The organism is Nocardia sp. NPDC059764 (genome assembly GCF_042732555.1).
Taxonomy (GTDB): domain Bacteria; phylum Actinomycetota; class Actinomycetes; order Mycobacteriales; family Mycobacteriaceae; genus Nocardia.
In genome coordinates this window covers 1-43,484 of the sequence record NZ_JBHWHH010000049.1, presented here as the reverse complement: position 1 = coordinate 43,484, position 43,484 = coordinate 1, and the positions used below count along the sequence as shown (strand labels likewise).

Genomic DNA, 43,484 nt, shown 5'->3' with positions numbered 1-43,484 from the left:
CACCCGCCCCGATCCGGTTCAGGCGCGATTCGAGATCTGCTGAATGGCCCAGCTGTTGCCGTCGGGGTCGTCGAAGAAGGCAAACCCGTTGTTGTTCAACGGATCTCCCTCGGTGGTCGGCCCCGGCAGCACCTGGATGTCACTGACCTCGACACCCCGCTCGACCAGTTCGGCGTGGGCCCGCTTCAGGTCCGACACCACCAGCTGCAACCCCTTGAGGTAGCCGGGCTCCATCTTCGGGATGGCGCCCTCGCCGATCACGATCGAGCACCCCGACCCCGGCGGCGTCAGCTGGCAGATCCGGATCCCCGGCGCGGGCTGGGTGTCGTGGTCGACGTGGAATCCCAGCTTGTCGGCGTAGAAGTCCTTGGCGCGGTCCACGTCCGACACCGGGACGATGACCACTTCGAGTGTCCAATTCACGGCGGATCCTTCCGAATCGAGTGTTTCTCCCAGTAGTCGGAGCGACAGCACGGAAATCATCGTGAACGCTACCCCCGCGATCCGGCTCAGGCGCCGGACGTGCAACCGTGCACGACCACGGAGGCTCCGGCTCCCGCCCAGTCCCGGGCGACCCGGTCGGCGTAGCCGAGCGAGGATTCCCTGGCCCAGCCCCAGTGGCCGGACGACGAGACGGCCGCGGCCGCGCACTGGTTCATGAAGGTGATGACCCAGCCGCAGTCGGTGTAGCCGCAGCGGTTGTTGGCGGCGGTCGCGGCCTCCTGCCAGGTCGGGTAGTCCACGGCGATGGCGGCGTAGGTTCCGTTGTTGCCGATGGAGATCGCGCCGTGGTTGTAGGTGTAGGCGTTGGCGGGAGCGACCCAGGCGAGCAGGGCGACGCCGGTCATGGCCAGGGTGGTGACGAGCTTGTACATGGCTCGACAATGGAACCGGGCGGGCGCGCGGCCCAGTGCGCGACACCGTCAGGAGGGATGTCCTCGCAGGTCAGTGCGGTGGGACCGGAATTCCTGACCGGAACTCCCCGGCGCTCGCGATGCGAGCCGGGGCGCACCGTGATAGACCCGGTGCCGATCGCAGAACGAGTTCGACGAAACGGGGGGCCGATGCGACCGTTCGCGCGGCGAAACATGTTGGGACTCATGGCCGCCGGGGTGGCCGCCGGACTCGGCGGCGCCGGCGTGGCGCGCGCCCGGCCCGCACCGCCGCCGACGGTCGCTCCGCTCGGCGAGGACTTCCTGTGGGGCGTCTCGATGACGGGATTCCAGAGCGAAGGGCATGCGCCGGACAGCAATCAGTTCCGCTTCATGATGAAGTACGACGCCGAGCTGCGGGAGCGGCCGGATTCGGTGGACTTCCATACCCGGTACCCCGAAGATGTCGGGCTGGCCGGGGGCCTGGGCGTGCGGGTGTTCTCGACGACCATCGAATGGGCGCGGGTGCAGCCGCGCCCCGGGGAGTGGGACGAGGCCGGATTCGCCTTCTACGACCGGGTGCTGGATGCGCTCGCCGCCCAGGGCATCCGGCCGATGCTGGTGCTGAGCCAGTGGGTGCATCCCGGATGGGCGGCCGATCGCGGGGGCTGGCGGAATCCGGGGATGGTCGAGGACTGGCTGGCCAACGCGCGGAAGGTGGTGGAGCGCTATGCCTCCTGGGATCCGCTGTGGATCACGTTCGGGGAGGTCGGCAACTACGTCAAGTACGAGTGGGAGGACGGCGCGCTGGACATCGCCGAGATGCCGGTGATGCACGAGCGGCTCGCGCGAGCGCACAACGCGATCTACGACCACATCCATCAGGTGCAGCCGGGCGCTCGGGTCGGGATGTCGGTGCCGTTCTCGGCGGGGCTCACCGAATCGGTCTACAACCTGCCCGTGGTGGACCGCATCGCCGATCGACTCGACTACCTCGGCATCGTCCAGGCGTACACCTTCACCCCGCAGTCGCTGCTGGCGCAGTCGCCGCTGCGGTGGAGCAGTCCGGTCGAGCATCTCGTCCAGCCGGAGTCCATCTACTACGCACTGGACTTCTACGCGCGCCGCTACCCCGGGAAACCGTTGTACGTCACCGGCAATGGCATGTTCCTGATCGACGGGCAGCCCCGCGCGGACGGCTACTCCCCCGCGGATCAGCTGCGCGATACCGCCTACTGGCTGCAGCGCGCCCGGGCCGACGGCATCGACGTCATCGGCTACAACCGGTGGGGCCTCACCGACACTTTCGAATGGGGCACCTACGCACTGCGTTTCGGCCTCTACTCGGTCGACGTGCGCACCGACCCGGCCCTCACCCGCCGGGCCACCCCGGCCGCCGACGCCTATCGCGGCCTGATTCGCGACGGCGGCGTTCCCGCCGATTACCGCCCGGTCCGCGCCCTGGTCGACTGCAATCTCGCCGAGACGCCCGTCAGCTGCACCGATCCGTTGACTGTCCCGCGGTGACCGGCACTCACGGGCACAGCGCGGGCAGGTGGCGGCCGGGCAGGTATGAGCCGAGCTGCGCCGCAATGGAATCGCGGGTCAGTCCGCAGATGCGGTCGACGGCGTGGTCCGGGTTCAGGTCCCACATGCGCAGCACCCCGTTGTCGCCGCCGCCGATCAGATAGTTCGCCTTCGGATGGAAGGCGACCCGCCACAGTGACGAGGCGGGCGGGGTGATGGACTGCCCCACCGCCTTCGGGTGCGCGGGATCCGAGACCTGCCACAGTCGCACGGTCGAATCGGTGCCGCCGGTCGCGAAGTACCGGCCGTCGGCGCTGTAGTCCACCGCCGCCGTCCCGATACTGCTGACCGGCAACGGATCTCCCAGGGGCGCGATATCGCCGGGATCGCCGATCGAGTAGAACCGCACGGTCCCGCCGTCCCAGCCGACCGCGGCGATCTGATGGTCCGGGCTGACCGCCAGACCGGTCACCCCGTGCGGATGGTCCGCGTCGACCCCTCCCAGCGGCGCCCGGACACCCTCGGCGGTCAGCCCGTTCCACACCTGGAGTTTGTCGGTGAGCGAGACCACGACCCGCCCGTCCCGGCTGGCCGCCAACTGGATTCCGGTGTCGAGCAGCTTGCGCGACGGCGGCACCAGGATGGGCGCGCCGACCTTGACCGGCTGCGACGGATTCGAGTAGTCCCAGATCAGCATTTCGGGGACGGGCAGCGCGTGCGTCGTCGCCAGCAGCGGCCGGTCGTAGGCGAAGGAGACCGAGACCGCGCCGGCGAAGGTGGTGACCTCGACGGGCTGTGCGGGCGTGCTGATGTCGATCAGCGTCATCACCCCGTGCCGCAGCAGCGCGGTGTACCTGCCGTCGTGGCTGACGGCGGGCACGGGGTCCATGACCATGCCGGGCAGCTGGTAGTCGGGGCTCGCGATGGTGCCGAGTATCCGTGCCGCGGCCGGATTCTCGATATCCCAGATGTGCGCGTCCGCGCCCGGCGCGGCGGTCACCATGCGGCGGCCATCGGCACTGATCGCCTCGACCAACGGCGCGACCTGCCCGGCCTGCCCGGCAAGCACGGCGGTGGGCAGCGACCACCGCTGCACCACGCCGCCGCCGAGCCCGAGCGTGAGGTGCCGGCCGTCGCGGGCGAACGCCACGGTGGTCACGTTCGCGGTGCACCGGTGCCCGTCGTTCGTGGTGGGGCAGGTGGTGGAGTTGCCCGCGAGCGGCGATCCGAGCATGGTCGGCTGTGCCGGATCGGCCAGATTCCACAGTGTGGTGCCCGACGCGGTCACCGCCGCGAGGACCTTCCCGTCCGGGCTGAGGGCCGTCCCGGCCAGCATGTTCACCGCCGCGACGGTGAACGGCGCGGCCATCTGAACGGGGTTGTCCGCGTTGTCGATACGCATCAGGCGCACCGTGGTGGCGGCCGGGCCCGCCGTGCCGGTGGTCGCGAAGTCGGAGATCGCTACCACCGGAACGTCGTCCGCGATCGAGACCGTGATGGTGCCCGGAGATTCCGCGATCGGCGTCGGATGCGGGGCCTCCCGCCTGCCGTCCGCGCCCCACGCCAGCAGGGTCAGGACGCTCGACATCGGGCTGCTGTCCCGGCGGGCGAGGGTGATCAGGCTGCGGTCGCCCGCCACGAACGCCGCCCCGATCAGCTCGCCCTCGACCGGGAATCGGGCCGGAAGCTGTTTCGGCGCGGCCACATCCGAGACGTCCCAGAGCCGGGCCTCGCGGCTGTGGCCGACGGCCAGGGTCCGTCCGTCGTGCGACAGGTACGCCGACAGCACCGGGGCACCGGTGTCGATGGTCCGGATCAGTCGCGGATGCGCCGGGTCGGAGATGTCGCGGACGCGTACCTGCTGGTCCGGGCCGCCGGTGACCACCACGGTCCCCCGGACACTCACCGCGATGGACCGTTCCACCGGATCGGGGATCGGAGCCCCGACCGCGGCGATCGCACCGGACGCGGTGCGCTGCCACAACCGCAGCGCGTGATTGTCGCCCGCGGACAGGATCGCGCCGTTGTCGAGCTCGGTCACCTGCACCACGGTGCCGGGATGATCGACGAATGTGGTTGCCACCGGCAGGTTCTGGCTGGCGATCAGCCGCGACGTGAGGTCCGGGTCGTCGGGGCGCAGCCGGTGGGCCAGCACGTCCAACTGGGCCGAGAGCGTCGGATCGGTGTTCTGCAGCCGGTCGGCGTCGCTGAGGACGCTGCGGAAGAAGGCGTCGTCGCGTTCCCGGGCGGCATTGGTGGTCGCGAAGTAGCCCGCGACCGCCGCCACCAGCAGCACCACCACGCCCAGCACCATCCCGGCCCGGATGCCCCGCACCCGCCGCTCGGCGCGGATCGATGCGCCGAGGAATTCACCGCCCGTCCCGCTCAGCCCCCGCCGGTGTTCGCGTGCGCTCGCCAGGCGGCCCTCGCGATACAGCAGCGCCCTACTGCGTTCGGCCGCCAGCCATTCCGCGGCGTCGGCGACGAGCCGCTGCCGCACCAGGTGTCCTTCGCGGTCGTCGTCGATCCAGCCGCGCAGTCGCGGCCAGGCGTCGAGCACGATCTCGTGGGCCAGGGTCGCGGTGTCCTGGTCGAGGGTGACCAGCCGCGCCCGGACCAGGATTTCCAGGGCGGTGGCGGCCGCCTCGGGATCGGTGGCGCGGGCGATCAGCTCGTCGCGGGCCGGGCGGCGGCGGGTGTCGCGGGTTCCCGAACCGACATGCACCATGTGCGGCAACAGTTCCCGGGCCGCGGCCTGCTCGGTCTCGTCGAGCTTGGCCCAGGCCTCGTCGGCGGTGGCGGCCACCGAGCCCGCGACGCCGCCGGCCGCCCGGTAGCCCGCGAGGGTGAGCCGGGTCCCGTCGCGGCGCTGCCAGATCGCCTGCATCACATGGGAGAGCAGCGGGAGCACCCCGGAAGGGTCGGCGTCGGAGTTACCGCCGAGACCCTCGAGTTCGGTGCGGATGATCTCCGGCAGTCCGGCATCCAGTCTGAGCCCGGCCCGCTGGACCGGTTCGGTGATCACCGCGGTCAGCTCGTCGGCCCGCATCGGCCCCAGGATGAAGCTGCGGCGGGCACACGCCTCCCCCAGCGCGGGGTGCTCGAGACAGCGGGCGAAGAAGTCGGCGCGCACGCCGAGCACGACGGTGATGCCCGATTCGGCCCAGTCCCGCAGGCGATTCGGCAGTTCGCGTTCGGCCGGATCGGTGTCCGCGCCGACGAACAGCTCCTCGAACTGGTCGACGATCATCAGGCGCCGGGGCCCGGTCGCCGCCGGTTCGGCGGGCGGGCTGCCGGGCGTGCCGGTGCCGACCGACCAGTCCTCACCGAGCGACGGCACCAGGCCCGCCGCCAGCAGCGAGGACTTGCCCGCGCCGGAAGCCCCCACCAGCACGATGATCCCGCCCCCGACCCCGGCCGTGTCGCGCACGAGGGCGGCGAGCTCCCCGGTCACCCGTTCACGCCCGAAGAAGCGGTCGGCGTCCGCGCCGCGGTAGGGCTCCAGGCCCGGATACGGGCAGTCGGAGTCGAGATCCGGTGTCCACGAGGCGCATTCGCGCACCAGCCGCTGCCACTCCCGCAAGCTCGACAGTTCCGGGGGGACGGGCGCGCCGGTCTCGCGCGCCAGGTCGAGCAATGTCAGCAGCACCGGCCGCAGCGAATCGAACTGGGCGGGCACGTTCTGGCCGCGCCGCCAGGCGCTGATCCGCTGCACCCGCACCGCGCCTCCGCGCGTGTCCGCAGCGCGAGTCGCCTTCATCCGCTGATTGGCGGACCGGGCGACGCGTTCCAGGGTCGGGTTTCCGGCGTGCTCCCATAACAGCGCCAGTCGCCGGGTGAACAGCTCACGGGGTGGCGGTATCCGATCACCGGACGCTGTCATCACTCTCCCCAACGCGCGTTCCGCCAGTGCCGCAATCGATTTCGATCGCGGCCCCGGCCTACGCACCCAGGGTATCGCCCGAGGGCGTCACTCCGGCGAGTAGAAGGTGCCCTTGCCCGCGATGTGGGGGAGATCGGTGTCGATGGTGACCTCCACCCGCCCGGGGCCGGTCGGCAGCGTCTCCGGCACCCACAGCGCGTTGCTCGGCCCGAACGGCGTGCCGTCGCCCAGCGGAACCGGCGGGAAGCTGCCGCTCGCACCGGTATCCAGATTGCGCCAGCTCAGGGTCGCCGTCGCGCCGCAGCCCGGGTTGGGGATGGGCAGGAACGTGAATTCGGCGCGCACCCAGACGGTTTGCTTGCCGTAGTAGGTGTTCTGCGGATCGTGGAACGCCTGGATCTGGCCGAAACAGGGGAAGGCTCCCGACCCGGCGGTGTAGGCGGGGGTGAAGGTGGTGACCGGGTCGGCGGCGGCGGTGCCGGTGGCCGCGAACAGCGCGGCCGCGGCGAGCGGCAGGGCGAACAGGGGACGGATCCAGCGCATCGCGACTCCTCGAATTGATTACGGGGACAAACGAATGTCGGCGAGAACCCGGCCAACGCTACCGTTCACTGGTCACGGCGCTATCGGTCACTGCTCACGACGCTGCCAGCGGTGCGCGAATTCGCCCGGGGCGGGCGGCGGTCCGGGCAGATCGCCGGTGGCGGTGAGACCGTCGACGAGCAGGGCCAGCACGCGGCGGCGCAGCTGGGCGGTGCGTTCCGGATCCGGCAGCGTGACGGCGGCGCAGGCCTCGAGGATCAGGCCCAGATCGGCGACGGTGACCTCCGGGCGCAAGGTGCCGGATTCCTGTGCGCGGCGCAGCAGTTCGTCATTGAGCTCGGCGCTGCGCAGCACGTCGGGCAGGATCGAGTCGTCGGCGGTGAAGGTGCCGGCCAGGTGCACCGCCAGCGAGTGGACGTCGGCGTCGACGACATTGCGCAGAAACTCCACCAACCCCGCCCAGCCGTCGGGATTCTCCAGGGCCGCTTCGGCTTCCGCGTTGTAGCGCCGCAACCCGCTGTAGCAGAGGGTGCGCAGCAGGTCCTCCTTGCTCGGGTAGCGGCGGTAGAGCGCGCTGATGCCGACGCCCGCGCGCTCCGCGACGGCCGAGATCGGGGCCTTGGGTTCGGCGAGGAACACGTCGCGGGCGGCGGCCAGGATCAGTTCGTCATTGCGCGCGGCCTGGGCCTTGCGCCCGGGCAGGGCCCGCTGAGCTGAGGTTTCGGCTGTTTTCGACATGAATCGAGAATAGCACTTGAACGGAACGATCCGTTCCGTTATGGTTTGAACAGAACGAAGCATTCCGTTCCACAAAGGAGAGAATGATGAACGCCCAGCCCACCACCGCGATCCGCCCGTTCCGCATCGACGTCCCCCAGGCCCAGCTGGACGATCTGGCCGACCGCCTGCGCAAGACCCTGTGGCCGAACGAGCTCCCCGGTGTCGCGGACGCCTACGGCGTCACCAACGACCGGGTGCGCGGGCTGGCGAAGTACTGGCTGGAGGAGTTCGACTGGCGGGCACTGGAGGCGAAGCTCAACGCCTACCCGCAGTTCACCACCGAGATCGAGGGCGAGGACATCCACTTCCTGCACGTGCGGTCCGCGCGGGCGGACGCCACCCCGGTCGTCCTCACCCACGGCTGGCCCGGCTCGGTCCTGGAATACCTGGACGTGATCGCCCCGCTCACCGAGCCCGAGGACGTCAAGGCGCCCGCCTTCCACGTGGTCATCCCCTCGCTGCCGGGCTTCGGGTTCTCCGGCCCGACCCGGTCCACCGGCTGGAGCCGCTACCGCACCGCCGGCGCCTGGGTGGAGCTGATGAACCGGCTCGGGTACGAGCGTTTCGGCGCGATCGGCAATGACGGCGGCTCGATGGTCTCCCCCGAGATCGGCCGCATCGCCCCCGACCAGGTGGTCGGAGTCCATGTGACGCAGCTGTTCTCGTTCCCGTCCGGCGATCCGGCCGAGATGGCCGGCCTGTCCGAGGAGGACATGGCGGCGCTGGCGCACCTGCAGTGGTTCTACGAGAACAAGATGGCCTTCAACACCCTGCACAGCCAGCAGCCGCAGACCATCGCGTTCGCGCTCGCGGATTCGCCGGTGGGCCTGCTGGGTTGGAACGCGCAGCTGTTCAGCGAGGGCCTGGACGATGACTTCGTCGTCGGCAACACGGCCGTCTACTGGCTGACCGGCACCGCCGGGTCGTCGCTGCGCTTCTACTACGAGGACGCGCACGCCGAGCAGCCGCAGGGCCCGACCACCGTGCCGACCGGGCTGGCCATGTTCAAGGGTGACTTCCAGTCGATCCGCCGCTTCGCCGAGCGGGATCACAAGAACATCGTGAGCTGGCATGCGTACGACGTGAATTCGTCCACGTCGACGAGCGCCAATGACGCCGCCGGGCACTACGCCGCGCACGAGGCGACCGACGTGCTGGTCGCCGACATCCGCGAATTCTTCGCCGGTTTGCGCTGATTCGCCTCCGACGGGCCCGCACCCCCAGGGTTGCGGGCCCGTCGCATGTCTGGACCCACGCGCATGTTCGCGAGACGCGCGGCGATGTTCCCCGGCGGCTCCCGTTGATGTACTTATTTCACCTTCGCAACAACGAATAACCCGAGGTGAGAGACATGAACATCGCCCTTTTCGGAGCCACCGGAACCGTCGGCCGCCACGCGGTCACCCAGGCCCTCGCGGCCGGGCACCAGGTCACCGTCCTGGTTCGCGATCCGGCCACACTGACCGTCACCCACGAGCGGCTGCGAGTCGTCACCGGCGACGTCCTGGACCCCGCCGCGGTCGAGCGCACCGTCCTCGGACAGGACGCGGTGATCGTGGCGCTGGGCGCGGGCCGCAAGGGCGTGGTGCGCGCCGAGGGCACCCGCCACATCATCGAGGCCATGAACCGAACCGGCGTGAAGCGGCTGATCTGCCAGTCCTCACTCGGCGTCGGCGACAGCGCCGGCAACCTCAACTTCGTCTGGAAGTACATCATGTTCGGCATGCTGCTGCGCTCGGCCTTCGCCGACCACGTCCAGCAGGAGCAGTACGTACTGGCCAGCGATCTGGACTGGACCATCGTGCGGCCCAGCGCCTTCACCGACGGCCCGGCCACCGACGACTACCGCCGCGACTTCCCGGGCACGGAATCCGGCCTGAAGCTGAAGATCTCGCGCGCCGACGTGGCCGGATTCCTGGTCGAGCAGCTCGCCGACACCACGTATGTGCGTCGCACGCCGGGCATTTCGCACTGAGCCTTTTTCATCCTCGTTCGGATTGAATCTCGCGGTCTTGCAGGACGTGGATGGCCTTGGCCAGCGGACCGGCCTTGTACGGGCAGCAGCGTAGTTTCTGCAGCACCTTCCAAGTTTTCAGCTGCGCGTTCGCGCGTTCTCCACGGCCGCGAAGCCGCGTGTGAGCACGGTTTGAGTTCTTCTGCGATGCCGGTTTGCCGCGGCCCTTGTACGGAGTGGTCAGCCCCTGGACTCCCTGATATCCCTTGTCCGCCAACATGATCAGACCACACCGTTCGAGTTCGTGCAGGATCTGCCAGATCCAGGCGGCCTTGCTGTCGTGCACGCTGCCGGGTAACGCGCCCGATACCCACACGATGTCTCCGTCGGGGGTGGCGATGACCTGCACGTTCATCCCGTGGCGGCGGTGTTTGCCCGAATAGTAGGGGCGGTCGGCTGCCACCCGGTCGATCGGGATCAAAGTGCCGTCCAGGATCAGGTAGGCGTGCCCGTCGATTCCGGCCTGCCGCAACGCCGATCGCAGCGTCGGCGCTCGGGCCGCGAGCAGCTCCACGGTCTCCTCGACATAGCGCCACGCGGTGGTCGTCGACACCTCGAATCCGGCTGCGAGGTCACGGAAGGTTTCGCCTTTCCGCAGGTGAGCCAGCACGAGCAGGGCCTGACGGGCCGGGTCGAGTTTGCGCCAGGACGAACCGATCACGCGGCGGTGCCGGCGAATCAACCCGGCGACGAAGTGGAGGGTCCGGCGTGACAACGACAGCGCGGAACGGTAGAACAACACAGAAGCCCCTGGTCGTACGGTGATCTCAGCAATCCCGCTCTACCAGGGGCTTCGTCTATCCACCGGGCTACACGCCGCACCAAACACCAACAGCCACAACAGCATCCATCACGGATGAAAAAGGCTCAATGAAAGTCTAATGCAGCATTTACAAATGCAACAGCGCCATCAAGATCAGCACACATGATCTCATCCCACCGGGCATTCTATCGCGCGGAGAACGGTCCGACGGATGCTGTTGGTCCGCATGAACTCCGTCGGCCGTTGTGCCGGTAGGCGGTTCGTGCTTGTCCTTGCCTTTCAACTCAGCGACTGGACATGCGGCCTGAATGTGAATACTCACGCTTCTTTTGTGTCGTCAGGACGCGCATTGCCTTGAGGTTTCGAATTCTTCTTCCACTTTTCGATCTCTTTCAGAAAATGATCATACTCTTCGACAACCGGCCCATCGATTGGAATTCTTCGCCACCACCAGGCCATATTGTAGTCTTTAAGTTTCGCTTTCCACGCGATCCACAATTTTGAATCTTCGACAGTAATCAATTGATAGATCTTGTCATATCGATCAATCCAGTCAGTAACTCGATCACGAAGCGGATCATCGATGTTTTCGACAACTTCCGCTATTTGGTCCCGAGCCCGAAGCATTCTCACCATACTCTCGGCCGAGAAGGAGTTCCAACGAGTTTCAGGCTCCGATATCGAATCGCCGAGCCAAAGAACACCTAGCGCCCACGACAATAGAATCCAATCCGCAGACTCTTGTGAACCACGGTACCCTGAGTACACCATGGATGTCAGTCGAACGAAATCCTCTTCGCCCAGACAATCCAACGCATCCCAGCCTGGCATCGAGCTCGCGATATTCTGGAATGCCGTCCCAGCGATAATGTCTTTGCGCACGGGAATGGACGCTATAACTTCATCTCGATGGTTGATGAACTCATTTTCCCCATTTGGAACGACAAATGAATTCAGAACCTTGCTCAGAATCTCTCGCTCCTCGAGAGTGACGGGAATTCTCCACCCCCGCAGAGTTCCGGCCAGAGTGTCTGCGCACAGCTGCCATTCTCCTCCGTAGTTCTCTATCCTCAGAATCTCAACCAAATTGGGAGGCAATCGCTTCTCAAGACCGTCCAGCAACCTCGCGAGCAAACTATACGTCTGCGAAGCCTTCATCATACCCTCGTTTCAACTGAAAGACTCACCGTTACCCAAGTTCACGCAACGGCTGAGGATTGCCGTCATCGTCATTTCTCATAACTGCCTTGCCCTTGGAATCTTTGCCGCCTTGCGGTATCGCGCTGACGACTTTACCATCCAGTTCTAGCACAACTACGACATCGACACCGTCGCGCCTACCTTCGACTAGCCAGCGATCCTTCGGCTGTTTCTCGGTTCCAAGTTGATACACTGGAATGGCATCGGGGTTGCGGGCAATGTCCAAAACTACGTCCTCAATCTTAGACTCGTCCCAACCCTCGGGAAATACGTTCTTTCCCGGCTCGGCACTCTCGAAATGATGGCCGCCACCCGTGTGATCACCCCATAGAATATGTGTCATTTTGGACCCAATTTGGATCTTCTCAGGATCGACGTCCGACTTTACATCGTCCCATTTATTGGGCTGCCGCACCGCGGGTTGCGATGGCTTGGATTTCTGCTTTTCTTTCTCGGCCTTTTGCTTTTCCTGGGCATCGAACTCGTCCCAGCCTGAGCTACTTGAAGAGGTTGCCCCTCCCTGTTGCTGCTCCCAAGCGTCCCAATCGTCTTGCCACGCCGGCCGGTCGCCGCTGGAGCCAGAACCAGCATTTCCATTGACCTGCGCTTTGAAGACTGCCTGGGTCTCGGCAGTGACTTTGGAACTATTGTGAGCTGTCGTAGCGTCATCGGAGCCACGGCCGAGCCCTACTGGATCGCTGTCAGCACGCCGATCAGGTATGGCCGCATCATGATCGAGCTTGTCTGGTGTACGTCGGGGGACCGACGCGCCGACCAGCGGATCGCGGCGGAACGGGTTTAGCATCAATCCGTTGGGAAGGTCCGGATTTCCTGTTCTTCCGGTTATTCCGTTAGGAGCGGCCAGCTTCTGCGGTATCTCGCCGATCCCGTTGGAAGGTTCTTTGGGTCCGGGAAATTCGATTCCGCCTGCCGGGAAATCAGGAGGGCCAACTGGCGGACCGGGAGGCTGATCCTGCACCGGGTCGGGTCGGGTGGGTTCTGGGGTTTGGTCGGCATCTCCGGTTGTGTGGGTGGGTTCGTTCTTGGGGGCCTCGGCCTGGGGTTTGGGCTGTGGGGCTGGTTCGTCGGCCTTCGGCTGTTCAGTTCGTCCGCCAGGCTGAGTGGTGTTCGGCTTTTCCACCGACGGGCCGGTGCCGTCTGTTTTCGATACGGGAACATCGACGTCCGGGAGGCGGGAGGTGATCTTGTTGATCTTCAGGGCGAGGCCGGCGCCGTCGGTTCCGACGGTCGTGATGAGGTTCGACACGACAATTCCGGTGGCGTAGGACCAGTCGCCGCGGGCCCACTCGTCCCAGGCGATCAAGTCCTTGCCGAGGGCCTTCCAAGTGTCCAGAACACCGGGACCACCCTCACGACCCAGACCGACCAGCGATCCCATCCCGTAGAGAGAATCCATCCACGCGTTCTCGACACCCGGACCACCGATACCGGCCTTTGCTCCGGCATCCTTGACCGAATCCCACACCGGACTCACCAGGCCGGCACCGAACGAGACCGTGTTCTCCCAGAAACTCTTCTCCATGAACGGATCCGGAGCAGGCGCCTCTTTCTGCCGGTGATACTTGTCGACCGGGTAGAGGTATTCGCCCCTCCAATTCAGTGCAGCAAGCCCACTGGTTCCATCCGAATAGTTGACACGAACATACTTCGCCGGTTCCGCATTACTCAGCGGGGAAACGAGTTCGGGCCGAGACGAGATGTAGATGTCGACCGGATTTCCGTCCGGATCGATTCCATGAAGCATTCTCGGAGGTGCGGGACTCGCGGGAACAAGCCCCGGCACAGAAGGGTCAGACACGGTCAGCGAGTCACCCGAGACAGTTTCATAATAGTTCGGCGATGCGATCAGGTAAGGTGCTTGCCCCGGGATCGTTACGATGATCGATTTCGCATCGGCTGTGACCTCGAGGATCGTCCCACTCGGAAGCTCCATCTTCTCGCCGGCCGCTTCGGGCATCCGGTGCTCCATAGCCGTCGTGTCCTCAATACTGACCAACGGGAACGGCTTTTGTTCCGGAGGCGGCGGATCGACATACAGAGTTTTGAACACGCCCGAACCCACCGGACTGCCAGCGGGACTCGCCGGAAAACCAACGGGCACGTCCTGAACACTCGGCACCGGCCGCTGAGGCTCCGCCGACGAAGGCACCGGAGGCAATACGGGATTCGAGTTCGGTGAACCGCCCGACGGTTCGGTCTGTGGTGGTTTCTCCCCAACCGGCTGTGAAGGTTGTAGCTGCTGGTCCTGTGGGCGCGTCGCCTGTCCGGGGTTCGGCACGGTTCCCGGTGTCGGGATCCGATATCCCTGGTCATCAAGCTGCGAGAAGGCGTCGGGGTCGGCGACGAACGCTGACCCGGGCAGGACCACGTCGGGTATCTGATCGGTGCTCAGTGCCGCAGTGCTGGAAAGCATTTCACGAACCGACGCGATTCGCTGGAAAGCGCTCAGCGCACCAGCCTCATTCCGTACATTGAGGGTGATAGCCCGGGGAGCTCGACCGCTGGTGCTCTGCTGTCGACCAGTGCCTGCCGCAACGGCGGGGGAGATACTCGACAACCACTCCGGCCCAAAACCAGCGCGGGTCGCCGCAGTTGTCACGACAGATCCTTTTCGTCGCCTGAACCGCGGGCCTGGGAGATACGATGACGGAGTTGGTATACGAGACCGGCGTACGCGTCTGTCTTGCTAGGCGCCTCCGATACCAATCCCCGGGGGTGAGTAGCAGACCAGAGCCCTTCATCGGTTTTCACGTAGTCCGAAGGGGGCTGGTGGTTGCCGAAGCGGATAGATTCGACGATTTCCTTGTCGGGCATCGGGTATCAGGGCCTTCCAGAGGTGAGCACGGGGAAGATCCCGACACCCTCGACAGGGCTCGGGACCTGAGCAGGTGGGTAGGTGGGTCCCGCCGCCGATCGAGGGGGACATCTGGGGGCGGGACCCGTTGCACCCCTATGTGGCTGGTGTTCTTCATGCGGTGACGGCCGCGGCTCGAGCAGAATGTTCGGGTGATGGGGCGTGTGCCGGGCCAGGGTGATCTGCTGCGGTCGACGGTTGAGTTCCGCGCGGGCAGGTGAGAACTCGATTTACGCTGTGCTGCACCGCGAATGCGGGTGGTTGTTCCCAGACGAGATGTTCGGCGACCTGTTCACCGATATCGGCCGTCGCAGTGTGCCGCCGATGATCGTGGCGGTGGTGTTGGCGTTGCACCGGATCGAGGGGTATTCGGATCGGGAAGCCGTGGAACGGTTCGCGTTCGACACGCGCTGGAAGTACGCCGCTGGCGGCCTTGCTTTCGAATGTCCCGGGGTCGTGCACACGGTGCTGGTGGAATGCGCGCGAGGCTGGCCCGCTCGGATCGGCCGAACCACATTTTCGATGCTGTGCTCGATGTCGCGCGCGAGGCCGGGCTGGTGGGTCGGCGCCGGGTGCGACAAGGCTTGTTCGACACCAGCCACCTAGGGCCTATTACGCCGTCTTGACACGTGCTCTGGCGCTTTCCTTCATGCGGTTGCCCTGGTTGATGCGGGCGATACGTTGCGCCGTGTGGACGTCACCGACGTTGTTGAAGTTGAAGACATCTCCGCCGCCGGTCCTTCCCGGGACGCGGCCGGGCAGGACCAGGTCTCCGGGCCGCCAGGAGGGCACCGGCTGTGATCTCGAAGGAGCCATCGTGTGCCTCTACTGCTCGAGGCGCTCGAGGCGGGCGCGGATGTCGGCGAGAGCGTTGACGATCGTATGGTTGTCCAGTTGCGGCCAACCGGCGTACTGGCCCGTGTCGCGCTGGGCTTGGCCGCACAGCTGTTCGCGGATGTCTTTGACATCGCTGCCGATCGGGCCGCAGAAACCGGCGATGAAATCCTCGATTTGTTTAACTTCTGCTGCGCTCATGGGCGCGTCCTCTCCCTCGATGAGAGCCTGGACATCGCGGCGGAACTCGTCCATGTCGATGCCGGCGGGGTCGATCTTGCCTTCGCTGCTGTATTCGCGGTGGGCGACGCAGTCGGAGGCAGCGCGGTCGAGGCGGCGCAGGATGGCCGCGCAGCCGCGTTTGTAGGCGTCGAGTTGCGCTGGGGTCCAGTCAGTTCCGTCACCGCAGGATACCGCCTCGATGCCGATTACGTGATAATTGGCATTGTTGGTAGGCCAGCCGGGCCAGGAGCCGCGGCCGGCGTGCCAGCACACGCCAGCCGCGATGACCCGATAGGTGCCGTCACGCTCCAGAACCAGCTGAGCCAGTGGCCCTTCCAGGCCGGGACGGCCATATTCGACTACTTGCCAGTCGTTTTCGCTGCCGCCCGCGGTGTGGTGGCAGAGCACGCCGCGGATGTCGGCGAAGTCGCCGTGGCCGCGGTCGCGCCAACCCTCATGTTCGATGACGCACAGGCCCGCTTCGCGCAGGACGTCCGCGAGCCAGATGGGATCACCGGTCCAGGACATAATGGGACCTCTCGCTGTTCAGCTTATGCGGACAAAGGTGCCAGTTCCGGCCTGGATGGTCGATTCCCAGCCGGCGAAGCCCGCGGTGCACTTCGCCTGGACGGATATCTGGTCGCCGCCCGCGAGATCCGCTGTGCCGGAGATGATCAGGACTCCCGAGTTGCCGCTCATCGTCCCCGATGTCGCGACGAGCACTCCGTTGACCATCAACTGGGCTTCCTGGGACGGGTTATTGGTACCTCCGGCGAAGGTCACGTTCGCGACCAGGGCGGCGCCCGCTTTCGCACCCTGAATCTCGAGCGCGTTGCCAGTGACCACCGAGCCGGGATATCCGATGGTTTCGGCGGTCCAGTCGGGGACCTCAGTCATGGCGGCGGTCATCTTCCGGGTGCCGTTCTTGGTCATTCCCGAGGCCTGGAAGGTCTGGCCGCCGATGAATAGGAGCGACATCAGGAAGTCACACCCCTGAGGCTCGCCTGGAGCCCCTTGCCCGCGGGATTGTCCGCGGTGGTGATGTGGACCGTGATCCGTTCACCTGCCGCGAAAGTCCAAGGACCACCGGCGGTTACCGTTGTGTCGAGGGCATGGCTGGTTGCCGCGATGGTGGCGGCGGTGCCCGCGATGGCGGTTCCGTTGCGGCGCAACTCGACGACGAGATTGCCAGTGCCGGCGGTCTCACCACGATAGGTGATCGAGCTGATGGCGACGTTTCGCTCGATGCGCAGGCCCTCGGGCATCACATTGCCCGGACCGGTGGCCCGATTTCCGTTGTGCGACTTGAACGCGATGTCATAGACCTGCCCGGCAGCGGTCGGCGTGCGGGAGTCGGTCAGGCGCGAGTCGGAGGTCGCTACGGCGGCGAGGGTGGTGCGTGCCGTGACGGCGTCGGCGGCGGTCAGCAGCGAACGGCCGAGCGTGGTCGCGTCGGAAATCTGCGCGACCGCGTGCGTATGGGCTGTCGGGGTGCGCGCGTTCGCAAGGCGCGGGTCATCGCCGGCGACCGCGGTGGTGGCGGTGCTGCCGATGGTCGGCGCGAACGTTGCGGGCTTGCCGGTGATGCCGGCCCAGTCGGTGGCGCCGGCGGGCCCGCGAATGACGATGCCCTGACCATTCGGCGTCCAGCCGCCCGCCGTGGCGCGGTAAACGTACAGCAAGCCATCGGCTTTGACGACATACTGCGCGCCGTCCTGAGGCGCGGCGGGCAGCTCCGCGTAAGTGGCTGCCTGGCCGTCGATCTGCAGCCCAGCACCGCGCTCGCCGCGCACAACCGCGTTCCCGGGAGTGGCGGGCACGGGCGAGACGAGAGTGAGATCGACCAGTCCGGTCGAACCGGCATCCGGGTTGGCCGAGTCGGGACCGGCGGTGTATTTCGGAACCGCGAAGCTGAACGGCTCCAGGGGAATCGGCTGACCGTCGTAGTTCAGGTCGAAGGACACCCGCCACGTCCAATCCTTCGGATTGGTGTCATTGCCGGGCGCGACGAGTCGGATGCCCCGCTGACCACGCCACGTCAGATAGCCGAACTCGTCCAGTTCACACACATAGTGTTCGGGAAGCTGCACGTAGGTGGCGGGTGCCGGTTGTGCGCCCGCGACCAGGACTTTCGGTGCGTCCGCGGTGAAAGTGACGGTACCTGCGAGCGGCGGGAACTCGGGCAGGTCACCGATATCGGGGCCGTCGGCGGTGTTCGCGAGGTAGCGTCCGACGACCTTGCCGTATTCGAGCGGGGGCAGATCGGCCATGGATCAGTGCCTTTCGTGGGGAGGTCAGGAGGCAGCGGGCGCGGTGGCGAGCTGCACGGTGAACGTCTGGCCGGCGGTGACGGCGAAGCTGGTGCTCGCGGTCAGGCTCACGGCCTGCGCATCGGTCGAGGGGCCGGTGGCGACCACCGTTCCTTCAACGATGATCCGAATGGTCGGCTCCGGATCCACCGGCGACGGATCGGGGGCGGGAGCAGCGCCCGGGTATCCGGCCCGCTCGGTGGCCCAGTACGGGGTTGTTCCGGGAGTGTCGGATTCGGCGGGAGGAAACGAAACGGGGTATCCATTCGCGGATGTCATCGCGAGATCACGTCCTTTACGGGGTGATGGGTATGCGATCCGGTGCGGTCGATCAGACCGGCAGAGCCCGGACCTGCAGATGGGAGTAGTTGTCGAACACCGAATACGTGCCGTCGCCTTCGGTTCGGCGGATCAGCACATAGAGGGTGATCGTCTGGTTCGCGGGCACGATGCCCTGTGTCGAACCCGGCTGCAGGGGATCCTTGAACGTAGGGGTGATGGTCACGAAGGCCATGCGGGCGACCCGGTGCCCCCATCCGAATCCGACCATTTCGCCGTCCGTACCGCCGATCCGCACCTCGACATCACATCTGGTCGGTTCCGACGACACGATCGCGACGCCTTCTACCCACGGCCGCCACGCCGTGGGCTGCGCCGGAATCGTCAGTACAGCGATGACCTTCACCGGCTCTTTGAGGTTCTGAGCGGCGAGGAACTGACCGGAGCCGATCACCCATGGCCCGTGCGGGCGCGGGTTGGGCACCGGCCGGAACTTCTGTGCAGCGGCGTCCCAGGCGAGAATGTGATCGTCACCAAGGGGTTGCGTGCTGTCGATCAGTACATCGGCGGAGTCCTGGATACGGCCTGCCGCCCCCGGGTCACCGATGTCTCCGGTCTCCCCGCGCGGGATGGTCAACACCAGGTGCTGTCCGGGTGCGGTGCCTGTGATCTGGGCGCTGGCGGCCGAGCCGGTCGCGCCGGCGACCGCCGACGCGGTCAGGACATTCGGTGCGCCTCGGCGACCCTTCGCTTTGAAGGCGTCCGCGAAGGCGATGAACTCCATTCCGGTCCAGTAGTAGATCGCATTGGCCGCGACCACACGCCACGCCTTGCGGGCATCCGCGGTGGTGAGCCCGAGTGCGGTCAAGGCCGGCACGTCGGCGATGTCACCCTGCCACAGCCAGGGCCAGGCCGGATCGCCTTCTGCCCCAACGGGCCCGGCCGGTCCTTCGCGCAGCTCGATCAGCGCCTCGCGATCGACGATGTCGAAAGGGTTCACGGTGTACGGGAGGCCGATGGAATCGGCCACGCCGCGCATGGTGATCATGACATCATCTGCGTAAACGACTGTGTTCTCGTTGTTTTCGTTGGTCATGATGCCTCCACAGGGCGGGCCTGGCACAGGAGATACGAGCTGCCCCTGGCGTAGTCGTAATTGGAATTGCCCGCATTGCGGCGCAGCACGACGAACAATGTCACCGGCTGACCGGCCGCCACGACACCCACATTGCCGGCAGGAGTAACCCCGCGAGCCCCATAGAAGGGCTGGATCCGGACGCGAGTGTAGGTGCCGCTCGGGAACCCCGCGCCCAGACCGACGATCGGTCCCGACTCCGAACCGATGCGAACCTCGGCGTCGACGCGGGTCGTGTATTCATTCCAATTCTCGACGGTCCGGATCATCACGCCGCCGGTGGCCATCGGTCGCCACGCCGTGTCCTGGGCGGGAACCCTCAGCTGGGCAATGGTCTTGAAGGCGGCCGAGATATTCGACTCGCTCGGCGCGAAGGCACTACCGCCATCCCAGGCCTTGTCCTCCACGACCGACCACGGTCCGCGGAAACCCGGGTAGGCGCGCGGCTTCCATTTCCCGGCCGCGGCATCCCAGATCGGAACCGCCCGATCCGGATGCGGACCGTCGGCGTAATCGGGTGCCTGGCTGATGGGACCCGGCCCGCCCGGCTCGCCCTTCCGGCCCTTGATTCCGCGCGGGACTGTCAGATTCAGCGTCAGGTTCGGCGCCGTGCCGGTGACGGTGACCTGCAATTCCGAACCCACGGGACCGGTCTCGACGGTGCCGATGGTGACGGTGCAGGTATTGCCGTCCGGTCCGGGCGCGCCGAAAGCCTCTGTGAAGGAGTCGAATCCGGTGCCGTTCCAGTACACGAGGGCACCGGTGGCACGAATCCGCCACGCCTTGCCCGCGTGCGCGACCGTCAGTCTGGTTGCCAGGGCGGTGAGCGCGGCCTGATCGGCGATGTCGCCCTCCCAGCGGAAGGGCCGGGCCGCTTCACCGGCGGGTCCGGCGGGCCCGGTGACTCCGGTCATCAGTTCCAGCGCGCCGTCGCGCGGTGTGCCCTGCATCGATTGCAGGACGCCGCGAGTACCGATTCCCTCATCGATACCGCGAATCAGTGTTGATGCGAAATATTCGCCTACGGTTGACATTTCACCTCATTCGATGGGTTCGGCAAAGACGACCAGGGATGCGCCGGAGTTGTGGAACCCGATCTTCGCGCCACCGCCATTGGTGCGCTCCGCGCCGACGACCAGATTCGCCGTCTGCCCCGCGGGGACCACGGCGAAATCCGAGGTCGGCGACAGCGCTCTGGTCGATGCGCCGTCGCGATAACAGGGGACGAGCGGGCTGTAGAGCCAGACTCCGGACGACGCAGCGGTCGCGGCGACGATCACGCCTTGCGAATTTGTCAGGCGCACAGTCACTTCCACCGCCTGCTGGCCGCTGACCTCCGAGAATCCGAAGAAGTGGCCGTACACCAGCGGCCGCCAGGCGAAAGGCTGCGCGGGGATGGTGAAGATGCCGCCCTCGAGACGGGCCGCCGCGGCGACCTGCTCGCCATTGAAATCTTCCTGGAACCACGACCACGGACCGGTGCCCAGCGGAGCGGGCGCGGACCGGAATTTCCGGTTGGACCGGTCATAGGAGAAGAGCCCGCCGTGCGACGGACCCCTGCTCACTTCGTAATCGGGCGCGTCGATGATCCGGCCCGACGCACCGGCGGGGCCCTTGGGGCCGCGCAGACCGGCAGGCACTGTCACCTTCACGGCCTGCACGGCACCTGTGCCGTCGATTTCCACGGCTGGCTCGGTCAGGTGCTCCTGGTGGACAGTGGCGTCGACAGTGAGCGTGTTCGGCGTGGCGGGCGGCCCGAGCGGACCGACCGCGGCCGGTGAATGCTGCCAGGCCGTACCCGTCCAGACGTCCATTCCATCGTTGTCGAGCCGATGCCACCAGGAGCCGCGATCCTCCGCGCCCAGGCCGGTTGGCCGGGCTGCCACATTCGGGATCTCGCCGATCTTCCGAAAGGTGGTGCGGGGACGGCCACGTCGCCCCTGCTCACCCGCCGGTCCGGCTGGAAGTTCCAGATCGGCGGTCTCGTCGGAGATCTCGACGGTCGCGGTCAGGATGGGTACCCCGGCAGTGTCGTGCTCACGTCGGGCGGTGAGGCGGGCGGGAAAACTGGTATCCGCCATGGTTTTTCACTCCTCGATAGGCGAGTCAGAAGATGAGCAGATCCAGGTCTGCGCCGACATCGGTGGCCAAATCCTTGATGGCCGAGGCGAATCGACCGATCCGCTGCCAGGCCTTGACGACCGAGTCCTCTTCGTCGGAACCGTCGCCGACGGTGATCTGCCAGACGGCCGGCGTCGTACGATCGTCGGTAAAGGTCAATTCGGTCACGTAGTCGGTGAAAACGTGCTCACCCAAGGCGAATCCGATTTGATCGCCGAGCCCGTAGTCGCGGCCGAGCAGGTAGGGGGCGTTGTCCTCGATGGTCACCTTGTGGCTGGTGTAACCGCGGGTCAGGTGGAGGCCCTGACGGGCGGCGACCAGGCCGTCCAGGTTGAACGCCTTGTCGCTACCGGTGATGTAAAGCTCGCGGAAGGCATAGGGTCCGGCGCGGCGGGCTCGCTCCATGTCCCGGTACACCATCCAGGCGAGGAACACATCGTTGAGTTGACCTCGGTAGAGCCAGCCCAGTCCGATGAGCGACAGCAGGCCCTTGATGACGACTTCGATGCCGGCGTTCACCCATCCGGGAGAACGACCGCCAACGATGATGTCGGTGGCTGTCGGCTTGTGCAGCGCGATTTCGGATGCGCCGATGCCGGAGTATTCGCCTTCGAAGTACCACACCCACGGGAAGTTCTGGGTGGTACCGAGCTTGCCTTCCTGCCCGTACACGGCCTCGTATTCGATGGTCGAATTGAAGTTCGGATACCGCTTCGGCGTGGTGCCGTCGTCGGCGAACTCCTCGAACCACGACTGGATTCCGTCCAGCAGTGTGCCGGTGCTGCCGGTGACGCCGGACTTGTCGACGGTCTCCAGCACGACGGTCGGCTTCTCCAGGAAGAAGTACTCCGGAGCAGGTTGCGCGTCCTCACCCGGTAGGAAGAACCGCGCGGTCAGCATCACCCCGGAGTCCTCCAGCATGGGCTGGAACAGCTTGTCCGCCATATCGAATCGCGCCGACGCGGCGCTCCATCGACTGGTGTCGTGCAACGGATCGACCGGCACCACCGCGACCGGGAACAGCGAGCTTCCGGCATTCCACTTCGGCGTGTCCTCACCGTCCTGGGGCGCCCAGCCCGGTGCCTGCAACCGCATCAGATTCAGCGTAAGATAGGTCGTCACCAAAGTGCGGACCGGGCCGAAAAGGATGTGATGGCGCGGGAACTGCGCCAGCACCGGCGCGAACGGCGACGCCCAGCAGCAGATGGTAGCGATGTGGTTCCACGCGTGAATGGCTTCGATATCGACGGTTTCGACACCGCTCTCGTCGCGGACGATCGACGCCTTCGTGATGTAACCGTCCCACCGGAATCCCTTGGTGTTCACCGTGATCGGGATCGTGGCGTCCTCACCGTCGGGATTGTTGAAGAGATGATCGAAATGCACCATGTCGCGCGGGCAGATCATCTTCAGACCACCCGCCGAGTTGCGCGGATAGGTGAACTCCAGGGACAGGTAGCTGTGCTCCTCCCCCACCTCTTCCATGAACTTGTTCCAATAGCGAACCAGCACATCGGGATTGCGCGCCTGTTCCTGGTCGGTCAGGAACCGTTCGTCCATCCGCCGCACTTCTTCGTGCGGGTCCCACGCGCTCATCAGAACGGCCTCGAGGAACGCGGCGTGACCGTGGCGGCAATGCTGGAGGCGGTACTACCGCCCTCGACCTTCACCCTGATCTCGGTCGAACTCCACGGAGCCATCGACTGCAACCACCGCCGGCCCGCGAGCTGCGCCCACACATTGACCGGCTTCGACGTCCCGTCGCTGTTGTACACACTCGCCGTGCGACGCCGCGGATGCGTATCGATCCGCAGCGTCTGGGTAGCGGACAGCATCGGCGTCTGCACCATCCGCAGCAGATCCCCGCCGACCGGATCCAGAATCGACCACCGCCCCGGACCGTTCATCGTGTACCGCGGCCACACCGGCTGATCAGCCGCATTTCGCACCCGCAGCACACCCTCACCGACCGCGGTCGTATTGGTCCACACCGAGTTCTCGTCGAAATGATGCTCCAGCGGATCCATGGCGGTGGCCGACATCTTGTACGCCGCCGTGGCATTTCGCGCCGGATCGATATCACCGACAGGCTCCGGCGCACCATCCAACTGCGCCTGCTGGAACCGCCACCCCTGATGGCGCGTGTAATACCCGACAGTCACCGGCTTATCGGTCGACCACCCCCGAAACCAGGCATCATGCACGGCGTGGAAGTCCCGAATAGGATCCACCCCGCCACCTTTGGCGGCGCCGTCGATGACGACCAGGAAGTCCCACTCCTTCTTCGACCGCACCGACCGGATGAACGTCGCGCCGTCCTGGCGCGCCCCCTCCGAAATCAGCAGTTGCACAGGCGCGAACATGAATCCGGTCTGCTGTGACAGCCGCACGCCTTCGCGCCCGGAGTTCACCCCGGATAGATGCCATACACGCCCGTTGACATCCCACACCACGACTTTCGTGCCGTGGGTCTCCAAAAGTTGATGGGTCATCGCCCGAAACCTCCTCCGCGTTGCTGCGCCACAGCCCGGCGCCGGCGCACCCGCTCCACCGCGATCGACGCGCGTTTGGGATCGGTGCCGTTGAAGTTGTAGATATCGCCCCGAACGGTGTGGCCGCCCGGACCGTCCGCCAGATCGGTCAAACCGAAACCTGTGCCGACCAGCTCTTTGACCGCGTTTCCGGCCCATTCGATCTTGCGGGTGAACTGTTCGCCGATGGAGCTGCCGATGAACGAACCCAGCACCTGGCCGACCACGGGGCCAAGCGCCGCGGCAGGACCCAGGAAGGGCGCGATGGCGGTGCCGATCGCACCGCCGACCAGACCGCCCGCAGTCGAAGCCGCACCGGAGATCGCACCGGTCAGACCGCCTAGCAGTCCCTTCTGCTGCAGCCCGGTGAGCGCGGACGAGAACGCGGCGGCACCGATCTGCTGTGGGTGAGACAGCGTCGTCGCGGACGAAGAAGTGCCGGTCCCCGCCGAGTTCCACTCGATACCGGTCAGATTGCTGATCCACTGACCGAGCGTGTTGGTCCAGTCCTTGTTCGGATCGGCGTCACTGTAGGCCTGTCCGAGCGGGGTCAGCAGCGACTGGGCGAGGCTGCCAAAGGTTCCCGGCGCTGAATCGCCCAATATCGGCTTGAGCAGGTTGCCGACATTGGTGCCCCAATCCTTTGCGGCGAGCGACACCAGATCGGTGAAGTTGCCTTCGTTCGGGTTGTAGATGTGGCCGGGGCTCCCGAGTTCTTGTGCGTCGGCACCGGTCCCGTTGAGCCATCCCAAACCCTTGGGCGAATCCACCCAGCGCTGAGTGGAGCCGGGCTTGTCTTCGACGACGGCCGAGTACTGCATCCCCTCGGGCAAGCCGCTGAGGTCCATGTTCGGCCTGGGCGTCAGATACACCCAGCCACCGTTCGTGCTGCCGTCCTCGCTGGGAGGGATGTACTGCCAGTGGGCGGTCTTCGTGTCGTCCGCACCGAGGCCGTTCGTGGCTGACGGGCCCGCGGTGGTGACAACCGTGCTCGGATCGAGGGTGGTGCCGGAAGCCGGATCCGGAGCAGAACCGTCACCGGTGTCTACCGACGCTCCATCAATTGCCGACGGAATGCCCTCGCCGCCAGTGGTTCCCGAGGTCCCGCCCGTTCCCGAACCGAGGCCCATCGCAGATGGTCCGCCGACCTCGGCACGCACGCTCATCGAGGCCGCGAGTTCGCCGCCGAAGCGGGACCCGATCAAACGGCCCAGCTGTTCACCGATCTGGGGTGCGAGCCCGCCGGCGGGTCCGAGCACACGCTCGATCCCCGCGCCCAGTGCCGCACCCACTCTGCTGCCGGCGTCGCTGGCGGCTCCGCGGATGCCGGAGCCCAGCGCATCCGCCAGCGATCCCAGCGCGCTGCCGTCATCGCTCGACGTAGCATTCGCTGTACCACCTGTTTTCAAGTCGGCGAGCGCCCCGAGCATGCCTGACGGGGTGGCCTGCAAGGAGGCAGTAAGCGGCACCGGCCCACCTGCACCTGCGGAGTCCTGTGAACTCTGCACCGAGGCGCCCGGTCCGCTGCCGGCTTCTGTGCTGAGCAGGCCGCCGGGCTGGAACAATGGAGCCAATGCGGATCCCAGGGTGGAACCAGCCCAGCCACTCGCGTTCAATGCGGCATCGCCGAGATTTCCCAGCAGGTCCGCAATGACGCCCTGACCGAGCATGTCCCGCCACTGTCCGGGGTTCGCTGCCGCATCGCCGTTCGAAACGGCGGGGGACGCGAAGCCTTGCAGCATCCCTGCCAAGAACTGCGCGGAGGGCACCCACCCGGAGTTGATCGCGTCCAGCAGAGGCAGCGCAGACGCAGAAGTGGAGAGTTCCTCAGCGAAGCCCTCCGCAGCTCCGACCTCGCCATTCATCGAATCGAGCGCGGAAGCTGGTCGGCCCCTCCGCTTTCCGGGGTTGAGCAGCGTTGCTTTAGAACGGAATTCGAGAAGCTGTGTCTCGATTCCACCATCTTCGGGGTCCGGGGCACCTCGCAACAGGTTCAGTGCTTCGGTGGCCACCCGGTTGGTCAGGAAGCTTGGAACATGTCCGAGTACTTCTTCGAAGACCTGGGTCAGCGCACTGAACGGGCCGGAGCGGCCGACCAACGCATTGGCCGCGCCAGGGTTGTTGTCGGAGGATAGGATTCGCTCTTCGTCGGGCATGGTGATGCGCGAGGAGCCCGTTCTGGGTCCTCCCTCCCATACCGCTCCAACAGGCAGGATCCGCCTGCCCGACGCGGGCTGCCCGCTGGTTGTCATCGCAAGGAGGTCCGGCAGCGTCATTGCCGGTGGGCGTTGCTTGTCCACAATTCACATCCACTTTCTGGGCCGATTGCGCCCGAACCCCGGTCGGCAGCAAGGGACTAGTCGCCCCAGCCGAGGAACTCGTTCATCCGGTCGACACGCATGGCCGTACCTACCCGCTCGCGATTGGACTCGAGTCCTGGTCGCGGAATCGGCTCCGGCCGGTTGCGACCGTGCTTCGCGTCCTCGCTCTTCGCCCACACCAGCCAGCGCAGACAGTCGGACATCTCGGCGAGCAGGTACTGATCCAGCTGCCACTTGTGAGCCTCGGGTTGCATACTGCGCAGCAATGCCGACTCGGGCGGCAGAAACTTGACGAGCGCCATCAGATCGCCCCAGGTCAGCCATTCGCTACCGAGCTGGCGCAACCGCAGGCCGAGGGCGATCAAGTCGTATTCGATTGCCTCGGAATGCTCTTCGAGCAGAGCATCGAGGCCTAGAATTCCCCCAGGCTGATCCCCGAGTGCGCGCGCCAGGCCTCCATCATTTCCTGGTAGGCATCCGGATCCATATCGTCCAGGGCCGCAAGCGCTTCGGGGCTGAGAGACAGTTCGAGAAGCGTATACATCGCATCCACATCACCCAACCGGCGAATCCGGCGAACCAGGCCCGGCTTGAGGTAGGACAGCGACGGAAGCTTGATTTCGACACCGTTCACGGGGTAGCTGAAGTCGTCCTTCACCTTCGCCGGAGTGACGACCTTGAGCGGGGCTTTCGGAGAGGTCATTGTTACGCAGACCCTTTCGAGTTGTCAGTAGTGGTTGTGCGGTAACACAGGCAGTGCAAAGGAAGGCCCAACGGCGGCAATCGGGCCTGCGCATAGGTTTGAATACCGCCGCCGTTGGGGGCTTACTGGACGGCTCAGGGCCGTCTTCGGATAGAGCTCACCCCGTGTCACACACGGGGTTTCGCCCCATCAGGAATCGACGATGAATCTCGCCGGAATCAGGCGGTCTTGATACCGTCGTCCAGGTAGCGGTACGCCTTCACGCCGGCATCGTCCTTGAACGCCTCGACGGCGATGGTGAAGCCGGCCAGCTCGGTGGACACGAACTTCTTCTCGGTCACCGAGGTGATCTTGGCGTTCGGCAGCACGATGCGCAGCTTCTTGTCCTCGTTGACCATGTCGAAGATCCACGAGCGACGCGGCAGCGGCGAACCGGTCTCCTTGACCGTGTACAGCGCACCAGAGGTCGAGGTGGCGGCGGTGGACACGATGTTGTTCGGCCCGAAGACCTCGCTCAACACATCCTTGTCCCACACCGCGTACAGGGTCAGGCCGAAACGCACCGAGTGCTCGGTCTGCAGCTGCGCGATGATATCGGCGTTCCAGTCCTTGACGGACTCGATCTTGCGCTCACCCATCGATTCGATACCGTCCTCGGACACATAGCCGAGCGCCTTGAACGCGGGATCGAGGGTACCGACCGCAGCGGTCGGCAGGGCAGTAGCCAGCGGAGCGACCAGAACACCACCGGTAACAGCGATGTTCGGGGTGCCGGCACCAATGTACTTGCTGGAAGGCAGAGCCATTTCCGTTATCTCCCTTGGGATCTTGCGCAGGCCCTTGGGATTGGGTTATTCAGTTGTGACTCCCACGAGAGAGGAGTCAGGCGAGGACTTTGCCTCGCACAATCAGGTCGGCGACAATCGTGTACCGCGGAGCGGCAGTCACCGGATCGGTATCGTTCTCCATGCCAGCATCCTCGACATGGTCACACCACACGGTGCCGATGTAACCGGGGGCGGCGGCGTTCACGATGCTGCGCACGAGCACGGCCAGGCCGGCCGCGTTCCCAGCATCGTCGGTGCATTCGAAGACAACCCGGGGACGATCCAGAACCAGCTGAACGCCGCGACGCCCCTCCCGGTCCTCCACATCAACCCGAGCCTTCCGATCGTTTCTCGATACCCGCACCATCCGCGCAGGCCGAGGGTCAGGGACTTTGGCAATCACCGTGGCAGTATCGGACAATTCGGACAGCCGAACGACAAGGAAGTCGACTAGCGCCTTTTCCACATCCGAGAACCCAATTCTTTCGAGCATAATGAAGCAATCCTATTCAATAGACCGTCTGACAGAAGGACTCTCGCTTGCGATGTCGGTTCTTTCATAGAACCCCGTATCCTCCGGATATCCATTTTCATCCAAATGGTTCCGGAGTCCAGAAATCGTTGGCTTTGCAAATAGAGTGGGATCATCCGGCTCCGTTTCCACACCAAGCACCTCCGCGATTCCGTCAAGAGCTGCCGTCAATCGCGGACCATTGCGCTGAAACGTGTCCTGCTGAGCAACACCCCGGAGGTCATAGGGCATCCACACATCCGTATTGGTTTGTAAATGCACACTCATAAATGGGGCATCACCGACATCAGCGATAACACCTATCCGCAGAGCGCCGTCAAGCACCTCGATCCGATCCGCGAAATATGCAGAAGGGGAACAGTCTACAAATATCTGAACAAGGAGAACCTTCTTCTCGCCAGCGGCGGCAGACACCTGCGCAGCAATCCGTTTCAAGTCCTCAATTGTGGAATCGACATCGAGTGCGATGGTCGCATCATACAAGGTCACCTGGCGACCCAACGCGATCAAATGAGCATCTGCCGAGCGCCTAGAAAGGCCCCGACTGTCCAGAACTCTCATGACGGAAATCAGTTCGTTCAACGGCGATAAAACTGGCTGAAATTCTCCCTGGTAATCCCAACTCCACTGCCAGAGCCCGATCGGATTGGCGGTGATCACCACTAGTTACCTCCAGGAAAGAATTTCGCGTTGAGCGGGACCCTCAACACGCTCCGTCGATTGATCGCACGATTACCTGCGTCTTACCAGTTCGAGGACATCCCGGCCCGACATGCGGGCCAGGGCCTTGCAGAGCCGCAATCAATGGGATTCGTGTCGATATTAGAGAACGTTCATCGGAGGCACCGGAAATTCTGAAGCACCCTCGAAGAGGTATTCCCAGATACCACCGAGATATCCGTACAGGGTGTCTTCATCCGGAAATTCAAGTCCGGTAATCCCTTCATAATCTCCGACTGTCAAGGTCCGATCCCTGATGATCCGAGAAAGCTCGCCGTAAACTACATCACGAAGAGACGGGATGCTGAGCACATGCCCACGCAAGTCCCACTCGTTATCATACGCCCGCTCTAGATCGAAATGCGCAAACAAGAAGTCCCTAAATCTCGCACTCACTTGGGCCCCCATCATGGATGCCTTCCCTGTTACAGAAACCAATCGTATCGAGAAGGTGGAGCCAGCCTGACGGACCTTCGCGGTGATAGCTTGGACCCAAGTCTGAATACTTTGGACCGACAGCATAATCGTTAAAGAACGTGAGAACATCCGGTGCAAGGACTCTGGATGAATCGGACTCATCGTAACGCCAGTAGTACTGATCGGAAAACACGACATCCCCGCTGGTCAAGCTAACCAGAAGGTGGTCGTCTCCAACCAGGCCGAACCTTAGCCAATGCTCATCGAGTCGACAGGGTTCACCATCTTCATCCATAAACTGACCTTTTTCAAACCCGTCAAGAAGATATATGGATCCGGCGTGTGCTCGACAAGTTATCTCATATAGATGGACCATCGCATCGGGAAAGACCAAGTGATTCAAATCGACGCCGGAATCAACTGACATATCGCCTGAATCAGGCGAAATATCCCATCGCCGTTCGATAGTGATCGAGAATACATTCGACATCCAGTTCAACACCGGTAGGAAATTCAGCATGAACATCAGCATTTTCAGGCAGAATCAGCGCCTCACGAAGCAGTCGAACTTTCTCAACCACTTGCAAGTAGATCGTATTCACCATCTAATAGCCTCAACCCTAATAGGAGCACCAAGGGGAACACGTCTCAACTGACTTCTAATCTGCCGACACATACCCTGAGCCGTTTTCGTTCTGACTGGATACTGTTGCTAGACAACGGAACTGGTGTCTGCGCGCCTCCGCCGGATATGAGGAAGCCCTTGGCAGGACCGCTGTCGACCAAAATGCACTGTGCCCCAGGGGCTTCCGTTGCCCTTCTACCATTCCGCGCTGCCGTTGTCACGTCAGCCCCTCCGCTTCATCGCCGGGCTGATCCGCCGGCACCGCCGCGTGATCGGCTCCTGGCGCAAGCTCGACCCTGGTCCCCAAGCCTTGCTCATGCTGGCCCACTTGTGCAAGGCCGAAACCTACGCTGATCTCGGTGCCGGGTTCGATATCTCGACGACCACCGCATGGCGCTACGTCGGTGAGACAGTTGAACTGCTGGCGGCCCGAGCGCCGAAGCCGAGATCGGCGCTGAAGCAGGCGAAGGCAGACGGGTACGCCTACCTGATCCTGGACGGCACCCGGACCTGGCAGATCATGCGTATTGTAAGGCCGTGCTGGCTATTGAGATCTTCGACGCCTACATCGATTGGTTACGTCAAAACGCGCCCCTGTCCTTCGAGAATCTTGCACCCCCCGCCCACCCTGCCGAACTGGACGCCTTGGAGGATGCAATCGGGCATGAGCTTCCCATTGAGGTGCGAGCAATCTTATCGAGGCATAATGGGCAGAATCGTTATATGTCCGCGAAAGGCGCACACGGTGTTCCCGTCATACCGACTCTGAATTTCCTTTCAACGGCGATGATTCGCGGAGCATGGTCATTTTGGACCATTTACTGGGACGACCCCGAACTCGACAATTACAACGATATGGCCGGAGTCTTTCCCGGTGTCGATGGTCTCATAAAGCCAATATATACATCGCGCGGTTGGATTCCGCTCTGGTCAACACCGATTGACAGACAGTATGTCGGATTGGATCTCGACCCGGGACCAGACGGGGAAGCGGGACAGATCATCAATTTCGGCATTGATGATGAAACACACTTCATCTGCGCATCCGATTTCACTGAACTTCTACAAATACTCCTTGAAGAGGTTCGAAGCGGGAGCTGGCAACCATCGATGTCCTGGAGTGGCCCATGGTTCGGCGATCCCAAGAAGCAATTTACCAATACGCTCTTCGAGAGATTCAACTCGCGCGTCAATGGAAGATAGGGCCGCGCACACAGGAAGGTCGATCAGTATCATACTCTTGCAGCGCCGCCACTCTTCTCACTGAGCGCGGTTTTCCATTCTCCATCCGGCTTGCGCACGATGATCGAATCACTGCGGCCAGTCATCGCGATCAGCTCGTGCAATGTGTAATTCATGACTAACCTCCGGGACGCCTGGATTGACCGCGCAGGTGGCACATCACCGGGTAGCGAGACCAACTTCTGGAATGCCGATCAGTTACCTCCAGGAAACAACTTCACCCTCCAGTCTGATAGCTATCAGCATCCATCATCGCGAGTTTGAGTGGCTCGATATCTATTTCAAGATCGTCGCGGCCGTCGACCCAGGCAGATACTGTGAGGTCGGACAAAGACTCTATTTGTAAAGCACTGCGCAGTGCTACAACGATCGCCTCGGAGTTCTCGACTGGAAACCCCGTTCGAAAGGCTCGATGAGATACTCACCCAGGCAGGAGTGGCGCACTCACCGCCTGAAATCGCCGACTCTCTCTGCGACTTCGATCTGCCTCTCGGCACTCCGCCACCGCCCTTGTAATGCAAAGATATCCAAATTAGCCGTGTGAGATACCCAGCGCCCGGCAGTCAATTACCTCGCCACTATCTCCGTTTACCCAAGTTCGGATCCTTAGATCCGAAGGGCTTCGGACATTCAATACGTTATTCAGGGCAAATACCACAGCATGAGACAATTCAACATAAGCATCGAAATGTGAGGGCCAAACTAGCAACTTGGTCCAATTTTCGTATCCGAGACCAACGTCCGGCGCCGTCCACCCCCTCGACTCCAATTTGTATTCTTCTTCGGCCGACAGCCGGTATCCGACTTCGAGAAAATCGTTGCACGATATTTCGGATTGCAGTTCCGTCTCGAACTGAATAAACTGAACGTATCTATTGCCTGAAGTCGAAAGTACAATATTTCCACCCAACGGCAGTCTGGCAAGAACGCGAGGCAGAGCTTCGGACAGTTTCGACCATTCGGCAGGGATCGATTCGACCTCCGAGTTCATTCAACGTCTCCCATCATTCAGTTCCAAATCTGACTCAGTCATCGACATCATCCATGTACTTACGGTATGCAGGACTATTTAGCGATAATGAGACAGCTGTTCCGAGAATTGTCAGGTCTATTCTCATCGTTTCCAGATCCCACCGAACAATCGGACGCTTACCAGGGAAGCGCGCGGTGGGATCACCAAGCACCTCGGAAAGTTCCGTCGATGACTCCGTGAAAGCATCTAATAGGAATCCGAACTCGTCTCCGGGCGAGGGAACGACATCAGTTACCAGAAAGCTGATCCTGTCAAGTCGGCCATGTGAAAAATGTAGAGTTGCCTCCGGCCGCTGAATATCGAAATTCGTCAGAAGCGCATGCATACTTCGACCTTCAAATTCGGGGGCAACAATCCAACCCGCCTGATGTGCGAAGGATTCCGCGTCACCCTTGGTCCATTTCCAGCCATAATCCAAGGCCATACTGACGACGCGTAGGCAAGAATCGATGTCGGACCGCAATCCATTGTTCATACATCCATCCTATCTTCAGCACCGAAGAGACACAATCTAACCGACCAACTATGTTTCCAAGAAATTCTGCACAGCGACCTTCCCATTCTTGTCCGCCGTTACAAGCACGTACTCGATCTCAACTTCTCCAGCCTCCAGATCTTTGGAAAGCTCAGGATCCTTCGAAAGAGCCTTCTTCAGTTCAGAGTCGATCTTCCAAACCGTGTCTCGGTATTGAGTTGTACCTTGCTCCGCAACTTTACCGCCGTCTACGACTCTCGAGCCGAGAGTTGAGCCCCCTCCCTTGTTTTCGACAATTATTAGACGCTTCGGCGGCCCATCTACAACACCGACCATATCGAATGTATCGCTAACGCCGCGTGCCCAGACGTCACTGCCGGTCAGCATACGCCCGCCACGGCGCGACACGATGTAATCTCGCCCTGCCAAATTGCCCATTCGCTCACTCAAGCGTTTAACATCCTTTTCCCGCTGAGTGAACTTCTTGGAGTGTCTTTCGAGGTCATCGATATCCTCCTTCCGATCGGGGAAACGCGTTCTCAAGTCTTCAATTGTGGCAGCCAGCTTCTTCTTTGTCAGGGTGTCACCCAGATCATCAAGGTCATCCGCCAACTTCTGGAATTCCTTTACGAGATTATCTCGACTCGTCTTGACCGTGTCTCTTCTGGCAACAACTTTTCGGCGAATATCAGCCAGGCGGTCGATCTTACTCTGCGCATCCACGCCAGCTTTGTATCCAGGAATCTGAGGGCCCAATTCTGCCCTGATGTCCGGCGTATTCTTTGCGAATGGATCAGTTGCTGTTTGACCGAGATAGTCGCGGAGCAAATTCTTGTTGTCGCGGTATGTACCCTTCGGGTCTCCAACCCAATGTGCACGCCTGTCGCTATCAACCCATTTTGCACCACGCTCCAGGCCCTCAGGCGGGTCCTCTTGGCCACGTGTGGGGTCGGGCGATCTCTTCTTACGGTTCCCATCCCCGGTGTCAGAACCTCTAGATCCGCCAGAGCGTGCTTGAGCAAGGATGACTCCTTGCGTCTCGGAAGATACTTCCGATGGCCCGCTGTGCCTGGCAGGTTCGTTCGTGAACTCACCATCACCACCAATATGCAGTGGTTCCGAGTCGATGGTTCGATCGGATGTGGCCGCTCCTCGATCAACCTTGTCTGGTGTCCGTCGGGGGACCGACGCGCCGACCAGCGGATCGCGGCGGAACGGGTTCAGTCTCAATCCGTTGGGGAGGTCCGGATTTCCTGTTCTTCCGGTTATTCCGTTAGGGGCGGCCAGCTTCTGCGGTATCTCACCGATTCCGTTGGAAGGTACTTTGGGTCCGGGAAATTCGATTCCACCAGCCGGGAAATCAGGAGGGCCACCTGGCGGACCGGGAGGCTGATCCTGCACCGGGTCAGGTCGGGTGGGTTCTGGGGTTTGGTCGGCATCTCCGGTTGCGTGGGTGGGTTCGTTCTTAGGGGCTGCAGCCTCCGGTTTGGGCTGCGGGGCTGGTTCTTCGGCCTTCGGCTGTTCAGTGTTTCGGCCGGGCTGAGTGGTGTTCGGCTTTTCCGTCGACGGGCCGGTGCCGTCCGTTTTCGATACGGGAACATCGACGTCCGGGAGGCGGGACGTGATCTTGTTGATCTTCAGGGCGAGGCCTGTGCCGTCGGTTCCGACGGTTGTGATGAGGTTCGACAGGACAATTCCGGTGGCGTAGGACCAGTCGCCGCGGGCCCACTCGTCCCAGGCGATCAGGTCCTTGCCGAGGGCCTTCCAGGTATCCAGAACACCAGGACCACCCTCACGACCCAGACCGACCAGCGATCCCATCCCGGTGAGAGAATCCATCCACGCGTTCTCGACACCCGGACCACCGATACCGGCCTTTGCTCCGGCATCCTTGACCGAATCCCACACCGGACTCACCAGGCCGGCACCGAACGAGACCGTGTTCTCCCAGAAACTCTTCTCCATGAACGGATCCGGAGCAGACGCCTCTTTCTGCCGGTGATACTTGTCGACCGGGTAGAGGTATTCGCCCCTCCAATTCAGTGCAGCAAGCCCACTGGTTCCATCCGAATAGTTGACACGAACATACTTCGCCGGTTCCGAATCATTCAGCGGGGAAACATTCTCGGGCCGAGTGGGGATATAGATCTCGACACGATTTCCGTCCGGATCGATTCCATGAAGCATTCTGGGGGGCTCGGGACTCGCGGGAACAAGCCCCGGCACAGTAGGGTCAGACAGGGTCAGCGAGTCACCCGGGACAGTTTCGTAATAGTTCGGCGATGCGATCAGGTAAGGCGCTTGCCCCGGGATCGTTACGATGATCGATTTCGCATCGGCTGTGACCTCCAGGACCGTCCCACTCGGAAGCTCCATCCGCTCGCCGGCCGCTTCGGGCATCCGGTCCGCCATAGCCGTCGTGTCCTCAATACTGACCAACGGGAACGGCTTTTGTTCCGGAGGCGGCGGATCGACATACAGAGTTTTGAACACGCCCGAACCCACCGGACTGCCATCGGGACTCGTCGGAAAACCAACGGGCACGTCCTGAACACTCGGCACCGGCCGCTGAGGCTCCGCCGACGAAGGCACCGGAGGCAACACGGGATTCGAGCCCGGTGAACCGCCCGACGGAGGCTGAGGCTGCACCGGCGGTTGTACTGGTGCCGGCTGCTGTTCGCCTGGCTTAGGTTCTGTCGGATTCGGCCCTGACGGTTGCGGCTGGTTCCGCATGTCGGGGGGAAGCAGAAGATCACTCCAGTGCGAAGGCGGAGGACCGATATCGCCGGCACCAGGGTTTGCGCCGGTCATGTTATCGATCAGTGCATCGACGCCACTCGAGATCGGTGTCAGTTGAGGGACTCCGCGATCGGAAGTGCCCGGTCCGCCTGAAAGCGCCAGACCATCCGCGTTGCGGATTCGCTGGAATATCGCGACTGCGCTATCTCCCGTCGCGACCGAATAGTTCACAACCCGTGCGCTCGCCGCCGAGACGTTCTCGACAGCAGAGCCACTCGTCCAACCAGCCGTCAGCCGATTCCACGCCGCAACGCGCGGCCGCACCCACGAGGGTGGATCACCGGTCCCTACAGAAATGACCGCCATGATCACTCTTCACGGGCGCGCAGGGCTTGCTCGATGCGCTGGCGCAGCTGGTCGACGATGCCGACGTAGGCGTCTGTTTTGGTGGGGGCCTCGAAGGCGAGGCCGCGGGGGTGGGTGGCGGACCAGAAGCCTTCGTCGGTTTGTTTGACCTGGATGTCTTCGAGGTCGTAGAAGTCTTCCGGGTCGGGGGCGGGCCATTGGCCGTGTTCGTCCCTGGTGATGTGGATGCCGGTGTCGAAGACTCCAGGCTGGCCGCCCGGAGTGCCGACCCAGCGGATCTCCTCGAGTTCGGGATATACTCGGACGCCTCGTTTTACGAGGTACTCCGCGACTCGGGTGGCCTGTTTGATGCTGGTCACCGTGGGGTCGGCCAACTTGCGACCCACCTCGCTTCGCCATTCCGGCAGGTGGATAACCGACAGTTCCTCGGCCAGTGCCCGGACCTCGGGGTCCAGCTCTTCCGCCTCGCGGGGCTCGGAGAGTTTGCCGGACAGGGATTGCTGGATGAGCGCGAGGAATTCGGGGGTAACCAGCTGGCCTGTATCGGTTTTCACGTAATCCGAAGGGGGCTGGTGGTTGCCGAAGCGGATGGATTCGACGACTTCCTTGTCGGGCATCGGGTATCAGGGCCTTCCGAACGTGAGCATGGGGGAGATCCCGACACCCTGGACAGGGCTCGGGATCGGAGGAGGTGGGTGGGTCCCGCCCCCGATCGAGGGGGACATCCGGGGGCGGGACCCATTGCGCCCCTGGCGCTGCGACCGTGTCTGCGACCGCGGACCACCCGCGGGAGACGGGAGCGCTAGGGGCGGGCATGCGGCAAGCTCTCAACCCGCGTTGTGAACCTGTGGAGATGTTCCGGGGGCGTGCCGCATGGGCTGGGAGACAGCGGAGACGAGACCGCTGTCAGATTTCTTCTGCGAGGCCGGCGGGGATCGAGTACCGCGCCTGGGGTGGTTCCTGGCCGGGGACGTGCAGGCGCAGGAAGGCGAGCAATTCGTCGATGTGTCGTTGCAGGGCGCGGATCAGGCGGATGGCGTCGCGGAAGCGACGCTGATCCGTGGCGACCTGATCCTCCAGGGCCGCAACGCGTTCACGCAGTTTGGTCACCTCGCGGGCCTGCCAGGCGGTGACGGCGCCGATCACAGTCGCGACTGCTATGCCGAATGCTTGCACCAGGTCGGGGTTCAGCCAGGACTGCATTCAGCAACCACCGTCGCGGCGGGCCAGCGGGGTGACGGCAGGTCGGATGAGCGCGCCGGCCAGGACTGGGGTGAGGAGGCCATACAACGTGAGCGCGGCTTCGATCCAGTCTGTGTCGACTCGGTGGCCGAGGAAGTAGGCGGCAAGGCCGGTCAGGGCGACCAGGACCGAGCGCACCAGGGCAGGTTCGGGAACCTTGTTGATTCGCATGATGTTTCCTTTCAGCGACACCACGGTCCCCTTGAGAATTCGAATGGACAGGGACCGTGGGCGGACTACGCGAGGATGGCGACAACGGCGGCCAGCAGCTGCGCGGAAAGGCTGGCGATCGTGATCCACTGATCGACGGTGAGACCGAAAATCATTGATGTTTCTCCTTGTTCGGGAACCGAGAACTGCGTCATGTCCCGAGCTGGCGAACAACAAGTTCGAACCGCACGATGGGACACCGACTGCCGTCGTTCACGGCGGGAAGTCGCAACCCCGCCGTCGCCCATTCAAGAGCGGGGGGAAGCGAAAGAGTTTGTAAGACAATGGCTTTCGATCCACCATCTGCCTGACGGCTCAAGCCTAACACTCGGTTCGTGACACCTCAGCTAAAAGCGTCCAACAGTGCAGGTAAACCGTTGTTTTCGTGACTCGCATCCGGTGATCGACACTCGATATCCGACCGCAGCAGAACGTATTCAGTCGAACTCGTTGAGGATCGCGACCAAGCGGTCGCAGTACCCGTCGGTGCGGTAGGCGGCGTTGTGCGCGCCGCCCCGCAGATAGCCGTCCATATGCGCCGCGGCTTGCGACCATGCGCGCCAGTGCCGGATCGGGTGCAGCCATAGGTCCGAGTGGGTAGGCTGCCATTGGTTGCGGCGGATGCGGTCGATCAGATCGGCGCTCCAGCCACCCAGTTCGGCGAAGCCGAATGCCGAGATGCTGTCGGCGAGGGTTCGCAGCGGCGAATCCTGGGGACAGGAGCAGATGACATCGACGGGATTGGCGACCTCGAACACCGGGATGTCGCCCGGCCATGAAGCGTGCTGACCGTTGATGCCGAATCCCACTGACACCGAATCGATCGAATCACCTGCGGCTCGTAGCGGATTGGCGATGGTGGCAGCCCAGGCCACCTCGCAGTCGGGGAACTGTCCGCGGGCCTTCGCCTCGAGGAATCGGTTGACCACCAGCGCACCGAGACTGTAGCCGAGGATGCCGACCAGGTTGGGGGTGGACTGGATCTCCGCAATCAGCGCCAGCACACCGGCGTCGATGGATTGCTGCTCCGAGCAGCCGTCGAGGCGACCCTGGGGATTGGCCGGGCCGATGCTGGCGGGGTAGTCGACGTCCGGGCCGATCTCGTATTTGGCGGGATCGAGCCCGTTGGTCACGGCCGCGAGCAGGTTGGCTGGCGAACCCAGGGGTTCTCCAGTGCCACGGCAGGTCAGGACGGTAATCACAAGAAGCCTTTCGAGCAAACTGTTTTCGGTGGCGGCAGAGCACGATGCCACCGCAGAGGAGTCGTCCCAGAGGGGACGACCCCACCCGCGGCCAATGAAGGCGCGGGTGGGGCCGTCGAGCGCCCCGGCAGCCGCAGGCCTGCAACCGCAGGACAAGGGGAACAGGCGCGGGAGGCCTGGCAGGCGGGGCGAGAACAACACCGGCACACCACCGGCGAGATCAAGTCACGCCACAGCATTGAGAACATGCTCGGCGGGATCCGACAGAACCATTCCTGCGATACGAATCCTGCTGTGAGACAACAGTTTCCGACCTTCTATCGACCCGACGGCTCAAGCCTAACTCCCCGACCGTGACACACTGCGTGGAAACGTCCAACACCGCAGGTAAAACGCGATGTTCGAGGATGCGGCGCTGCCCAGAAACCGGTTGCTCGGTCCGGCTCGTCGGCCCGGGCGCAGATGCCCGCTACCCCCAGGATCGCGCCCCCAGAGCGGGCAAGCGAACATACCCGTAGTCGAATGAACCCCCGCCGCGAGCGCAAAAGGGAAAGTAAAGGGGGGGTAGTAGACTCACCATCCATGACGTTCGAGTTCGACCCGCTCACGCCCGAAGAGTTTGACGGCGACCTGGCCGCGGCATCCGATGCCGACCAGGCGACCACCGACGGCGACCGCATGCGGGCGAAACCCGCCATCGCGAAAGTCGGCGATCTGTCGGCGTTGAGCCGCCACGATATCGACCTCGTCGACGGATTCCTGGCCACGCTGAGGTGACGGGCGCCTGTGTGGCGCGCCAATCACCCAGCAACGCAAGGTGTAGCGATGGAACAAGTTTGTCGAACGAGGGTGTCAGCGTCATGTCCCGCCGCAGGGCCAGCAGGAAATACGATGCGCGCATCCACGCGGCCAAGCTGGACATCACCATCGGCGTGCTCGGCTTCGACGCGCCGATCGTCATATGGGAACCCGAATATCGGGCGGTGATGGTATCGGCCGAGTTGTCCGCGCTGGATCGCCGAGAAGCGCTTGCCCACGCCATCGCGCACGCACAGCTGGAACACACCGAGACTGTGCGCAGAGCGCGAACCGGGCGGGAATCCCGGCTGGCCACCGAACTCCGCGTGCATGAACTGGCCTGCCGCAATCTGATTCCGATCGGCGACCTCAAAGAAGCGCTCGCGCGATGCACTCGCATCGACGAGGCCGCCGAACGGCTGCACGTGAATCCCGATACCGTCCGTCACCGTTTGCGGACGCTGTCGCGCATGGAAAGACATGTGTTGCCCGCCGATACGGTGAATCGTCTCGATTGGTCGCAGGCCGGCGATTATCCACTTCCGGTCAGCTGCATCTGGACCGATGCGAAACCGCTGCCGATGCACCGGAAACTGCCCGAAGTACTGCGAGTCACTCTACCCGATATCGTCACCCGGCAGTGAAAACTCCAGGCGGTCAGGCTGATCGGGACATGCCGATTCGATCGGCCGAGCACAGGTCCACGACATCGCCGAGCCGGTACACAGTACGGGATCCGACCGCGTGACCGGTCAGTCTGCCCCGGCGCGCCCACTGCCGGATTCGGTCGGCGGAAACGGAGCCGCCGCCGCAGTCGGGCACCAGGCGCGCGAGCTCGGCTGCCGTGCCCATCATTTCGTAGGCCTGGCTCAGCAACTGGCGCCGACGCTGCGCGACCGGGACAATCGTCTCGCAACCATCGCATCGGATGATGTCATCCTCGGCGCGCGCATACAGCCAGTGCCCGCACCGGCACCGGCCCACACAGACGCGCGATTCCGGGCGATCGATCATGTGGTAGGCCAACCGAACGGCCTTCGTCAGCGTGGCGTCGATATCGGCGAGGACCTCCGAATCGTTCGGTACCTCCGGCAGATACGTGCACAGGAACGCCGCCTGATCCGCCGGGGCAGTCGGCGCATCCCGTCCCAGCTCGGCGGAGACCCTGGCGCTGTAACAGGCCACGGCCGCAGCGATTTCAGCGTGGGCCTTGGCCGCACCGGTGTGAAACGCCAATGCCCGCTCCGCATTCGAGGCACGCACATATCCCGATGAGCGCGAGGAGGTCACGGCATCACAGCGGCTGAGCGTGACATCGAGTTCGGCCAGCACTTCGGGAACGGCCTCGAGAGCCGTCATGACGGCGTGCCGACGTTCGGGCGGCAACCATACGGTAGACACGAAACCTCCTGCTACGCGATCAGATCCGCCGGTGCGACCGGGTTGTACCGGATGTAGACGACGCCCTCGCGAACCTCGGCTTCGAAACCGGGGCCGAACGCCGCGGACATGCCGTTGCGCAGCCGATGCTTGGTGGAATGCGGATGTCGGGTGGGCCACGGATAGACCGCCCACCGCCCGGGGCGGCGGCGCAACTCGGCCGCGAACTGTCTGTTCGCGCGTTCACGAGCCCGCGTTTGCGGTGCGGGCAACTGGATGTCAAAGGCGGACATTGCGATTCCTTCGAAGAAGTACAGGCAGAGTCGGAAGCTCATCCGCCGACCGCGCGTCAGCGCCTCATCCGCACGTCGGCCTGGTGAGGTCCGGGCGGAACAATCCGGCGCGACACGACCGCGACCCGGGGTGAGTTCCCTGCGGAACGATAGCATATTGCATGCAATTTCACTATGTTGCTAACAATTGCTAACAGTCGGATGACACCCAAGGTATGCGGCACGGAGCTTGAATATCCTTGCTAAGCTGCTCCGAACAGGGGCTACGGCCAACAGGCAGCAGACATGCCAGGCACTGCAAAGTGTGTGTGTAAATGTAGGTAATCGGTTAGCCTGGATGCATGGTCAATCGTCAGAGCGCCCCCGTGCCCAAGGAGGTCAGCGAGTCGATCCGCGACGCCCGGCAGGTCATGGGCCTGTCGCGTGAGGCCGCAGCACGGGTGGCCAACATCAGCGTCAGCCTGTGGACTCAAGTCGAACTGGGCACCCAGTACAAGGGCGAGAAGAAGGTCGTCGCCCGGACCACTGCCCGCACGTTGCAGGCGATGGCGAACGCCGTTGGCCTGGACCCGCTTCCACTGCTGCACAAGACAGGACTCGCAACTCCGGCGTCCGGTGAACCGCCGAGGCGACGCACCGACACGAGCATCGACCTATCCGGCCTGTCCGATGACGATCTAGGCAAGGTCGCCGCATTCGTGGCCGGTCTGCGAGCACGCTGACGGACCGGGACCCACGCTTGAGATCTCGAAATTGTATGCAATTTGCAATGTCTGTTGTAACCTGAGCGGGTGACGAACGAACCGCCCTGTCTCAATCACCGGGGTTTCCTGCAGCCCGAAGACACGACTGGATGGCAGTTCTTGCCGGCAACCCTCGCAGCCCGGGCGCTGCGCCAGGACAGGTGTGCGCGCGAGATCTTCCTGGCCTGCGCGCACTCGGCACTCACGGCTGGAACCTGTGTGGGCGACGACCGGCAGCGGGTGGCCGACGGCGTGGTGATGGCGGGCGTAGTGTGCCGCGGCGACGCCTTCACCGAGAAGGCCATCCGCAAGGTGATCAGGCAGTACACGTCGTCGTCGACCCGGCGGGCGGCGCACTGCCTCGACTGCCACAAACCCATGACCACCCGCCATCGCAAACTCCCCGGCCACGTCATTCACGACGGTGGCGGCATGTGCGCACGATGCCGGCGAGCGCGGCAACGCTCAGCGTGACCAGCACCGGCGCTACCGAGCCGAGGGAAGGCCGGTGCTGCGGTCTACAACTCTCGGCTGTTGCAGGCGATCGGGTCAGGCGTGCTCGTGCAGGTCACCCCAGGACGGGAAGGGATCCGGGTACCGCAGCCACGCCTGCGGCCCGGCCTCCCACTCGGCGTCGGTGAGCAGCGCGGCCGTCAGCAGGTCCCGCACATGCGGCCGGTCGAGCTTCACCCCGATGAAGACGATCTCCTGTCCCGGAGCCAGATCCAGCGCGTCCCAGTGCGCGCCCGGTTCGAAGGTCAGGTTCGGGCCGGCCTGCGACCAGATGGCCGCCAGGTCCGGACGGCTGGCCAGCCAGAAGAAGCCCTTGCTGCGCAGCAGCCGTTCCAGCTGCGAGAGGGCCTCGTCCAGACGCTGCGGATGGAAGGGGCGATCGGCGGTGAAGGTGAGGCTGCCGATGCCGTACTCCTCGGTCTCGGGGGTGTGCCCGCCCGCCAATTCCTCGGTCCAGCCGTCGAATTGGGCCGCCAGGTCCGGGTTGTAGCGCCCGGTGTCGAGCACCTCGGCGAGATCGACCACGCCGCGCGCGGACCGCACGATGCGCGCGCCCGGGTTCAGTCGCCGTACGGTCGCCTCCACCGTGCCCACCGCGTTCGCGCTCACCAGGTCGGTCTTGTTGAGCACCAGCACATTCGCGAACTCCACCTGTTCGATGAGCAGATCGGCGATGGTGCGCGCATCCCCCTCTCCCGCCTCCAGATTCCGGTCCGCCAGCGCCTGCCCCTTGACGACTTCGGCGAGGAAGGTGGAGCAGTCCACGACGGTCACCATGGTGTCCAGCCGGGCGAGTTCGCCGAGCCGGAAGCCGTCCTCGAACTCCCACTCGAAGGTGGCGGCCACCGGCATGGGCTCGGAGATGCCGGTGGATTCGATGACCAGCTGATCGAAACGCCCTTCGCGGGCGAGCTTTCCCACCGATTCGATGAGGTCCTCGCGCAGCGTGCAGCAGATGCAGCCGTTGGTGAGTTCGACCAGTTTCTCCTCGGTCCGGTCCAGGTGCCCCTGGCCCGCGACCAGGGCCGCGTCGATGTTCACCTCGCTCATGTCGTTGACGATGACCGCCACCCGGCGACCCTCCCGATTGGCCAGGATGTGGTTGAGCAGGGTCGTCTTGCCCGCGCCGAGGAAGCCGGACAGCACGGTCACGGGCAGGGCCCGGGTCTGCGGATTCGAAGTCATGGCGTTAATGGTAACGGTTTTCATTTGCAG

Annotated in this window: 45 protein-coding genes and 1 pseudogene; 10 read left to right on the top strand and 36 right to left on the bottom strand. The window is 63.9% G+C overall.

Translation table 11 applies throughout. The annotated features are described in order from the left end of the window. Positions 1-18: 18 nt before the first annotated feature. Both ACFV4K_RS13945 and ACFV4K_RS13940 read right to left on the bottom strand, forming a co-directional pair. The gene (locus ACFV4K_RS13945) at positions 19-423 is read right to left on the bottom strand and encodes a VOC family protein (protein WP_379274867.1); all 405 of its coding nucleotides are present in this window, start codon (positions 421-423) and stop codon (positions 19-21) included. An 86-nt stretch (positions 424-509) separates the two neighbouring features. After that, the gene (locus tag ACFV4K_RS13940) at positions 510-875 is read right to left on the bottom strand and encodes a DUF4189 domain-containing protein (protein WP_379274865.1); all 366 of its coding nucleotides are present in this window, start codon (positions 873-875) and stop codon (positions 510-512) included. 225 nt (positions 876-1,100) lie between these two features. Between ACFV4K_RS13940 and ACFV4K_RS13935 the strand changes: the two genes are divergently transcribed. Beyond that, the gene (locus ACFV4K_RS13935) at positions 1,101-2,399 is read left to right on the top strand and encodes a family 1 glycosylhydrolase (RefSeq protein ID WP_379274863.1); all 1,299 of its coding nucleotides are present in this window, start codon (positions 1,101-1,103) and stop codon (positions 2,397-2,399) included. A gap of 7 nt (positions 2,400-2,406) precedes the next feature. Here the strand turns inward: ACFV4K_RS13935 and ACFV4K_RS13930 are convergent, their stop codons facing one another. From ACFV4K_RS13930 to ACFV4K_RS13920, 3 genes are all read right to left on the bottom strand, one after another. Next, entirely contained in the window at positions 2,407-6,282 is a 3,876-nt protein-coding gene (locus ACFV4K_RS13930) for a hypothetical protein (protein ID WP_379274861.1), read from the bottom strand. 87 nt (positions 6,283-6,369) lie between these two features. After that, entirely contained in the window at positions 6,370-6,825 is a 456-nt protein-coding gene (locus ACFV4K_RS13925) for a hypothetical protein (RefSeq protein WP_357094526.1), read from the bottom strand. Between the two features lie 87 nt (positions 6,826-6,912). Then, positions 6,913-7,563 (bottom strand): TetR/AcrR family transcriptional regulator, encoded by a 651-nt coding sequence (locus ACFV4K_RS13920; RefSeq protein ID WP_379274859.1) that lies wholly within the window; start codon positions 7,561-7,563, stop codon positions 6,913-6,915. 86 nt (positions 7,564-7,649) lie between these two features. On the opposite strand from ACFV4K_RS13920, the gene ACFV4K_RS13915 reads away from it, so the two are divergent. Together ACFV4K_RS13915 and ACFV4K_RS13910 are read left to right on the top strand one after the other, a co-directional pair. Next, a complete protein-coding gene (locus ACFV4K_RS13915; RefSeq protein WP_379274857.1) occupies positions 7,650-8,801 on the top strand; it encodes an epoxide hydrolase family protein in 1,152 nt (383 codons plus the stop codon). 155 nt (positions 8,802-8,956) lie between these two features. Continuing rightward, on the top strand, positions 8,957-9,580 hold the full coding sequence (locus tag ACFV4K_RS13910; RefSeq protein ID WP_379274856.1) for an NAD(P)-dependent oxidoreductase: 624 nt from the start codon (positions 8,957-8,959) through the stop codon (positions 9,578-9,580). A gap of 7 nt (positions 9,581-9,587) precedes the next feature. Here the strand turns inward: ACFV4K_RS13910 and ACFV4K_RS13905 are convergent, their stop codons facing one another. The 3 genes from ACFV4K_RS13905 to ACFV4K_RS13895 form a co-directional block, all read right to left on the bottom strand. Further along, positions 9,588-10,361 carry a transposase family protein gene (locus tag ACFV4K_RS13905; RefSeq protein ID WP_379274854.1) on the bottom strand — a complete coding sequence of 258 codons (774 nt, stop codon included), beginning with the start codon at positions 10,359-10,361 and terminating at the stop codon, positions 9,588-9,590. 339 nt (positions 10,362-10,700) lie between these two features. Beyond that, positions 10,701-11,540 (bottom strand): hypothetical protein, encoded by an 840-nt coding sequence (locus ACFV4K_RS13900; protein ID WP_379274852.1) that lies wholly within the window; start codon positions 11,538-11,540, stop codon positions 10,701-10,703. 31 nt (positions 11,541-11,571) lie between these two features. Next, on the bottom strand, positions 11,572-14,202 hold the full coding sequence (locus ACFV4K_RS13895) for a hypothetical protein (protein ID WP_379274851.1): 2,631 nt from the start codon (positions 14,200-14,202) through the stop codon (positions 11,572-11,574). Positions 14,203-14,733: 531 nt separating this feature from the next. Here ACFV4K_RS13895 and ACFV4K_RS13890 point away from each other — a divergent pair. Further along, on the top strand, positions 14,734-15,063 hold the full coding sequence (locus ACFV4K_RS13890) for a transposase (RefSeq protein WP_379274868.1): 330 nt from the start codon (positions 14,734-14,736) through the stop codon (positions 15,061-15,063). A 6-nt stretch (positions 15,064-15,069) separates the two neighbouring features. Here ACFV4K_RS13890 and ACFV4K_RS13885 read toward each other — a convergent pair whose 3' ends face one another. The 17 genes from ACFV4K_RS13885 to ACFV4K_RS13805 form a co-directional block, all read right to left on the bottom strand. Further along, the gene (locus tag ACFV4K_RS13885; protein WP_379274849.1) at positions 15,070-15,273 is read right to left on the bottom strand and encodes a hypothetical protein; all 204 of its coding nucleotides are present in this window, start codon (positions 15,271-15,273) and stop codon (positions 15,070-15,072) included. A gap of 9 nt (positions 15,274-15,282) precedes the next feature. After that, positions 15,283-16,041, bottom strand: coding sequence for an N-acetylmuramoyl-L-alanine amidase (locus tag ACFV4K_RS13880; RefSeq protein ID WP_379274847.1), 759 nt, complete (start codon positions 16,039-16,041; stop codon positions 15,283-15,285). An 18-nt stretch (positions 16,042-16,059) separates the two neighbouring features. Next, entirely contained in the window at positions 16,060-16,446 is a 387-nt protein-coding gene (locus ACFV4K_RS13875; RefSeq protein ID WP_379274845.1) for a hypothetical protein, read from the bottom strand. A 44-nt stretch (positions 16,447-16,490) separates the two neighbouring features. Continuing rightward, positions 16,491-17,783, bottom strand: coding sequence for a hypothetical protein (locus ACFV4K_RS13870; protein ID WP_379274843.1), 1,293 nt, complete (start codon positions 17,781-17,783; stop codon positions 16,491-16,493). 24 nt (positions 17,784-17,807) lie between these two features. Then, the gene (locus tag ACFV4K_RS13865) at positions 17,808-18,101 is read right to left on the bottom strand and encodes a hypothetical protein (protein ID WP_379274841.1); all 294 of its coding nucleotides are present in this window, start codon (positions 18,099-18,101) and stop codon (positions 17,808-17,810) included. 52 nt (positions 18,102-18,153) lie between these two features. Then, complete coding sequence (locus ACFV4K_RS13860) at positions 18,154-19,197, bottom strand: hypothetical protein (protein ID WP_379274840.1); 1,044 nt, start codon at positions 19,195-19,197, stop codon at positions 18,154-18,156. Further along, complete coding sequence (locus ACFV4K_RS13855; RefSeq protein WP_379274838.1) at positions 19,194-20,186, bottom strand: hypothetical protein; 993 nt, start codon at positions 20,184-20,186, stop codon at positions 19,194-19,196. Before ACFV4K_RS13855 ends, ACFV4K_RS13860 begins: the two co-directional genes overlap by 4 nt. A 90-nt stretch (positions 20,187-20,276) precedes the next feature. Next, entirely contained in the window at positions 20,277-21,317 is a 1,041-nt protein-coding gene (locus ACFV4K_RS13850) for a hypothetical protein (RefSeq protein ID WP_379274837.1), read from the bottom strand. Between the two features lie 25 nt (positions 21,318-21,342). Beyond that, positions 21,343-22,953, bottom strand: a complete 1,611-nt coding sequence (locus tag ACFV4K_RS13845; RefSeq protein ID WP_379274835.1) for a phage tail protein — start codon at positions 22,951-22,953, stop codon at positions 21,343-21,345. Beyond that, a complete protein-coding gene (locus ACFV4K_RS13840) occupies positions 22,953-23,849 on the bottom strand; it encodes a phage tail protein (protein WP_379274833.1) in 897 nt (298 codons plus the stop codon). Before ACFV4K_RS13840 ends, ACFV4K_RS13845 begins: the two co-directional genes overlap by 1 nt. Continuing rightward, complete coding sequence (locus tag ACFV4K_RS13835) at positions 23,846-26,044, bottom strand: hypothetical protein (RefSeq protein ID WP_379274832.1); 2,199 nt, start codon at positions 26,042-26,044, stop codon at positions 23,846-23,848. Before ACFV4K_RS13835 ends, ACFV4K_RS13840 begins: the two co-directional genes overlap by 4 nt. A 200-nt stretch (positions 26,045-26,244) precedes the next feature. Next, complete coding sequence (locus ACFV4K_RS13830) at positions 26,245-26,574, bottom strand: DUF5361 domain-containing protein (RefSeq protein WP_379274830.1); 330 nt, start codon at positions 26,572-26,574, stop codon at positions 26,245-26,247. A 47-nt stretch (positions 26,575-26,621) separates the two neighbouring features. Continuing rightward, the gene (locus tag ACFV4K_RS13825) at positions 26,622-26,912 is read right to left on the bottom strand and encodes a hypothetical protein (RefSeq protein ID WP_379274828.1); all 291 of its coding nucleotides are present in this window, start codon (positions 26,910-26,912) and stop codon (positions 26,622-26,624) included. Positions 26,913-27,130: 218 nt separating this feature from the next. Beyond that, positions 27,131-27,718: a hypothetical protein gene (locus ACFV4K_RS13820; RefSeq protein WP_379274826.1), complete on the bottom strand. Its 588-nt coding sequence runs from the start codon at positions 27,716-27,718 to the stop codon at positions 27,131-27,133. A gap of 76 nt (positions 27,719-27,794) precedes the next feature. Next, positions 27,795-28,232 carry a hypothetical protein gene (locus ACFV4K_RS13815; protein ID WP_379274825.1) on the bottom strand — a complete coding sequence of 146 codons (438 nt, stop codon included), beginning with the start codon at positions 28,230-28,232 and terminating at the stop codon, positions 27,795-27,797. Between the two features lie 12 nt (positions 28,233-28,244). Continuing rightward, complete coding sequence (locus ACFV4K_RS13810; RefSeq protein WP_379274823.1) at positions 28,245-28,931, bottom strand: hypothetical protein; 687 nt, start codon at positions 28,929-28,931, stop codon at positions 28,245-28,247. 439 nt (positions 28,932-29,370) lie between these two features. Beyond that, the gene (locus ACFV4K_RS13805; protein WP_379274821.1) at positions 29,371-29,940 is read right to left on the bottom strand and encodes a hypothetical protein; all 570 of its coding nucleotides are present in this window, start codon (positions 29,938-29,940) and stop codon (positions 29,371-29,373) included. Positions 29,941-30,220: 280 nt separating this feature from the next. Here ACFV4K_RS13805 and ACFV4K_RS13800 point away from each other — a divergent pair. Both ACFV4K_RS13800 and ACFV4K_RS13795 read left to right on the top strand, forming a co-directional pair. Further along, a pseudogene (locus tag ACFV4K_RS13800) lies at positions 30,221-30,538 on the top strand (transposase family protein); the annotation flags it as partial. A 32-nt stretch (positions 30,539-30,570) separates the two neighbouring features. Next, positions 30,571-31,236 (top strand): SMI1/KNR4 family protein, encoded by a 666-nt coding sequence (locus tag ACFV4K_RS13795; protein ID WP_379274819.1) that lies wholly within the window; start codon positions 30,571-30,573, stop codon positions 31,234-31,236. A 29-nt stretch (positions 31,237-31,265) separates the two neighbouring features. On the opposite strand, the gene ACFV4K_RS13790 is transcribed toward ACFV4K_RS13795, so the two are convergent. The 8 genes from ACFV4K_RS13790 to ACFV4K_RS13755 form a co-directional block, all read right to left on the bottom strand. Continuing rightward, entirely contained in the window at positions 31,266-31,391 is a 126-nt protein-coding gene (locus tag ACFV4K_RS13790) for a hypothetical protein (RefSeq protein WP_379274817.1), read from the bottom strand. A gap of 416 nt (positions 31,392-31,807) precedes the next feature. Beyond that, positions 31,808-32,266 (bottom strand): hypothetical protein, encoded by a 459-nt coding sequence (locus tag ACFV4K_RS13785; RefSeq protein ID WP_379274816.1) that lies wholly within the window; start codon positions 32,264-32,266, stop codon positions 31,808-31,810. Between the two features lie 34 nt (positions 32,267-32,300). After that, positions 32,301-32,783 (bottom strand): DUF6301 family protein, encoded by a 483-nt coding sequence (locus ACFV4K_RS13780; RefSeq protein ID WP_379274814.1) that lies wholly within the window; start codon positions 32,781-32,783, stop codon positions 32,301-32,303. A gap of 48 nt (positions 32,784-32,831) precedes the next feature. Next, on the bottom strand, positions 32,832-35,888 hold the full coding sequence (locus ACFV4K_RS13775; protein WP_379274812.1) for a hypothetical protein: 3,057 nt from the start codon (positions 35,886-35,888) through the stop codon (positions 32,832-32,834). A 2-nt stretch (positions 35,889-35,890) separates the two neighbouring features. Further along, positions 35,891-36,505 carry a hypothetical protein gene (locus ACFV4K_RS13770; RefSeq protein WP_379274810.1) on the bottom strand — a complete coding sequence of 205 codons (615 nt, stop codon included), beginning with the start codon at positions 36,503-36,505 and terminating at the stop codon, positions 35,891-35,893. Between the two features lie 289 nt (positions 36,506-36,794). Next, a complete protein-coding gene (locus ACFV4K_RS13765) occupies positions 36,795-37,091 on the bottom strand; it encodes a hypothetical protein (RefSeq protein WP_379274809.1) in 297 nt (98 codons plus the stop codon). Then, on the bottom strand, positions 37,092-37,301 hold the full coding sequence (locus ACFV4K_RS13760) for a hypothetical protein (RefSeq protein WP_379274807.1): 210 nt from the start codon (positions 37,299-37,301) through the stop codon (positions 37,092-37,094). 476 nt (positions 37,302-37,777) lie between these two features. After that, positions 37,778-38,743, bottom strand: a complete 966-nt coding sequence (locus tag ACFV4K_RS13755; RefSeq protein ID WP_379274806.1) for a PE-PPE domain-containing protein — start codon at positions 38,741-38,743, stop codon at positions 37,778-37,780. 381 nt (positions 38,744-39,124) lie between these two features. Between ACFV4K_RS13755 and ACFV4K_RS13750 the strand changes: the two genes are divergently transcribed. Continuing rightward, positions 39,125-39,319 carry a hypothetical protein gene (locus ACFV4K_RS13750; protein ID WP_379274804.1) on the top strand — a complete coding sequence of 65 codons (195 nt, stop codon included), beginning with the start codon at positions 39,125-39,127 and terminating at the stop codon, positions 39,317-39,319. A gap of 11 nt (positions 39,320-39,330) precedes the next feature. After that, positions 39,331-39,984 (top strand): ImmA/IrrE family metallo-endopeptidase, encoded by a 654-nt coding sequence (locus tag ACFV4K_RS13745; protein ID WP_379274802.1) that lies wholly within the window; start codon positions 39,331-39,333, stop codon positions 39,982-39,984. Between the two features lie 13 nt (positions 39,985-39,997). On the opposite strand, the gene ACFV4K_RS13740 is transcribed toward ACFV4K_RS13745, so the two are convergent. Both ACFV4K_RS13740 and ACFV4K_RS13735 read right to left on the bottom strand, forming a co-directional pair. Further along, positions 39,998-40,741: a hypothetical protein gene (locus ACFV4K_RS13740; protein WP_379274801.1), complete on the bottom strand. Its 744-nt coding sequence runs from the start codon at positions 40,739-40,741 to the stop codon at positions 39,998-40,000. A gap of 11 nt (positions 40,742-40,752) precedes the next feature. Continuing rightward, positions 40,753-41,013, bottom strand: a complete 261-nt coding sequence (locus tag ACFV4K_RS13735) for a hypothetical protein (RefSeq protein ID WP_379274799.1) — start codon at positions 41,011-41,013, stop codon at positions 40,753-40,755. A 341-nt stretch (positions 41,014-41,354) separates the two neighbouring features. Here ACFV4K_RS13735 and ACFV4K_RS13730 point away from each other — a divergent pair, with 341 nt between their 5' ends. Together ACFV4K_RS13730 and ACFV4K_RS13725 are read left to right on the top strand one after the other, a co-directional pair. After that, on the top strand, positions 41,355-41,735 hold the full coding sequence (locus tag ACFV4K_RS13730; protein WP_379274797.1) for a helix-turn-helix domain-containing protein: 381 nt from the start codon (positions 41,355-41,357) through the stop codon (positions 41,733-41,735). 69 nt (positions 41,736-41,804) lie between these two features. Continuing rightward, positions 41,805-42,230 carry a hypothetical protein gene (locus ACFV4K_RS13725; RefSeq protein WP_379274795.1) on the top strand — a complete coding sequence of 142 codons (426 nt, stop codon included), beginning with the start codon at positions 41,805-41,807 and terminating at the stop codon, positions 42,228-42,230. A gap of 75 nt (positions 42,231-42,305) precedes the next feature. Here ACFV4K_RS13725 and ACFV4K_RS13720 read toward each other — a convergent pair whose 3' ends face one another. Then, entirely contained in the window at positions 42,306-43,454 is a 1,149-nt protein-coding gene (locus tag ACFV4K_RS13720; RefSeq protein WP_379274794.1) for a GTP-binding protein, read from the bottom strand. Between the last annotated feature and the right edge of the window lie 30 nt (positions 43,455-43,484).

Bases quoted from the DNA above. Each gene is read 5' to 3' on its own strand.
- ACFV4K_RS13845 (WP_379274835.1), bottom strand. From the start codon at position 22,953: ATGAGCGCGTGGGACCCGCACGAAGAAGTGCGGCGGATGGACGAACGG.
- ACFV4K_RS13880 (WP_379274847.1), bottom strand. From the start codon at position 16,041: ATGTCCTGGACCGGTGATCCCATCTGGCTCGCGGACGTCCTGCGCGAA.
- ACFV4K_RS13900 (WP_379274852.1), bottom strand. From the start codon at position 11,540: ATGAAGGCTTCGCAGACGTATAGTTTGCTCGCGAGGTTGCTGGACGGT.
- ACFV4K_RS13940 (WP_379274865.1), bottom strand. From the start codon at position 875: ATGTACAAGCTCGTCACCACCCTGGCCATGACCGGCGTCGCCCTGCTC.
- ACFV4K_RS13920 (WP_379274859.1), bottom strand. From the start codon at position 7,563: ATGTCGAAAACAGCCGAAACCTCAGCTCAGCGGGCCCTGCCCGGGCGC.
- ACFV4K_RS13935 (WP_379274863.1), top strand. From the start codon at position 1,101: ATGGCCGCCGGGGTGGCCGCCGGACTCGGCGGCGCCGGCGTGGCGCGC.
- ACFV4K_RS13855 (WP_379274838.1), bottom strand. From the start codon at position 20,186: ATGCAGGGCACACCGCGCGACGGCGCGCTGGAACTGATGACCGGAGTC.
- ACFV4K_RS13785 (WP_379274816.1), bottom strand. From the start codon at position 32,266: ATGAACTCGGAGGTCGAATCGATCCCTGCCGAATGGTCGAAACTGTCC.
- ACFV4K_RS13910 (WP_379274856.1), top strand. From the start codon at position 8,957: ATGAACATCGCCCTTTTCGGAGCCACCGGAACCGTCGGCCGCCACGCG.
- ACFV4K_RS13780 (WP_379274814.1), bottom strand. From the start codon at position 32,783: ATGAACAATGGATTGCGGTCCGACATCGATTCTTGCCTACGCGTCGTC.
- ACFV4K_RS13790 (WP_379274817.1), bottom strand. From the start codon at position 31,391: ATGAATTACACATTGCACGAGCTGATCGCGATGACTGGCCGCAGTGAT.
- ACFV4K_RS13885 (WP_379274849.1), bottom strand. From the start codon at position 15,273: ATGGCTCCTTCGAGATCACAGCCGGTGCCCTCCTGGCGGCCCGGAGAC.
- ACFV4K_RS13770 (WP_379274810.1), bottom strand. From the start codon at position 36,505: ATGCCCGACAAGGAAGTCGTCGAATCCATCCGCTTCGGCAACCACCAG.
- ACFV4K_RS13840 (WP_379274833.1), bottom strand. From the start codon at position 23,849: ATGACCCATCAACTTTTGGAGACCCACGGCACGAAAGTCGTGGTGTGG.
- ACFV4K_RS13835 (WP_379274832.1), bottom strand. From the start codon at position 26,044: ATGCCCGACGAAGAGCGAATCCTATCCTCCGACAACAACCCTGGCGCG.
- ACFV4K_RS13815 (WP_379274825.1), bottom strand. From the start codon at position 28,232: ATGCTCGAAAGAATTGGGTTCTCGGATGTGGAAAAGGCGCTAGTCGAC.
- ACFV4K_RS13860 (WP_379274840.1), bottom strand. From the start codon at position 19,197: ATGACCAACGAAAACAACGAGAACACAGTCGTTTACGCAGATGATGTC.
- ACFV4K_RS13850 (WP_379274837.1), bottom strand. From the start codon at position 21,317: ATGGCGGATACCAGTTTTCCCGCCCGCCTCACCGCCCGACGTGAGCAC.
- ACFV4K_RS13930 (WP_379274861.1), bottom strand. From the start codon at position 6,282: ATGACAGCGTCCGGTGATCGGATACCGCCACCCCGTGAGCTGTTCACC.
- ACFV4K_RS13760 (WP_379274807.1), bottom strand. From the start codon at position 37,301: ATGCGAATCAACAAGGTTCCCGAACCTGCCCTGGTGCGCTCGGTCCTG.
- ACFV4K_RS13915 (WP_379274857.1), top strand. From the start codon at position 7,650: ATGAACGCCCAGCCCACCACCGCGATCCGCCCGTTCCGCATCGACGTC.
- ACFV4K_RS13875 (WP_379274845.1), bottom strand. From the start codon at position 16,446: ATGACCAAGAACGGCACCCGGAAGATGACCGCCGCCATGACTGAGGTC.
- ACFV4K_RS13870 (WP_379274843.1), bottom strand. From the start codon at position 17,783: ATGGCCGATCTGCCCCCGCTCGAATACGGCAAGGTCGTCGGACGCTAC.
- ACFV4K_RS13720 (WP_379274794.1), bottom strand. From the start codon at position 43,454: ATGACTTCGAATCCGCAGACCCGGGCCCTGCCCGTGACCGTGCTGTCC.
- ACFV4K_RS13820 (WP_379274826.1), bottom strand. From the start codon at position 27,718: ATGGCTCTGCCTTCCAGCAAGTACATTGGTGCCGGCACCCCGAACATC.
- ACFV4K_RS13825 (WP_379274828.1), bottom strand. From the start codon at position 26,912: ATGACCTCTCCGAAAGCCCCGCTCAAGGTCGTCACTCCGGCGAAGGTG.
- ACFV4K_RS13750 (WP_379274804.1), top strand. From the start codon at position 39,125: ATGACGTTCGAGTTCGACCCGCTCACGCCCGAAGAGTTTGACGGCGAC.
- ACFV4K_RS13735 (WP_379274799.1), bottom strand. From the start codon at position 41,013: ATGTCCGCCTTTGACATCCAGTTGCCCGCACCGCAAACGCGGGCTCGT.
- ACFV4K_RS13865 (WP_379274841.1), bottom strand. From the start codon at position 18,101: ATGACATCCGCGAATGGATACCCCGTTTCGTTTCCTCCCGCCGAATCC.
- ACFV4K_RS13775 (WP_379274812.1), bottom strand. From the start codon at position 35,888: ATGGCGGTCATTTCTGTAGGGACCGGTGATCCACCCTCGTGGGTGCGG.
- ACFV4K_RS13765 (WP_379274809.1), bottom strand. From the start codon at position 37,091: ATGCAGTCCTGGCTGAACCCCGACCTGGTGCAAGCATTCGGCATAGCA.
- ACFV4K_RS13730 (WP_379274797.1), top strand. From the start codon at position 41,355: ATGGTCAATCGTCAGAGCGCCCCCGTGCCCAAGGAGGTCAGCGAGTCG.
- ACFV4K_RS13925 (WP_357094526.1), bottom strand. From the start codon at position 6,825: ATGCGCTGGATCCGTCCCCTGTTCGCCCTGCCGCTCGCCGCGGCCGCG.
- ACFV4K_RS13805 (WP_379274821.1), bottom strand. From the start codon at position 29,940: ATGCTGATGTTCATGCTGAATTTCCTACCGGTGTTGAACTGGATGTCG.
- ACFV4K_RS13890 (WP_379274868.1), top strand. From the start codon at position 14,734: ATGTTCGGCGACCTGTTCACCGATATCGGCCGTCGCAGTGTGCCGCCG.